This is a genomic window from Frateuria sp., from assembly GCF_035944355.1.
Classification (GTDB): Bacteria; Pseudomonadota; Gammaproteobacteria; order Xanthomonadales; family Rhodanobacteraceae; genus Frateuria_A.
In genome coordinates this window covers 57,672-111,861 of the sequence record NZ_DASZBH010000014.1, presented here as the reverse complement: position 1 = coordinate 111,861, position 54,190 = coordinate 57,672, and the positions used below count along the sequence as shown (strand labels likewise).

Below are 54,190 nucleotides of genomic sequence, written 5' to 3'. Positions count from 1 at the left end.
GACGCGGACACCGATCAGGTGCTCATCGATGCGGGCGTGATCACGCAGGAAGAGGCGCGCAAGCGGCTGGCGGCCGATCCGGATAGCCCGTACCACGGGCTGGAGGAGCGCGAGGACCTGGGCGAGGACGGCGAGGACGAGGTCGGTGCCCAGCCCAAAGCCTAAGACCCTGCGCCCGGTGCGCCCGAACGCAGGGCTGCAGGCGTGGTACCGGCGCCAACTGGACAAGCACATCCGCGAGATGCACCAGTCGCTGGTGTACTGGCTCAGCGCCGAATACAAGGCGCAGGGCTTGGCGATGGATGCCGATGGCGGCGCCACGCTGGCGATGCGCGGCTCGCTGCGCAAGCTCGCACACCGCTGGCAATGGGTGTTCGACAAGCTGGCGGACTCGCTCAGCCGACGCATCGCCGAGCGCGTGCTCTCCCATGCCGATGCCGGGCTGCGGGCCGGGGTGAAGGGCGAGGGCTTCACGGTCAAGTTCACCATGACCACCGACATGCAGAACGCCTACCAGGCGGTCATCGGCGAGCAGGTGGGCCTGATCAAGTCCATCGCCGAACAGCACCTGACGGAGGTCGAGGGGCTGGTGATGCGCTCGGTGGCGCGCGGGCGCGACCTGGGCACGCTGACGAAGGAGCTGGAAGCACGCTATGGCGTGACTCGGCGGCGCGCGGCGCTGATCGCTCGCGACCAGAACAACAAGGCCACCAGCACGCTCACCGCCGCGCGCCAGAAGGCCCTGGGCATCACCGAGGGAGTCTGGAAGCACTCCCTCGGCGGCAAGCACCCGCGGCCGGCGCACCTGAAGGCCAGCGGGACCACCTTCGAGCTGGCCAAGGGCCTGTTCCTCGACGGCAAGTGGGTGATGCCGGGCGAGGAGATCAACTGCCGCTGTACCTGGGCGCCGGTCATTCCCGGCTTCGACGCGTAGGCGTATTATGCCGGGTAACGATTTCGTCGGAGTCAGATGATGTGGGGAAAATCTAAGCCATCGAGTGAAGCTGTAGTTCCTTACACCATCATCGAAGAAACAAAGGACTTCGCTTACTTCCGCGTCGAGCCTGGTCGCCCAATAACGATCCATGATTTGCAGAAAATGAAGGACGACGGATTCCGACTCGTGCATGTCGAGACGCGAGTTAATGGTGGAAACATACAAAGTTGGGCGGTGTGTGAGAAAGTTTCGCCGTCGTAAATAATGATCAGCAACAAACCACAAAGCCCGCCTAGTGCGGGCTTTTTTTATTGCATGGGACCACGCGATGACCACCAATCCAGACCGACTGGCGCTGGACCGGGCTACCGTGCGCCGCGTCGATCAGGACGGACGGCTGCACATCGAGATCAGCCCGATCAGCAAGGCCAACGTGTGCCCGTACTACGGCCGCGAGATCCCCAACAGTGAGGCGCTGGGGTTGCAACCGGACCGCGTCTACCAACTGCTGCGCGACCCGGTCGAGTTGGCCAAGGCCGCGCCGAGCTTCAACAACATCCAGCTGCTCTACGTGCACACGCCCGTCAGCGCGGCGGACCCCAAAAAGGAGGTCGTGGTCGGCTGCACCGGCAGCGATGCCACCTTCACCCCACCCTACCTGACCAACTCCCTTTGCATCTGGGATGCGTCAGCGATCGCCGGCATCGAGACCGGCGAGCAGAGAGAGCTGTCGTCGTCGTATCGCTACGTCGCCGACATGACCCCCGGCGAGTTCGACGGCGTGCCTTACGACGGCCGCATGACCGAGATCGTCGGGAATCACGTCGCCCTGGTCGAGATCGGGCGCGCAGGTGCCGACGTTGCCGTCGGCGATTCACTACCCACGGAGTTCACTTCCATGAAGAAGAGCAACCGGGCCGTCGCCATGCGCGCGGCCGCCGGTGCCTACCTGCGGCCGATCCTGGCTCAGGATGGCGCCATCCCCCAGCTGAAAGCCATCGTCAAGGGCAACAAGAAGCCCGAGTTCGTCGCGATGGACATCAAGTCGGTGTTCAAGGACGCCGAGATCGACACCGCCAAGCTCACCGCCGTGCTGAAGCTCGCCGCCGACGAGGCCGACGAGGATAAGGACGACGACCAGGCGGGCGACGAGGACGAGACCGAGGAAGAAAAGAAGGCTCGCGAGGCCAAGGAAAAAGCCAAGGACAAGGCGAAGGACGAAGGCAAGGAGGACAAGAAGGCTGACGACGACGAAGACGAGGAAAAGGCCAAGAAGGACAGCAAGGCTGCCAATGACGCCGCCATCGCTGCGGCTCGCAAGGGCGGCCGTGATGACGCGCTGCGCGAGTTCCAGGCCATCCGCCAGGCCGAGGAAGCCGTCCGTCCGCTGGTGGGCGCCGTGGCCGCCATGGACAGCGCCGAGGCCGTCTACCGCTTCGCCCTGGACCAGGCTGGCGTCGAGCACAAGGACATCCACGTCTCCGCGCTGCCGGCGCTGGTCAAGCTCGCCACCGAGCGCAAGGCCGCCACGCCGACGCCGCGCGTCGCCATGGATGCCGCGGCGTCAGCGGACTTCGCCGCGCGCTTCCCCACCGCCACCAAGATCGAGAGGGCCTGACCCATGCCGTTCCAGACCGCAGTCCACACCGATCCGAACCCCGCTGTCGCGGGTGATTTCGCGTCGGCCAACCCCAACGCCAGCGTTCTCGCCGGCCCGGGCACCTTCGTCGCCGGCACCGGCGGCTGCAACGTCGGCGTGTTCGGCTGGGTCGATGCCAATGGCCTGGTGACCAACGCCGGCAGCGGCGCGCCCACCGGCTTCGTCCATCGCGACATGCAGGCGCTGATCACCACGTGGCTGGCCTCGGCGTCCATGAACATCCCGGCCGGCCAGCCGGTCACGCTGATGTCCGCCGGCGACTTCTGGGCGCAAACGCTGACCACCGCCACGGTCGGCCAGAAGGTATTCGCCGGCAACACCGACGGCACCATCAAGACCGGCGCCGCGGGCGCGACCATCGCCGGCTATACCGAGACCAAATGGTTCGTCGGTTCCGCCGCCGCCGCCAACGATCTGATCAAGATCACCACCTGGAACTAACGACCATGCCGATCAACATCCATCAGGAAGTCCGCGAGCTGCGCGCCCGCGGCATCGAACTGGGCGATTTCCGGGGCTACGTGCCGCGCGAGCTCGCCCACGACATCAACCTGGCCATGGACGCCCAGCCCGGGCTGATCACGGTCAGCAACGCCGGCATCCCGGCGTTCCTCGCCAACTACCTGGATCCGGAAGTGATCCGCGTGCTGGTGTCGCCGATGAAGGCCGTCGAGATCATCGGCGAGGCGAAGAAGGGCGATTGGACGACCCTGACCTCGCAGTTCCAGGTGGTCGAGTCCACCGGCGAGGTGTCCAGCTACGGCGACTACAGCAACAACGGCCAGAGTTCGGCGAACATCAACTGGGTGCCGCGCCAGAGCTACCACTTCCAGACGGTCACCCGCTGGGGTGAGCGCGAGATGGAGATCGCGGGCGAGGCGAAGATCGATTTCGCCCAGAACCTCAACATCGCCTCGGCGCTGACCATCAACAAGGCGGCGAACAAGATCGCGTTCTTCGGCGTGGCCGGCCTGCAGAACTACGGCCTCCTGAACGATCCGTCGCTGCCGGCCGGCATCACCCCGGCAGCGACCGGCACCGGCAGTGGCACCATCTGGTCGACCAAGGATGGCGCGGCTATCTACGGCGACATCCAGCTGCTCTACCAGCAGGTGGTGAGCCAGCTCAAGGGCCAGCTCGAGCGCGACGCGAAGATGACGCTGGCGCTCTCCCCCGAGAGCGAGGTCAACCTCACCAAGACCAACCAGTACAACGTCAACGTGTACGACCAGCTGAAGAAGAACTTCCCGAACCTGCGGGTGGTCTCGGCGGTGGAGTACTCGGCGGCCGGTACGGGCAGCACCGAACTGATGCAGCTGATCGTGGACGAGATCGACGGCCAGAAGACGGCCTTCGTCGGCTTCACCGAGAAGATGCGCGCCCACCCGGTGTTCGTGGACCTCTCCAGCTACAAGCAGAAGAAGTCCGCCGGTTCGTGGGGTTCGATCATCCGCCGGCCCGTGGCCATCGGCTCGATGTACGGCATCTGACGCAAAGCGCCAGCACCACCCCAGAGCCCGCGCAAGCGGGTTTTTTTGTGCCCGCCGCAAGGCGGGCCATTCTTTCAAGGAACGCACTCATGGCAACCATTACCGTTGGCTGCAAGCTTCCGCACGGCCTGATCATCCGCACCGGCGGCAAGTCCATCACCCTCGCCGGCGCCAACAGCTCCCGCATCGTGGGCGGCTATGGCCTGACTCAGGTCGACAAGGAGTTTTTCGACGCCTGGTCGACCGAATATGCCCAGTTCGGGCCGCTCAAGCACGGCTTGATCTTTGCCCAGGACAAGGCCAACGCGGCCGAATCGCGGGCGAAGGAGCAGGCCGAGATCAAGACCGGCCTGGAGCCGCTGGATCTCGCCAAGCCCGCGGCCGGCGTCAGCGCCGAGGCGTACGAAGGCAAGACCGAAGAGACCGACTGATGACCACCGGCGTCGTGGTGTTCGATCCGGCAGCCTTCCTCGTTCGCTACCCGGAGTTCGCCAGCGTCAGCGCGCCGCTGCTGCAGGCGTACTTTGACGAAGCGGCGATGGTCTACCTGGACAACACCGAGGCCAGTCGTGTTCAGCAGATCGAGCAGCGGTCCGTGCTGCTCAACATGCTGGTCGCCCATATCGCGGCGATCAATGCCGGCGTGAACGGGCAGGCGGCCTCGCCGCTGGTGGGCCGCATCGCCACCGCGACTGAAGGGTCGGTGACGGTCGCGACCGCCATGGATGGCGTGCCCGGCACGGCCGCCTGGTTCATGCAGACCAAGTACGGCGCCAGCTACTGGCAAGCCACTGCGGCCTACCGGACGATGCAGTACGTACCCGGCTCCTCACGGCCCGGCGGCTACCGCGGCGGCTCTGGCTGGGACCAGCAATGAAGATCGGCCTGTCCGGTGGCGAGGGTCTGCGCGCCAAGCTCGAGGAGGTCCGCCAGAAGGTCGGCAAGGGCGAGTTGCTGCGCCTGGGTTTCCTGGAGAACGCCACCTACCCCGATGGCACACCGGTGGCCTACATCGCCGCGATCAACGAATACGGCAATCCGGCGAACAACCAGCCGCCGCGCCCGTTCTTCCGTCGCATGATCGCGGAGAAGTCGCCGGGGTGGGGCGCCAGCATGGCCAAGGTGCTCAAGGCGGCCGACTGCAACCTTGACGTGGCCTTCGGGCGCATGGGGGAGGGCATTCGCGGCCAGCTTCAGGCCTCCATCCGCCAGCTGGACGCGCCGGCCCTTGCGGCCGCCACGATCGCCGCCAAGGGCTTCGAAAAGCCGCTGGTGGATACCGGCCACATGCTCAACAGCGTTGACTACGACATCCAGAAGGCGGGCGGCGCATGAATCTTCATGGGATCGCCGCCGGCGCCGTCGGCACGGTCAACCCGTTTATCAGCGCCCAGGTGTTCCCGTCCACCGGCTACACGACGGCACCCGACGGCTCGCGCGTGCCGGGCTACGCCGCGCCGGTGACTGTGGCGATCCAGAAACAGGAGATGAGCTTCAAGGACCTGCAGCACGTCGATGGGCTCAACCTGCAGGGCATCTTCTGCAGCGTGTACCTGGCGGGCGCGATCTACGGTGTCGACCGGGGCACGGCCAGGGGCGGCGACAAGTTTGTGTTCGCCGGCCAGACCTGGCTGGTGGTGGCGGTGCCGGAGCAGTGGCCGGACTGGTGTCGCGTCATCCTCTGCCTGCAGGTGACCCCATGACGGCGACCATCAGCATCACCGAATCGGCCCTGCTGACGGCCCTGCGCGCCTTCCTGCTGGGCATTGTCGCCGGCGAGGTCATCAGGGCCCAGGGCAACCGCGCAGCAATGCCCGTGGGCGACTTCTGCACGATGACGCCATTGTTCGTGACGGGCCTGTCGACCAACCGCGTCACCTACACCGATCCGGGCAGCAACCCCGGCACCGGCAACAACGGCCGCTCCAGCCGCTGGGATTGCCAGCTCGACTTTTACGGCCCGAGCGCGGCGGACCACGCGGCCACGGTCGCGACCCTGATCCGCACCGACTACGCCTGCGAGCAGTTCGCCGCCTCGGGCGTGGACATGCAGCCGTTGTATGCCGGCGAGCCCAAGCAGACCACGCTGATCAACGCCGAGCAGCAGTTCGAGAACCGCTGGACGGTCGAGTTTTCGGCCCAGTTCAACCCGGTGGTTTCCACCCCGCAGGACTTCGCTGCAGCGCTGACGGTCGCCCCGGCCAGCGTCGACGCACGCTTTCCCACCTGACCGGCTTCCGGTCGCCCTGACGCGCCGCCTGCGGGCGGCTTTTTCGTTTGCCTTCGGAGCACTACGACATGACCATCCCGGCTTCCTACACCGTCCAGGTGGTGCCTGGCGTTCTTTCCGCCGCAGGGAGCGCCGTGGCGCTCAACGGCCTGATTCTCACCCAGAGCCCCTACGTGCCCATCGGCACGGTGCAGGCCTTCGCCAGCGCGGCCAGCGTCGGCGCCTTCTTCGGCCTGACCGGCCCGGAGTACGAGGCGGCACAGATCTACTTCCAGGGTCCGAACAATGCCCAGGCCCTGCCTGGCACGCTGCTGTTCGCCCAGTACAACCCCTCGGCGGTGGCCGCCTACCTGCGCGGCGCGGCGCTGACGCTGACGCTGGCGCAACTGCAGGCGGTGTCCGGCACGCTGACGGTTTCGGTGAACGGTACGCCGGCCACCTCGAGCAGCATCAACCTCACCTCGGCCACCAGCTTTTCCGATGCCGCCTCCAAGATCCAGGCGGCCTTCACCTCGCCCAACTTCGCGGTGAGCTGGGACGCGCAGCACAATGCGTTCGTGTTGACCGCGACTACGACCGGCGCGGCCTCCACCATCGCCTTTGCCACCGGCACGCTGGCCGTTTCGCTGGCACTGGCCTCCGGCACCGGGGCCGTGCTGTCGCGGGGTGCCGATGCGGCGACGCCCGGCACTTTCCTGCCCGGCGTACTGCAGGTCTCGCAGAACTGGGCCGCCTTCACCACGACCTGGGAGCCGAGTACCGCCGACAAGACCGCCTTTTCGGCGTGGACTGCCCTGCAGGCCAACCGCTACGCCTACGTCGGCTATGACTCCGACGTCAACGCCAAGGTCATCGGCAGCACCACGACCTGGGGCTATGCGGTGCAGCAGGCGCAGGACAGCGGCACGGTGTGCATTTTCGGCGACCTCACCCACGCGGCCTTCGTGCTGGGCGTCATCGCCTCGATCAACTTCACCCAGCCCAACGGCCGCATCACGCTGGACTTCCAGTCGCAGAGCGGCCTGATCCCGAGCGTGACCAACGTCACCGACGCGCAGGCGCTGGTCGCCAACGGCTACAACTACTACGGCGCCAACGCCAACGCCTCCAGCAACTGGAACTGGTTCGCCAACGGCAGCATTTCGGGCCAGTACAAGTGGATCGACTCCTACGTCAACCAGATCTGGCTCAACGCCAACCTGCAGGGCGCGCTGGTCAACCTGCTGCTGTCGGCCGGCTCGATTCCGTACAACGCCCAGGGCTACGCGATGGTCGATGCGGCCATCCAGGATCCGGTCAATGCGGCCGTGGCCTTCGGCGCCATCCGCCCCGGTGTCGCCCTCTCGCAGAGCCAGATCGCCCAACTCAAGGCGACCATCGGCGCCGACGTGTCCAACGTCATCTACGCCAAGGGCTGGTACCTGCAGATCGTGCCGGCGACCGCCGCCCAGCGCATCGGCCGCACCAGTCCGGCGGCAACGCTTTGGTACGCCGACGGCGGTGCGATCCAGCAGATCACTCTTTCCTCGATCGAAGTCCAGTAACGGAGCCGCTCCCATGCAGACCATCACCGCAGCCAACTCCGTTTTCGCCCTGGCGATCACGGGCCTGTATCCCTCGCCGCAGATCCTTCATGGCTACGCCGCCGACGACTGCTTCTCCACCGAAGACGTCGAGATCGTCGAGACCGTCATGGGTGTGGATGGCCACCTCTCCGGTGGCTTCATCTTCAACCCGACGAAGCAGGTCATCGTTCTGATGCCGGACAGCGACTCGCTGGAGATCTTCAACAACTGGGCGCTCGCCATGAAGGCCACCCAGGAGGTGCTGATCGCCAACGCCACCGTCAGCCTGCCTGCCATCGGGAAGAAGTACGTGGCGACTCGGGGCTTCCTGACCAAGTACAAGCCGATCCCTGACGTGAAAAAGGTCCTGCAGCCGGTTCGGTACGAGATCACTTGGAACACCATTGTCGGAGCGCCGCTGTAATGGCGCGCAAGACGCTGCAGGTCGCCATCACGGACGAGGGTCGCGACAAGGGCAAGGTGTTCCTGATCCAAGAGATGGCCGCCAGCCAGGCCGAGCGCTGGGCGGTGCGCGCCTTCCTCGCGCTGTCCCGCCACGGCGTGGAACTGCCCGAGGGCCTGGCCGAGGCGGGGATGGCCGGCATGGCCAGCTACGGCCTGTCGCTGGTCGGTCGCCTACCGTTCGAGGAGGCGCAGGTGCTCATGGACGAGATGTTCCGCTGCGTGTCGATCGTGCCCAACCCGGCCAACCCGGCGATCACCCGCGGCCTGGTCGAGGACGACATCGAGGAAGTGCCGACCCGTCTGAAGCTGCGCCTGGAGGTGTTCAAGCTCCACACGGATTTTTTGAAGGCCGCCGCGCAATCGACGTCGGACCCCGCGTAGGCGGCCCGGCCAACGGACTGGCCGAGTACTTAAATCTCCCGCGCACGATCGGCACCGTCGTCTCCTCCCGACACGCCACGCTGCACGAGCTCGACACCGTGTACGGCCTGGAAGACCTCTGGTGCCTGCTCGAGATCATCACCGTCGACGCGCACAACACCCAGCTGATGAACGCCGCCCAGGACTGACCCATGGCCACCGTGATCGACGCCCTCGTCATGACCCTGGGGCTGGATACCGCCAGCTTCGACAAGGGCCACAAGCGCGCCTCGGAGGGCCTGGAGGCGTTCCGCAAGAAATCCGATGCCGCCGCCAAGCAGGTGGCCGAGGGCGGCAAGCGCATGGCCGAGGGCTTCTCCGCGGTGCGCAACCAGCTCCTGGGCTTACTGGCCGCCTTCGGTGCGGCGACCACGCTCAAGGACTTCATCGCCTCGAACGTGGACGGCCAGGCGGCGCTCTCGCGCCTGTCGCGGAACCTCGGCATCAGCACGCGCGAGCTCGAGGCCTGGGGCACGGTCGCCAAGGAGATGGGCGGGCAGGCGCAGGACGCATTCGGTGTGCTCAACACGCTGGCGGCCGGCATCGCGGAGGCGCAGCTGCGCGGGCACTCGGGCCTGACCGACGCCGCGCGCCTGTTCGGGATCGACCTGACGGGCGTGAAGACGGCGGAGGACGCGCTGCTTCGCATCTCCGACCGGCTGAGCAAAATGCCGCGCCAGATGGCGCTGGTGGCGGCCAACCAGCTCGGCGTAGGCGGTATGTTCAACCCAGTGATGCAGGGGTCCGAGGCCTTGCAGCAGCAGCTGGCCGAAGCGTCGCGCATGTCGCGCGTCACCGACGAGAGCGCCAAGGCGGCCGAGCGGCTGCAGAAGCAGTGGGCGTTGATCCAGCTGCGTTTCAAGGGCGCGAGCGAACTGGCCTTCGACAAGCTCTCGCCGGTGTTGGAGCGCCTGGCTACGCGCTTTGCTGACTGGCTCGATGCGGTCGACTGGGATGCGGTCGCCCGGAAGATCGAGAAGCTCGCGGACGAGGTCGTCGACGTCGTGAAGGCGTTCGGCGGCTGGAAGGCGGTCGCCATCGCCCTGGGCGGCATTCTGGCGCTCAAGGTGCTCTCGCCGGTGCTGGGTCTGATCGGAGGCCTGGGGCGACTCCTCCCGCTGCTGGCGAGCACCACCGCCGGCTTGTGGGCGATGGCGGCGGCCGGCGCGGCCGCGGCCGGCTACGGCATCGGGACCCTGATCCACAAGCAGATCGAGGGCACGAAGGCCGACGACGCGATCGGCTACAGCGTGGCGCTGGTCAAGTCCTACTTCGGCGACCAGGAGGCCACGAAGGCCATCCTGCGCAACGAGTACGGCGTCGGCGACCATGTCAGCAACCAGCGGGTGAAGGACCTGGCGGCCCTGGATCGCGCGCGCCAGTCGCGCGGGCGGCGCAACAACAACCCGGGCAACCTGAATTTCGTGGGCCAGGCTGGCGCGCACCTGGAGTCCGGGCCGAACGCGCGGTTCGCCGCCTTCGACAGCCTGCAGGAGGGCATCGCCGCGCTGGTGCGCCAGCTCGCCCTGTACGCCTCCCGCGGGATCGACACCATCAGCGGCATCGTGCGCAAATACGCGCCGTCCGCCGACGGCAACAACGTGGCCGCCTATATCGCCTCGTTGGCCCGGGCCACGGGCAAGGGCGCGAACGAGCACCTGGACCTGTCCAACCTCGACACTCTGATTCCGCTGGTGAGGGGCATCGCGCGGCATGAGGGCAACGGCACGCTGAGCACCGACGACATCCTGGGCGGCATCCGCCTGGGCGCGCGCCAGCAGGCGCCGGGGCGCACGGCACTGGCCTCGCGCACCAGCACGTCGGAGACCCATATCGGCTCGATCACGGTGAACACCCGGGCGACCGACGCGCAAGGCATCGCGCGGGATCTGCGCGGGGCGCTGCAGAACAACAGCCTGGTCGCGCTGGCCGACACCGGAGTGGACTGATGAACGTCACCACGCTGCTGGCCGGTCTCGCCGAGCTGGGCGACCTGACCGGCGTCGACATCCTCAACCCCGCCGCCAGCGATTGGATGGTACTGGCCGGCGACGGGTCGAAGGTCATCGTGCCGGACACGGTGCCGCGGTTCGAGTTCCGCGGCGACTACCGGGTCAGCAATTACCCAGTGGAGCAGGGCGCCTTCGCCAGCTACAACAAGGTCGCCGAGCCCTTCGAGATCCGCATGACGATGGTGTGCGGCGGATTGAACTTCGTGCAATCGGCCACCGCGGCTCTCGGGCTCACCCTCGGGCAGCAATACATGCAGAAAGGCGACTTCCTGAGCACGCTTGACTACATGCTCAGCTCCACGGACCTCTTCACCGTGGTGACGCCGGACATTACCTACAAGAGCCTCACGCTCGACCACTACGACTACCGGCGCGAGGCCACCGGCGGGGCGACCATGCTCACCGTCGAGGCCTGGTTCAAGCAGGTGCGCGAGGCCACGCCCGCGCAGTACGGCAACCCGAAGTCGCCCTCGGCGGCCACGCCGGTCAACAGCGGCACCGTGCAGGCCACCACCTTCCCGCTGGGCACGTTCCCAGCCCCGACCGGACCCTTTGCATCATGATGCTGATCCCGCTTCAGCCGGTGCCGTCGCAGAACCTGACGGTCTCGCTGGCCAGCCAGTCGTGCCAGATCGCGGTATACCAGAAGACCACGGGCCTCTACCTGGACCTGTCCCTGGCGCAGCGGCCCATCGTGTCGTGCGTGCTCTGCCGCAACCGCGTGCTGCTGGTGCGCCAGGCCTACCTGGGCTTCGTCGGCGACCTGGCCTTCGTGGACACCCAGGGCAGCGCCGACCCGGTCTACAGCGGCCTTGGCACGCGCTTCCTGCTGGCTTACCTGCTCCCGGGCGAGGCAGGGGGCGCGCTGTGAGCTTCATCCAGCGCGACCTGCTCATCCGCATCCAATTGGATGGCTCGACCTTCGACAACGGCGCGTCGAGCGTGGAACTGCGGGGGTTGCGATGCGAAGCCATGATCCAGAACGCCGGCGGCGCCTATGGCACCTTCGCGCGGCTGATGCAGCTACGCATCGCCGGCATGCTGCCAGCGGACCTCGCGAAGCTATCGACGCTGGGGTTCTCGCAGGGCTTCGGCTACAAGAAGAACAGCGTGCAGGTGTTTGCGGTCGACGCCGAGATCGGCCAGGCGCTCGTGTTCGATGGGTCGATCTACGACGGATCGATCAACTACAACGCCATGCCTGACGTGATGATCGACATCTTCGCGAGTACGGCCTACGACGTCCAACTCACCTCGGCGGCAGGCGCCAGCTACAAAGGCACCTTGGATGTGGCCACCATGCTTTCGGCCCTGGCGGCGCAGGCCGGATACGCGTTCGACAACAGTGCTGGCGTGACGGCGAAGCTCAACAACCATGCTGCACCGGGTTCGCTCAAGGACCAGATCGCCGACATTTGCGCCTCCTCCGGCGTGTTCTACGACATCAAACCTGGACATCCGAACACCCTCGTCATCTGGCAGCGCGGCAAAACCCGCGACGCGCAGGTAATCGAGGTCTCGGCCGCTACCGGCATGGTCGGCTATCCGCAGTACACGATGAATGGCGTGATCGTCCGCACGCTGTTCAATCCGCAGATCGAGTTCGGGCGCAAGGTCAACGTGGTCACTTCCATCCCTAACTTCGGAGCCAACGCGCAGCGCGCCGCAGTGGGCTTCTCGCCTCAGCCGGGCACGGTGCCTGGATCGCCGGGCGTGTACTACGTCTGGACGGTCACGCACGAGCTGTCCGCCAACCTTCCCAACGGGCCTTGGTTCACCACGGCCACCATCGGAGATAGCGGCATTGTCGGCATCTGACGCACTGAACGGCTTTCGCGACCCAAGCGTGGCCTCCAATCCCAAGGCATCGGCTGAATTCGTCATCCGGCGCATGCTCGGCCGGGTTCGCACCGCCACCCTCGTCAAAGTCCTTGCCGTGAGCAACGCCGGCGGCGTCGAGCCGGTGGGCACGATGGACGTGCAGCCGCTGGTGAACCAGACCGACGGGGAGGGGAACGTCACCCCACTGCCGGTGCTCTACGGCTTGCCCTACATGCGCATCCAGGGCGGCACGAACGCGGTGATTCTGGACCCGCAGATCGGAGACATCGGCGTGGCGGTGTTCGCCGACCGAGACCTCTCGGCCGTGATCGCCACCAAGGCACAGGGGGTGCCAGGTTCCCTGCGTCGCCACAGCCTATCCGATGGCTTGTACCTGGGCGGCATGCTCAACGGCACGCCGCAGCAATACGTGCAGTTCACCACCAGCGGCATCACGGTGCTGTCCCCGCAGACGGTCACCATCCAGGCGCCGAACGTGAAGGTACAGGGCAACCTCGAAGTGACCGGCACGACGCAGCTCGATCAAGCGGTGACGGCCAACAGCACTATCACCGCCTCGGGCGAAGTCAAGGGCAACGGCATTGCGCTCTCGACGCATAAGCACTCTGGCGTTTCGACCGGCGGCGGTACGTCGGGGCCGCCGACGGCCTAATGGCGAGCGCCGGCCTCGCAGGACGTTTCAACCGCTGATTGCAACACGCTTTCGTCTTCGACAGAAATGGAGGTTCCCCAGGCACCCGGCAACGATGCACCCATCGGGTCGCCTGTGCGTCCATCGAAATCGTAGCCGTCAACAATGCGCATTACAGCGGGCAGTGGGCCGGAAGACCGACACACGAAAGCCGTTTGGACGATGTTGATCGTTCCGGGCATTCCATCAGCATCCAGCGTGAAGCTTTTGAGGAACAGGCGTCGCTCGTCACCAACCTGGCGACTGACCGAGTAATAGTGGTGCCCATCGTCGGTCAGACCCAAATCTCGCCAATGCCCGGCTGCACCAACGATGGTTCGCGGAGTGAAGGTTGCAACGTTGACGTGACCGTCGGTTATCGCGTTGGCCCTCATCAACGCCTGTCCTTCCGGAGTGGCTTCATAGGCGATCCGCTGTTTCTCATTGGCATCACGCTGGGCGTCTTGCGCCGATGCGTAAGCAGCTTGGCGCTGGCAATCTGCAAGGGCCTGGCGGGCACTACCCAAGGAAGCCTTGTAAAGGGATGACGGACCGCCAAAGAGTCGGCCCGCGAGGGTTCCGCTCTTGTTGACGGCAGCCTGCGCGCGCTCAAGGCCAACTTGTTGCGCCGGGCAAGGTTCGTTCGGATGGGCGTTGGCGTATTGGGAAATCAACAACTGATCTTCGGCGGCGCTCTTTTCGCAGGCTGCTAGCTTTTTTTGCGCCTCACCGGCGAGATCGTCGCTGCCCTGCGTGCGAAAAAAATCGATCTGACGTTGATAGCTATCGCATGTCGATTTCGTCGTGATGTTGGGCGATGCCTCGCGAGCAGTTGCAGGGAAAGAGGCTCCCGCGATTAGCAGGGCAGCCATTGCCAAAAGAACTTTCATCCTGACCCCCATACCCCGCTCCGGCGGGGTTTTTCATGTGGACAACCCATGCTGACGCTACCCCTCAACACCGCGACGTGGGATCTGCAGTTGGATTCCAACGGGAACCTCAACCTCGCCACGCCGGATCTGTCCATCGCTCAGGACGTCGCCAGCGCCATACGCACCTTCCTGGGGGAGTGCTGGTACGACACCACGCTGGGCCTGCCGTACTTCCAGACCATCCTCGGCCAGCGCCCCCCGTTCTCGCTGCTCAAAGGCTACATCGAAGCGGCCGCGCTCGGTATCGCGCAGGTCCTGTCCGCCTCCGTCGCTCAGCTGGCACTCACCAACCGACGGCTGACCGGGACCGTGTACGTCACCAGCACCTTCAACTCCACGCCGATCACGGTGAACTTCTGATGAGCACCACCAACGTTCCGGACATCACCTTCGGCTCGACTGGCATCACGCTGCCGCAGGAAGCGGACATCGTGGCCGGCGTGCTGGCCGACATGAACAGCGCCTTCGGCGGCGGCATGTCGACCTCGCTCACCTCACCCCAGGGCCAGCTGGCGCAGTCCTTCGCCGCGATCATCGGTGACAAGAACGACCAGATCGCGACCATCGTCAACCAGGTCAATCCCGACACCGCCGATGGCCGCTTCCAGGATGCGATCGGTCGGATTTACTTCATCAACCGCATCGCCGCCTCCGGCACGCTGGTCACCGGCACCTGTACGGGCCTGGCTGGAACGGTGATTCCCGTCGGCTCGATCGTGCAGGACGCCAACGGCTACCAGTACGCCAGCCTCTCGGCAGCCACCATCCCGGCCGGTGGCAGCATCGCGGTGCCGTTCCAGTGCCTGACCACCGGCCCCATTGCCTGCCCGATCGGTGCGCTCAACTCGATCTATCGGGCGGTCACCGGCTGGGAGTCGGTCAGCAACCCCACCGCCGGCACGCCGGGCGTCAACGAGGAGTCCCGGTCCGACTTCGAGTTTCGCCGGCAGAACTCGGTCGCCGCCAACGCCGTCAATTCGACCCAGGCGGTCTATGCCGCCGTCCTGGCCGTGCCCAACGTGGTCGACGCCTATGTCATCGACAACTCGACGAACGCCGCGGTCAATACCGGATCGACCAACTACCCGGTCGCGGCCAATTCGATCTACGTGGCCGTCGCCGGTGGCGATCCGGCCGCCATCGCCAAAGCGATCTGGTCGAAGAAATCCCTCGGCTGCAGCTACAACGGCAACACGACCTATACCTACACCGACGAGTCGCAGGGCATCACCCCCTATCCGACCTACGCGGTGAAGTGGGAGGTGCCGGCCTCGATCAACGTCTACATCGCGGTCAACTTGGTCAACAACCCGGCGCTGCCGTCCAACGTGACGCAACTGATCCAGAACGCGGTGCTGGCTGCGTTCAATGGCCAGGATGGCGGGACGCGTGCGCGCATCGGCGCCACGCTGTACGCCGGTCGCTACTTCGCCGGCATCTCCGGCGTGGACCCGCACGTCCAGATCCTCTCCGTGACCATCGGGTCGACCGCGAGCCCCACGACCAGCTCCCTCGCGGTGGGCATCGACCAGCTGCCCACGCTCAACGCCTCGAACATCACCGTGACGTTGACCTGACGCCATGCAGAACCCGACCGATACGCTGCTCAGCCAGTACGCCAACAGCCCCGGGATCACCGGCATCGTGGCGGCGATGAACGCGTGGATCGACCCCGCGATCGACATCAACCACTTCTACGACTTCGTCTGGAACGTGGGGACGGCCCAGGGCTTCGGGCTGGATATCTGGGGACGCATCGTCAACATCCCGCGTCAGATCACGATCACGCCGCTGCCGGACTACCTGGGTTTCAAGGAGGCCACGCCGGGCTCCTACCCGTTCAACCAGGCGCCGTTCTACAGCGGCAAGACCACCTCGAGCACGTACCTGCTCGCGGACGACGCCTACCGCGTCCTGATCATGACCAAGGCGCTGGCGAACATCTCCAGCTTCACCGCGCCCAGCATGAACACGCTGCTGCAGTACCTCTTCGCAGGCCGCGGCAGCTGCTACGTGCTCGAGAACGGGCCGATGCAGCTGCAGTACGTCTTCAACTTCGCGCTCCAGCCCTGGGAAGCCTCCGTCATCCAGAACCCCGCCCTCATGCCGCGCCCGGCGGGCGTGGGCGTGACGATTACCGTCAACGCGTAACAGGACAGCCATGAAAGCCATTAACGCACCGACCCAGACCACCGTCCCGTTCGCCAACAGCGGCACCAAGAACGCGATTCCGGTGCCGTCCCAGCAGGGCACCACGCCTGGCGCGGCATCGATGACCGACGGGTTTCCTCCGCTGACGATGCAGCCGATTGCCTCCGGCGGCATTCCGCCTTTCGGCGCGGACATGAACGGCATCCTCAACCAGCTCAGCACGCAGGTGCAATGGGCGCAGGCCGGCGGCCAGTACCCCTTCAACGCGACCTTCGCCGCCTCGATCGGCGGCTACCCGGCCGGAGCCCTCGTGCTCAATGCAGCCGGCACCGGTCAGTGGCTCAACACCGTCGACCAGAACAGCACCAACCCGGACGCCTCGGGCGCCGCAGGCTGGGTGGCGGTGCGCGCCAACACGGGCGTCGCCTCGATCACCGCCACCTCCGGCAACGTCACGCCGACGTCGGCGCAACTGGCCGCGCAGGTGATCAGCGTGACCGGCACCCTGAGCGCGAACGCGGCTGTGGTTCTCCCGCTGAGCGCGGGCGCCACCTGGATCATCGCCAACAACACCACCGGCAGCTTCACCCTGGCGGTCAACGGCGCAACAGGGGCCGGCGTGACCGTGCCGCAAGGCAATGCCATCGGCGTCTATACGGACGGGACGAACTTCTACGCGACCAGCGCCTCGGTGACCGGTCAGTACCTGCCCATCAATGGCACGGCGGTCGCAGCGACCAAGCTGGCCACCGCTCGCTCGTTCACCCTGACCGGCCCAGTCACGGCCGCCGGCCAGAGCTTCGACGGTACGGGCAACGTCACGCTCAGCACGGCCATCGCGGACGGTGCGCTCACCATCGCCAAGACGAACGGCCTGCAGACGGCGCTGGACGGGAAGTTCAGCACGGGCGGCGGCACGATAACGGGCAGCGTGACCACCACTGGAAGCATCACCGCCAATGGCGGCATGTCAGCAGACAATGGCGCCACCGTGGCGAGCTCCACCGCAGCGCTCTCGGTTCAAGGCGGCGGCCTCGGCCGAACGCTGCTCATGCTTCCGAACATTACAGCCGGGTCCTATAACCCGCTGACGGCGACGGGCGACGTGGCGTTGATCTATGGAAACGCCAACAATTCAGGCCAGTCTATGACCATTGCCCCGTGGGTCGGGGTGAAAGGTGGCATTCGCCTTAACGGAAACGGACAAATTACTGACGGCCTCAGTTTTTCTGGAATAGGTTCCAGCAACTCTGATTTATCACATGGCATCTCGCTGTACGGCAGCGTGATGGGCTTCGGCATCACCAGCAGCCGACTGAATTACGTCGTCGGCAGCAGCAACAACCACGTCTTCATTATCGGCGGCTCAGATGTGGTGACAATCAGCGGCAGTGGCTTGACATGTTCCGGCACGGGTAATTTTCTGGGCTCCGATCTGCGCCTGAAAACCGTGCATGGCCGCGTGCAGCCGCGTCCACTGCATCGTGAGCTGGACCTTTACGACTTCACTCTTAAAGATAATGGAGAACGATCCAAGGGCTTGGTCGCCCAAGAAGTGCGCAAGGTAGCGCACGGCGACTACGTGGGCGAGTTCGACCACAAGGACGGCAAGCGGCTGAGCGTGAACTACGCGGGTGCAGCAACCGAGATGGCCCTGTGGGCGGCCAATGAGGTTGATCGCATCCAGGCCGGCCGGCGCGCGGAGCGCTGGGTGGTCGGCGCCTTGGCGCTGGTGTGGCTGCTGTCCAAGGTGCTCTGAGCCATGACCTCTCCCATCCAGAAGGGCGGCATTCCGCTGAACCAAATCTTTGCCCTATACGCATCCGGAGCGAAAGCATCAGCCACCGGCATCTACGAAAACGGCAACGACTTGGCAAATATCTACGCCCCTTACGTGTCCGGTGGTGTACAGGCGGCGGCGACTGGCATCTACAAGAACGGGACCGATCTGAACGCGATCTTTGCTGGTATCAGCAATGTCCTCGGGTTCAACGGGAAGCGCTATGCGCGCAATCGTGGGCGCGGAACTGCCACATTGACCTTGACTCTGGTCAACGACGGCACCTGGAATGTCAAAGATGACACCGGAGCCGTGCTTGACAGCGGGAGCTATCTGATTTCAGGCGGTACCGCCAGCAACTACACCGTGCAGTACGTGATGACGGGGTTCGCAAACGGGCCGGATCCCGACGGCGGCTCGGACACTTACGGTAATGACGCGCCCTCGGTGGTCGCGCTGACCACGAGCCGCTCCGCGGCCTGCTCCGCGAGCGCCACGGTCGTCAACACTAACGCGGCCAACGGGGGCACCATCGCCGTGAAGCTGTATTTCAACGGCTCGCTGGTCGGTACCAGCACCTGTACTTTCAGTACCAGCGCGGCCGGCTGATGCGGGAGGAGTCTTGCCGACAAACCCTGTCGGCATCCGCCTACATCCCCGGCAACCTGTAAGCGCTACTTTCACCTTGCCTCGGGGTTCTGGCGGCCGGCCGTGCAGTCTTGCTGGTGCCAGCCGATAACCGGGGCGCCTTCACCAGGCCTGTCCTATGCTGGAGCGCCCGCCCGGGAGCGCCCGCTATGTGCTACTCCGCCCAGATCAAGGCCGACTTCACCAAGTACGTGCGCCACTTCGGCGCCACGATCAGCCTGGAGCGCTTTGTCGCGCTGTTCTGGGAGCGCCAGCGCGACGGCAGCTGGACGAAGATCCCCAAGGCGATGCGCGATGCGTTCCGTCGCCCGGAAAGCGAGGCCGGCTTCGAGCTTGCCAAGCTGGTGGCCGAGGGTGATCGCGAGCAGGAGCAGCGCTACCGAGAGGAGCTGACCGCCCAGCATGCGCGACTGGCCAAGGCCGAGGCCGTGCTGGCCAGCGCTAAGCCGACGAAGAAGGCCGCCGAAGACAAGCGCATCGCCGGCAACAAGATCGCGGCCGCCGAGCGCAACCTGGCCGACCTGGAGCGTCGCGAGCCGGCGGACCAGGACGCGCGCATCTACCCGGGCACCTATGCGCCGGTGATGATCGAGCAGGACGGGCAGCGGGTGGTGGTGCCGATGCGCTACCAGTGCCGCATGCCTGGCTGGAACGCCGTCGTCGAGCGCAAGTACCCGGGGACCTACAACGCGCGCCGGGACAAGCTCGAGGAGTCCTGGGACCAGCTCTTCGGCTACCGGCACGGCATCCTGGTCGTCACCCGCTTCTACGAGAACGTGGCGCGCCATCGGATGGAGGGCAGGGAGCTCGCCGCGGGTGAGAAGGAGGAGAACGTGGTGCTGGCCTTCGACCCCCAACCGCCGCAGGACATGCTGGTGGCCTGCCTGTGGAACGTGTCCAAGAGCGCCGACAACGGTGCCGACCTCTTCAGCTTCGCAGCCATCACCGACGAGCCGCCGCCCGAAGTGGCCGCGGCCGGCCACGACCGCTGCATCGTGCCGATCAAGCCCGAGCATGTGGACGCCTGGCTCAACCCCGCCATCGCGCCGCGCGAGGCCCTGTACGCCATCCTGGACGACCGGGCGCGGCCGTACTACGCGCACCAGCTGGCGGCATAATCGGCGCCATGATTTATCCATTTCCCACCCCCGAAGGCCTGCGCCGCTACCCCGAAACCCAGGGATACTTCCCTGACCGTTCGCAGGAAGGCGCGCACCCTGACCTGGACCTGCCGTGCACGTGCACGGTGGAGTGCGAAGCCCGCTGCGCCGGCGACTGCGGCTGCGAGGCGTGCACCATGCAGTTCCACGAGTTCGCCGACCATGCCGGTTACTTCCACCATCCGGACGACGGGCAAATGGACGTAGAAGCCGCGAACGAGGCCTACAGGAAGGGCGGCTAGCCCTTGCCCTTGTAGGGCGTCATCTGCCCAGGCGACGCGAGCCTGACGATGTCCTTGGGCGTCGTATCCACGGCGACGTAGTAGCCGCCTTCCTCGTCGTGCAGCAGGAACCCCGTCGCGCGGGAGGCGCGCAGGTGCGCCCGGATCGCCCTGAAGATCGGCTCGGGATCGGGCGGGTAACCTGGCTGTTGGGGCGGCTCGTCGAACGGCATGGCGCAGTAGTGGCACGCCTGCGGTGATCGGCCCGTGAGACGCGCCGCGCGTACCTTCGCGCCATGCCTGTCATCTGCGAGAACAAACCCAGCGAGCCTGGTGTGTGGTACCTGAGGTACCTCCACGCAGACACGCCCGTGGTGCGCATCGTGGAGCTGATCGGCGGCGGCTGTGCCGTGACCTTCCTGCGCGGGGCCGATCCTCCCGGACCGTACTACGCGGCGAGCGTCAAGCAGGCGTGGAAGCATGCGGGTCGCTGGATGAAATCGCGCGAAGACCGGTTGCACGGGCCCCCGGAGTCCTACGGCGGCGTCCACTTATCGACCCGGGAGAAATAGGGCGCCGAGGCATTGGGAGACGGTGGAATAAGTGCTTTTGCGGACCAACGCCAGGATTGCGGACCAAAACAAAGGCCCCGCAAGGGGGCCTAAGTCGTTGGTACCGGTGATAGGACTCGAACCTACACTCTGTCGCCAGAAGCGGATTTTGAGTCCGCCGCGTCTACCATTCCGCCACACCGGCACAAGAGCGGCGATTATGCCCGGCTCAATGCACCGGGTCGAGCCCCAGCTGGCGCTCGCAGCGCTCGTAGCCGTCTTCGGGCAGCGGCTGGAAGACGGCGCAGCGGGTCATGTTGCCCGAGTAGATGTGCAGGCTGACCGCGATCGCTTCGTCGCTGGGATTGCGGATGGTGTGGTACTCGTGCGGCGGGATCAGGCTGCCGGCGGAGCCTGGGCCTGCCTGGATCGAGCCCACCGGCTGGAAACGGCAGTGGCCATTCTCGTCGGCCAGGCGCTCGTACTGCACCACCTCCAGCGCACCGCTCCAGACGCCCTCGACGCACCACATGCCGCAGTGGTCGTGGATCGGCGTGCCCTGGCCCGGACCCCAGGTCATCGCCACCACGCAGTAGCCGTGCTTCTCGCTGCGGTAGAGCTCACGGCGTGCGTAACGGCCTTCGGCGGTCTCGAATACGCAGTCGGGCAGCTTGACCGCGCCGCTGCGCATCAACTTGCAGAGGCTGTTGCGCAGGCTGTCGGTGATGGCGAAGGTGGTGGCGTGGGCGACCGCCTGGTCGATGGCGCCGATCAGTTCGCGGCAGCCGGGGAATTCGGTGGTGAGCATGGCGTTCTCGCAGGTGCAGCTTCACGCCGAGTTTAGCGCACCCGTGTTTGCGGGGACGCCGACCGTTTACAAGCCGGCCAGGAAGCCGCCGATGGCGCGGCTGTAGTTGGGGATGTCGACCAGGAAGGCGTCGTGGCCCTGCGGGGAGTCCAGCGCCACGAAGTCGACCTGGGCGCCCGCGGCGGACAGGCCGGTGGCGATCTGCTCCTGCTGCTCCAGCGGGAACAGGATGTCGGTGCTCACGCCGATCACCAGCGCGCGCTCGATGCGTATGCGCTTGAGGCCTTCCATGATGTCGCCGCCGCCGTATTCGCCGATGTCGAACCAATCGCTGGCGCGCGAAAGATAGAGATAGCAGTTGGGGTCGAAGCTGCGCACGAAGCGCTGCGCGTGGCCCTGCAGGTAGGACTCGACCTGGAACTCGAAGCCGAAGGGCTCATCCTCGCGCTTCTCGGGGTCCAGCCGGATGCGCGCGAAGCGGCCGTTCCATTCCATCGCCGATCGGTAGGTGATCACGCCCAGCTTGCGCGCGATGCTCATGCCCATTTCGGGGTAGCGGCCGCCGGGGCCCTCGCCGAGGTCGTAGTCGCCGCCGTTCCATTGCGGGTCGAGCCGGATCGCCTCGCGCTGCAGCGAGCGGATGGCGATGGCGAAGGGCTGCGCCTGCGGCGCGGTATCCACGCTGATGTGGGCGCGTACGCTGCCCGGGTGCAGCAGCATGTAGGCGAGCGCGCCCATGCCGCCCATCGAGCAGCCGATCAGGCAGGCCAGGCGCTCGATGCCCAGGCCGTGACGCACCACCTCGTAGGCGGCGTTGGCGACGTCTTCCAGCGCCAGCTCGGGGAAACCCAGGCGGTAGGGACGGCCGGTCGTCGGGTCGATCGAGGCCGGACAGGTGGAGCCCTTGTCGCTGCCCAGCGAGTTCACGCAGATCACGAACCAGCGGTCGGTATCGATCGCCTTGCCGGGACCGAGCATGCCTTCCCACCAGCCGGGCGACGGGTCCTTTTCGCAGGAGGCGGCGTGCGCGCTGGGCGAGAGGCCGGTGAGGATCAGCACCGCATTGTCGCGCGCCGCGCTCAGCCGCCCCCAGGTTTCGTAGGCCACCCGCGCGCCGTGCAGCTGGCCGCCGCGCTTCATCGCGAAGGGCGATGGCAGAGCGTGGTAACGGCGGGCGTCGCGGGCTTCCGTGCTCATGGGCGAACCTTGTCGATGACGATGTGGACCGGCTCGGTGCGGTCGACCGGCACCACGCCCGCGTCGCCTTCCAGGTCGCCCGGCTGGGCGGTGGCCTGGCCGCTGGCGCTGATGCGCGCGCCGACGAAGACCTTGTCGGCGGAGGACAGCTTGAACTGCGGCGCCATCGCCATGGCGTCGGTCAGGACCACGTGGGCGGGCAGCTTGCCGGCATCCAGCCGGGCGACCGCCAGCGGCATCGGCGGGCCGGATTCGGCGCGCGCGTACACGAACAATGCGGCGCCGGGTTCGAGCCTGTCGCGCAGGGCGGGTGCCAGCTCGACCTGCACGGCCAGTCGCGGCCCGCTGAGGGACGCCGGGTCGGATGCCGACGCGCCACCGGCGCGCGCCTCGGCCACCGCGATCTGCTCGGTCACCGCCTTGGCCACGGTCGAGCCGGGTTCGAGCAACGGCAGGAGCCGGCGCCAGGTGGCGGCTGCCTTGGCGTAGTCGTCGCCCTGGAACTGGCTGATGCCCAGCAGCCACAGGCCACGCTGGTTGGCCGGGTCGGCCTGCACGGCCTGTTCCAGCAGCTCGAGGGCGCGGCCCTCGATGCGGTGGTCGGAGCGCACCATTGAATCGGCCTCGGCCCAGCCGACCATGGCGGTGCCGTTGTGCGGATCGATGCGCAGCGCCTGGTCGTAGGCATCACGCGCCTGCGCGTTCCGGTGCATGGCGGCCTCGGTCTGCGCCAGCAGTATCCAGCCCTGCAGGTCGTCCGGCTGCTGCCTGAGGTGGTCGCGCAATTCGGCCACGGCCTTGTCGATGTCCAGCGCGGGCTGCGCGGCGGGCACGCCATCGAGCGCCACCGGTGTTCCGACCAGCAGGTACAGCCCGCCGGCCGCCAACGGCAGGGCGAAGGCCAAGCCGAGCGCCAGTGCGAAGATTCCCGCCGAACGGCCCTGGCGCCGGCCGTGCCGGACCAGCGGCCAGAGCAGCAGGGCGAGCGCCGCCGCGATCATCACGGCGGCGATCAGGTAGAACGCGAGCTTCACCAGTCGTCCCCTTGTTCGATCGTGGCGTTGTCGATCAGCCGGCTGTCGATGCGCGCGGCGCGGCTGCGCTTGCGGATCGTCACCAGCACCACCGCGGCGCCCAGGAGCAGGAACAGGCCGGGCCCGAACCAGAGCAACCAGGTCGAACGCTTCACCGGCGGGTCGTAAAGCACGAAATCCGAGTAGCGGTCGACCAGGTACTGCTTGATCTGATCGTCGCTCTTGCCCTGCTGCATCAGCCCGAACACCTCGTGGCGCAGGTCGCGCGCGAGGTCCGCATTGGAGTCGGCCAGGTCCTCGTTCTGGCAGACCAGGCAACGCAGCTGGCGGGTGAGGTTCTGGAAACGCACTTCCTGCGCGTGGTCCTTGAACGGCAGCGGGTCGATCGCCTGGGCGGCGGCAAGGCAGCAGAACGCCAGCAGGAGGGCCGCCAGCGCACCGAGGAGCGCGCGGTTCATGGCGCCTCCTGCTTGAGCTGGGCGATCAGCGGCTTGAGCTGGCGCTCGATGACCTCGGGCGTGAACGGGCCGATGTGCTTGTAGCGGATGACGCCCTTGGCATCGATCAGGAAGCTCTCCGGCGCGCCGTAGACGCCGAAGTCGATCGCCGTGCGACCCTCGCGGTCGGCGACAACCAGGTCGTAGGGGTTGCCGTGTTGCGCCAGCCACGCCTTGGCGTCGGCCGGGTCGTCCTTGTAGTCGTAGCCGATCAGCGGCACACCGAGCGTGCGGCCCTGCGCCATCAGCACGGGGTGTTCCTCGCCGCAGGCGATGCACCAGCTGGCGAACACGTTGACCAGGTAGGGCTTGCCCAGCATCGCGGCCTTGCTCGCCGTGCGCGAGGGATCGTCGAGCAATGGAAGCTCGAACGCCGGTGCGCTCTTGCCGATCAGCGGCGAGGGCACCTCGCGCGGATCGTGCTGGGTGTTCCACCAGATGCCGAAACCGAACAGCGCGACCAGCAGCAGAAAGCCGACCAGCGGCAGCGAGCGGGTCATGCGCCGCGCTCCGCCGCGGGCAGGGCCGGTTCGGCCGTCGCCACGGCGGCAGCCGAACGCTTGGGGCGGAAGCGCCGGTCCGCACCGGCGACGAAGCCGCCCAGCATCATGAACAGGCCGCCGGCCCAGATCCAGCGCACGAACGGCTTGGCGTAGAGCCGCAGCGCCCAGGCGCCTTCGAGCTTGTTCGGATCCATCGGTTCGCCCAGCGCCACGTAGAGGTCGCGGGTGACGCCCGGATCGATCGCCGATTCGGTCTGCACCTGGCCACGCGGATAGGTGCGCTTCTGCGGATGCATCAAGCCGATCTGGCGGCCGTCGCGCAGCACGGCGACCGTGCCCTGTTCGGCATGCCAATTGGGGCCGCGGGTGGCGTGCACGCCGTCGAAGCGGAAGGTGTAGGCGCCGATGGTCTGGGTATCGCCCGGCGCCATGCGCACGTCGCGGGTGACGCTCAGCGATTCGGACAGCAGCACGCCGACCAGGAACACGCCCAGGCCGAAATGCGCCAGCAGCATGCCGGCCATCTCGGCCGGATAGCGCCGGCCGCGCGGCATCTCGCGCCAACGCTTGTAGACATAGAGCAGCGTGCCGAGCCCGCACCACACCGCCGCCGCCACGCCGGCGATCGCCCTGGCCTGGCCCTGCACGAAGAACGCCGCCACGATGGCGCAGGCCACCGCCGCAAGGCTGACCCTCGCCAGCACGCTCTTCAGCGGGCCGGCCTCGCTCTTGCCCCAGCGCAGGAACGGCCCGAACGGCAACAGCAGCACCACCGGCAGCATCAGCAGCGGGAACAGGAAACCGAAATAGGGCGGACCCACCGAGATCTTGCCCAGGTTCAGCGCATCGCCCAGCAGCGGAAACAGCGTGCCCAGCAGCACCATCGCCGCCGCCACGGTGAACATCAGGTTGGCGATCAGGATGACCGTCTCGCGCGAGAGCAGCCCGAACGCCTTGCCGCCGGCCACCTTGGGCGCCCGCAGCGCGTAGAGCAGCAGCGAGCCGCCGATCACGACGGCGAGGAAGGCCAGGATGTACAGGCCGCGGCGCGGGTCGGAGGCGAACGCGTGCACGCTCGTCAGCACGCCCGAGCGCACCAGGAAGGTGCCCAGCAGCGAGAGCGAGAAGGCGAAGATCGACAAGAGGATGGTCCAGGCGCGCAGGGAGCCGCGCTTCTCGGTCACCGCCTGCGCGTGGATCAGCGCCACGCCCACCAGCCAGGGCATGAAGCTCGCGTTCTCCACCGGATCCCAGAACCACCAGCCGCCCCAGCCGAGCTCCGCATAAGCCCACCAGCTGCCGGCCACGATGCCGCAGGTGAGGAAGGCCCAGGCCGCGTTGGTCCACGGCCGCGCCCAGCGCACCCAGCCCTGCTCGAGCGCACCGCCCAGCAGCGCGGCGATGGAGAAGGCGAAGGCCACCGAAAAGCCCACGTAGCCCATGTACAGCACGGGCGGATGGAAGGTCATGCCCGGGTCCTGCAGCACCGGGTTGAGGTCGCCGCCGTCCGGCGGCATCGGCAGCAGGCGTGTGAACGGGTTGGAGGTGAAGACGATGAAGGCCAGGAAACCCACCGCCACGATGCCCAGCACGCCCAGCACGCGGGCCAGGAATTCTTCCGGCAGCTGGCGGCTGAACGCGGCCAGCGCGACCGTCCAGACGTTGAGAATGAACACCCACAGCAGCATCGAGCCCTCGTGCGCACCCCACACCGCGGCGATGCGGTAGTACCAGGGCAACGCAAGGTTCGAGTTGTCGGCGACGTACTGCACCGAGAAGTCGAAGCGCAGGAACGCCCACGCCAGCAGGCCGAACGCCATCGCCACGAACACCGCCTGGCCGGCCGCCGCCGGGCGCGCCACCGCCATCAGCGCGCGGTTGCCGCGCCAGGCGCCGATGAGCGGGAGCACGCCCTGCACCAGGGCGAGCAGCATGGCGAGGATCAAGGCAAGCTGGCCGAGTTCCGGGGTCATTGCGGCGTCCCGCTGGCGGCCACGGCCTTGTCGTGGTGTGCCTTCTCCATCGCGTCCTTCAGTTCCTTCGGCATATAGGTCTCGTCGTGCTTGGCGAGCACTTCGGTGGCGACGAAATGATCGCCATCCATGTGTCCGGTAGCGATGACCGACTGGTTGTCGCGGAACAGGTCGGGAAGGATGCCGGTGTACTCGACCGGCATGGCGCCGCCGGCATCGACCACGGTGAAGCCCACCTTGAGCGAATCGTTGGAGCGTTCGATCGAGCCGGCCTTGACCATGCCGCCCAGGCGGAACGTCTTGTACGCCTCGGCCTGGCCGGTGCGGACCTGGCTGGGAGTGAACAGGTAGTTCATGTTCTGCTGCAGGGCGAACACGGTCAGGCCGACGGCGACCGCCGCGGCGGCAAGCACGAGCAGGACGATGATCAGGCGGCGTTTGCGGGTAGGGTTCATGGATTCACGGTAGGCGAGACGGTGCGTTGCTGGCGCGCGCTTTGACGCGCGAGCCGGGCGCGAAGTTCGCGCAGGTTGCGGCGGCGGCGCAGCAGCGGGGAAACGAAATCGGCGACGAGCACCAGGAAGAACACGGCATAAGCCGGCCAGACGTAGGCCGCGTAGCCGCCCATGGCGAAGAACGGGCTCATGCCTGCTCCCCTTCCGGGATGTTTTCCCCGGTGGCGAGGCGTCGCACCCAGTCCTTGCCGCCTTCGAGCTCGATGAGGTCGGCACGTACCCGGCCGAACAGGCTGGCGACGTAGTAGAGCTTGGTCGCCGCCATCATGGTCAGCAGCGGCCACAGCATGCTGGCGCTGATCTTCGACGGCCCCAGGATGCGCACGGTCGAGCCCTGGTGCAGCGTGTTCCACCAGTTCACCGAGAAATGCACGATCGGCACGTTGATGATGCCGATGATGGCCAGGAAAGCCGCGGCGCGCGCGCCTTGGCGGCGATCTTCGAAGGCGTGGTAGAGCCCGATCACGCCCAGGTAGAGAAACAGCAGCACCAGCTCGGAGGTCAGCCGCGCGTCCCAGGTCCACCAGGTGCCCCACATCGGCTTGCCCCACAGCGAGCCGGTCACCAGCGTGATGAAGGTGAACGCCGCGCCGATCGGCGCCGATTCCATCGCCACCGCCTCGGCCAGCTTGATCCGCCAGACCAGCGCGATGAACGAGGCGACCGCCATCACGCCATAGATGAACAGGCCCATCCAGGCGCTGGGCACGTGGATGAAGATGATCCGGTAGGCGTCGCCCTGCTGGTAATCGGCCGGCGCCAGCACCAGGGCGCCGTACAGGCCGATCGCGCCGGCGATCAGCGCCAGCGCCAGGAACCAGGGCCTGAGCGTGCCGGCGAAGCGGTAGAAGATCGGCGGCGAGCCGAGCTTGTGCAACCAGAGGGGGATCCACTTGGACATGGTCTTAGGCGTCCAGCGCAATACGAAGGGCGGCCGCGCAGGCGAGCGGCGCCAGCACCAGGGCGAGAGCGAGCGCCGCGCCGAGCCAGGCGATCGGGGCCACCCACGGTAAACCCTGTTGGGCGGCGGCGACCGCACCTGCGGCAAAGATGACCACCGGCACGCACAGCGGCAGCAGCATCAGGGCGAGCAGCATACCAGAGCGCCGCGTGCCGGCCGTCAGCGCGACCAGCACGGCGCCGAGCAGGCTGAGCATCGGCGTGGCCAGCAGCAGGGCCAGCAGCAGCACGCCCATCACCGGCACCGGCAGGTGCAGCATGCCGGCCAGCAGCGGCGCGACCACGATCAGCGGCAGCGCGGTGGTGAGCCAGTGGGCGAGGATCTTCATGCCCAGCATCAGCGCCAGCGGCTGCGGCGCAAGCACCAGCTGTTCCAGCGAACCGTCCTCGATATCGCTGCGGAACATGGCATCGAGCGCCAGCAGCATGGCCAGCAGCACGGTCACCAGCACGACGCCGCCGGCTATGCGCTGCAGCAGCGCGTCCTCCGGACCCAGCGCGAACGGGAACAGTGTGGCCACGATCAAGGCGTAGAGCACCGGCATCGCGATGTCGCCACGGCGCCGCCAGGCCAGCGTGAGATCGCGCCGCAGCACCGCCGCGCAGGCCCGCGAAACCGATGCCCCGCTCATGCGGCAAGCCCCGACGCGCGCGCTCTCCCCGGGGAGAGGCCCTTGGCCCTGAGGCCAGCCCCGAACGCCCCCTCACCCAACCCGCTCCCCCGCTTGCGCAGGGGGTAGGGCTCCAGATCGCGCGTGCACGACACCAGATCGCGCCGCCCCGAAGCTCCCTCTCCCCCGGCCCCGTCGGGGGAGAGGGTTGGGGAGAGGGGGAGGCCTTTCGCACGTGGCCCTTGGGCCAGCCACTTGTAAGCCAGGTCAGCCATGCATGCGAATCCGCTTGGGCTCACCGCCATGGAAACTCACCGCACCATGACTGGTCACCAGCGCAGCACCGCCGGCGGCGATGTGCCCCTCCAACAGCCGGTTGACCAGCGCGATGCCGGCGCGATCCAGGTTGGCGAAGGGCTCGTCCAGCAGCCACAGAACGGCGGGAAGCAGCAGCAGGCGGGCCAGGGCAGCGCGCTTCTTCTGGCCGGCGGACAGGCGTCGCACGGGTTCGTCCTCGTAGCCGGCCAGGCCCACCTCGACGAGCACCGACGCGGCGCTGCGCCCGTCGCGCAGGCCATGCAGCCCGGCGGCGATGTGCAGGTTCTCGCGCGGGCTCATGTCCATCTTGAGCCCCAGCTGGTGGCCGAGGAACAGCACCTCGCCCGCGCAGGCGTCGCGCTGCCACGGCGCGCCGCGCCAGCGCAGCTCGCCTTCGCCCACGTGGAGCAGGCCGGCCAGCAGGCGCAGCAGGGTGGTCTTGCCGCTGCCGTTGTCGCCCTCCACCAGCGCCAGCTCGCCCTGGTGCAGCGCAAAGTCGAGCGGTCCGAACACGGGTTCGTCCGCGCGCAGGAAAGACAAGCCCCGCGCCTGCAGCAGCGGGATGGAGAGGGCGGAAGTCATCCGGGGAATTGTCCGCAATGCACGCGCGGCTTGTCCATGCGGTGTGGGGGCGCACCCGGCCGAGCCCAAGGCAAGACTGCCCCGTTCGCCGGACGGCACCTTCCACCGCAGGCGGGGGAAGGCTCGGTCACTGGCATCTTCCCTCGTTCCACGGGGAAGGCGCCCGACGGGCGTAGGGACAGCCTTGCGGGAAACCTCAGCGCAGCCGCAACTGCGCCGCCCCTGCGCCGTGCCCGAACAGCCAGGCGTTCTGCCCGTACCGCTCACCCAATCGCTCCAGCTTTTCCGCATCGATCCCTACGATCCAGAAGCTCGGCTCGCGCCAGCCATGCGTACCCGTGCCGAGTGCCGGATGGACCTCCAGCGCGGCATCGGCGTGCAGGTCGGCCAGCAGGCGCCGCTGCGCCATGCGATTGATTTCGGTCGGTTGCGGCTTGGAGCGCGGGTTCCAGGCGGTGAAGAAGCCCCAGTCGCGGTCGCCGGCGAGCGGCCGCAGGGCCGCCGGCAAGGGCTTGCCGATGCGGAGGGTGGCGGCGCCGCCGGCGGCCAGGCGCACGCGGTAGGCGCTGCTTAGGTAGGCCTCCAGCAGTGCCTCATCCATGGCGCAGCGGCGGCAACCGCGGCAAGGTGGCCTCGAGCGTGGCCACGGCTGCATCCAGGTCGACCGAAGCGGGATCATTCGACCCGCCCAGCAGCTGCTCCAGCAGCACGTCCTGCGCCCGCCCGCGCTCGAGCGCGTAGGCGTAGGGCAGGCCGGTGAAGGTGACCATGCGGTAGCGCGCCATGTAATGCCGCGGCGCACGCGCGGCCAGGCGCGCACCCAGCTCGCGCTTGGCCAGATAGCGCGGGTCGGCGACCGAGTCGCGCATCTCCACGTAGTTCTCCAGCGCCATGGTGGCGATCGCGTCGGCGTTGGGCTGGCGCAGGCGCTGGAACTGGGCGAAGGCCTCGGCGACGTCGTTGCCTTGCAGCAGCTCGGCCAGCGCCACGGTGTCCTCGAAGCCGCAATTCATGCCCTGGCCGTGGAACGGCACGATGGCATGGGCGGCGTCGCCGACCAGCACGGCGCGACCGTCCAGGTGCCAATGCTGCAGGTACAGCGTGGCCAGCGTGCCGACCGGGTGCGCGTCGTAGTCCTCGGCGAAGCGCGGCAGCAGCGGCAGCAGGTCGGCGAACTCCTCGCGGAAGAACGCACCGGCGGCGCGGGAGTCGGGCAGGGTGGCGAAGCTCGGGTGCGGCCCTTGCGCAGGCAGGAACAGCGTGACCGTGAAACTGCCCTCGGTATTGGGCAGGGCGATGCACATGTAGCCGCCACGCGGCCAAATGTGCAGTGCGTTGGGCTCGATGGCGAACTGGTCGCGGCCGCCGCTGTCGCGCAGCCATCCTGCCCCGAACTCGGACGCCGGCGGGATCTCCAGCTCCTTGTAGCCGTGCCCCAGCCATTCGGTGCGCTCGCCGAGCGGGCGATAGGCGTTCATCGCGGCCCGCAGCGCGGAACCTGCGCCATCGGCGCCGATCAACACGGGGGCGTCGGCCTCGCGCTCCTTGCCGTCCTCGCCCACGAGCCGGATGCGGCCGGCGTCGAAATCCGCCGATACCAGGCCCTGGCCGAAATGGAAGCGCACGCCCGCCGCCTCGGCGGCGTCGAGCAGCAGCATGTTGAGCCCGCCGCGCGACACCGACCAGATCACTTCGCTGTCGTCCACGCCGTAGCGCTGCAGGCCGCTGCGCCCATCGGCCGTATGCACCATCCGCCCCCGCATCATGACCGCGCGGCGTAGCACGTCCTCGGCCAGCCCCGCGCTGCGCAGGGCCTGCAGGCCGCGTTCGGCCAGGGCGAGGTTGATCGACCGCCCGCCGGCGAAGCCGGCCACGCGCGGGTCGGGGCGCTTCTCGAACACGTCGACGCCGAAGCCCCGCCGCGCGAGCTGCTGCGCCAGCAGGGCGCCGACCAGGCCGCCGCCGATCAGGGTGAGGGTGGGTTTGCTGCTCATGGGCGATCCGTTGCTTGGCATCGCCGAACTGTTCCGCAAGCGAGGCGCGGCTGCAATGGGCCTTGTTCCCTACCCCTCCGGGGAAGGGCTGGGGTGAGGGGGCACGCTTGCGGGGAAGCATCGAAGCAGGAGCTTTTTGAGGCGGATCTTCGCGAGCCCCGGCCCCTCATCCCAACCTTCTCCCCGGTGGGGAGAAGGGGCGAAGGTCGTCCTTCGGACGGCCGTTACTTTACATAAGAGCAGGGGTTTAGCCCTTGCGGTTCTTGTTCGGCGGCGTCTGTGCGGCGGCGTCCAGGAAGCCGCGCTGCATGGTCTTCCAGGCGTCCAGGTTGCGTTCGGTGAGCTCGTTGAGCATCGACCAGGGCGTCTGGCCCATCAGGCTGTTCAACTGGGCGCGGAACTGCTGCTGCTGGTCCAGGAACACCTGCAGGCTGCGCTCCAGGTACGGCCCCATGAAGCCCTGCAGCGAGTCGCCGTAGAAGCGGATGATCTGGCTGAGCAGTTGGGGCGAGAGCATCGGCTGCCCCTTCTCCTCGTGCTCGGAGATGATCTGCAGCAGCACCGAGCGGGTCAGGTCCTCGCCGCTCTTGGCATCGCGGACCTCGAAGGACTCGCCGTCCAGCACCAGCTGACGGACCTCTTCCAGCGTGATGTAGCTGGAGATCTCCGTGTCGTAGAGCCGACGGTTCGGATACTTCTTGATGATGCGAAGTTTTTGTGCCATGCGGACACGCTAGCAGAACATATTGCGCCGCACCAGTTGGCCATGCTGCACCCGCCGGTGCAGCAAAGAATGCCATGTCGCTGCGCGTCAATGCCCCATCGCGCCGCCGGCGCTGCCGAACGGCGGCTTGGCAAACCAGAGGGTCGGGATCAGCAGCACGAACAGCACGGCGCAGGCCCAGAACACGTCGTTCACCGCCAGCGTCAGCGCCTCGCGCGTGAGCAACTGGTCGACCAGCCCCAGGCTCTGCTGGTGCGACAGCCCCATGTGCGAGAGCTGGCCCAGGAAATGGGTGGCCGCCGGGTGCGCCGGGTCGATGTTCTCGGTAAGCGTGGCGTGGTGGCTTTCGCCGCGGTGCTGCCACAGCGTCACGGTGATCGCCGTGGACATGCTCGAACCCATCGTGCGGCAGAAGTTGGACAGGCCGGTGGCGCTGGCGATCTGCTCGGGCGGCAGGCCCGAGAGATAGATCTGGTTGAGCGGGATGAAGAAGCAGGGAATGGCGATGCCCATCACGAAGCGCGGCAGCACCAGCGTCGAGAACGAGGCCGAACTGTCGAAGGTCGAGAACCACCAGGAGGTCGCGGCGAACACGATGAAGGAGAAGGTCACCACCGCGCGCAGGTCCAGCCGGTCCAGGTTGCGGCCCAGGATCGGCGCCATCAGGAAGGCGAGGATGCCGACCGGCGCGGTGGCGAGGCCGGCCCAGGTCGCCGTGTAGTTCAACGTGATCTGCAGCCACAGCGGAAACACCACGTTGATGCCGAAGAACGCGAACATGCCGAGCGTCAGCGCGATCACGCCGACGCTGAAATTGCGCTGCCTGAACAGCGAAAGCTCCACCACCGGGTGCCTGGCGTGCAGTTCCCACACGACGAGGAAGGTCAGGCATACCAGTGCCACCAGCCCCAGGGTGGTGATCATCGGCGAGGCGAACCAGTCGTGGTCGTTGCCGTTGTCCAGCATGAACTGCAGCGCGCCCACGCCCACCACCAGCAGCGCCAGGCCGACGGCGTCGATCGGCGTCTTCGCCGTCTTGGTCTCTCGCTTGTGCAGCAGGCCCCAGGTGATCACCGCGGCGGCCAGTCCCACCGGCAGATTGATGTAGAAAATCCACGGCCAGGAGAAGTTGTCGGTCAGCCAGCCGCCCAGGATCGGCCCGAAGATCGGCGCCACCACCACCGTCATCGCCCACAGCGCCAGCGCGATGCCCTGCTTGGCCTTGGGGTAGCTCGACAAGAGCAGGGTTAGCGAGAGCGCCACCATCGGCCCGGAACCGGCGCCCTGCAGCAGGCGCGCGATCACCAGCAGCGGCATCGAGGTGGCCAGGCCGCAGACCATGGAGAAGGCGACGAACAGCAGCACCGACACCACGAAGCTGCGCACCTCGCCGAAGCGGCGCGCGATCCAGCCGGTGAGCGGCTGCATGATCGCGCTGGCCAGCGCGTAGGAACTGATCGTCCAGGTGCCTTCGCTCGGGCTCACGCCCAGGCTGCCGGCGATGTGCGGCACGGCCACGTTGACGATGGTCATGTCCAGCACTTCCATGAAGGTGCTGAACGCGACGGCGATGGTGAGCAGAACCAGTGCCGTGCCGTGCAGAGGCTGCAGCGGCTTGGCGTCGTTGGGCGTGGCGGCCATGGGGAGGGGCCTTCAGGTTATTCGGCGGCGCGGGGCAGGTTGGCCTGGATGATGCGCTGGGCCTCCTCGTCGGCCTTGCCCATCATGCGGTCGTATACGGACGTCTCGGCGACCGGCTGTTGCGCGGGCGCCTGCGCCAGCACCGGGCCGCGGTCGTCGGTGATGTCGACCGTCACCTCGGTGGACAGGCCCACGCGCAGCGGATGCTTGTCCAGTTCCTTGTCATCGAGCGCGATGCGCACCGGCACGCGCTGCACCACCTTGATCCAGTTGCCGGTGGCGTTCTGCGCGGGCAGCAGCGAGAACGCGCTGCCGGTGCCGGCGCCCAGGCCCACCACCTTGCCGCGGTATTCGACGTCGCCGCCGTAGATGTCGGCCTTGACGCTCGCCGGCTGGCCGATGCGGATGTGCTGCAGCTGGCCTTCCTTGAAGTTGGCGTCGATCCACAGGTCGCGCAGCGGCACCACCGTCATCAACTGCTGGCCCGGCTGCACGCTGTTGCCCAGCTGCACGCTGCGCTGGGCAACGTAGCCGGAGACCGGGGCCAGGATCGCGTTGCGCTGGGCGGCGATCCAGGCGGCGCGGAAATTGGCGCGCGCCTGCAGCACGGCGGGGTTCTCCGCCAGGTCGGTGCCCTCGATCGCCGCGTGTGCGGCGGCGGCCTGCGCCTGGGCCGCGTTCACCGCGGCACGCGCCTGGGCCACGCCGTCGCGCAGGTGTTGCACGATCTCGGGCGATTCGGCATGCGCGGCCAGCAATGGCAGGTGGCGCTTCAGGTCCGCCTCGAGCTTGGCCAGTTCCAGCCGGCTGGAGGCGAGCTGCGCATCGGCGCCGCTGGCCGAGCTGGTCTGCTGGCGCACCCCGCGCACGGCTTGCGCCAGCGCGCTGCGCGCCTGCGCCAGGCGCACCTGCGCGTCGGTGGGATCGAGCTTGACCAGCACCTGGCCGGCGTCCACGCGCTGGGTGTCGTCGGCCATGATCGCCACCACGGTGCCCGGCACCTGCGCGGAGATCGTCACCTGGTTGCCGCCCACGTAGGCGTTGTCGGTCTTCTCGCGGCGCGAGAACACGAACAGCCACAGCAGCACCCAGACCAGCGCGATCAGGATGAACACCGCCGCCACGATCAGCAGCGCGCGGCGGCGCTTGGCCGGATCCTTGGCGGCCAGGCCACTGTCGTTGTCGGCTTTCTTGTCGGCTTCAGTGGCGCTCATGGTCGGCTCCGGGGGAAGGGGAGGTGGTGGCGAGGTCGGTAGGGCGGTCGCTGCGGTAGCCGCCGCCCAGCGCCTTGATCAGCGCCAGGTCGGTGGCCAGCGCTTGCGCGTGCAGTTGGGTGGCGGCGTCGCGCTGCTGCAACAAGGCCAGTTCCGCGGCCAGGCTCTCGCGGGCATCGCGGACGCCCTGGCGCAGCCGCGCCTGCGCATGGGCCAGCAGGCGCTGGTCGGCGTCGAGCTGGGCCTGCTGTTCCTGGCGCTGCGCGGCAAGTTGTTCGGCGCCCAGCGCCTGGGTAGCCACGTCGCGCGCGGCGTCCAGCACGGCGCTGCGGTACTGCGCCACGGCGCTGTCCAGCTGCGCGCGGCTTAGGCCGTAGTTCGCCTCCAATGCGCCGCCCTCGAAGATCGGCAGGTGCAGCGCCGGCGTCACCGCGAAGGTGCGGCTGCCGGCGGTGAACAGCTTGCCCATGTCGATGCTGGACAGGCCCGCCAGCGCGGTGAGGCTCAGGTCGGGAAAGAACTGCGCGCGCGCCGCGTCGGTCTGCTTGAGCGCCGCCTCGACCTGCCAGCGGCTGGCGGCGATGTCCGGGCGGCGTGCGATCAGGTCGAGGCGGGCGTCGGCCGGCAGACCCGGCGCCACGCTCGGCAACGGCCGGGCCTGCAGTGGTGGAAGCCCGGCCGGCGGCACGCCCAGCAACGAGGCGAGCACGGCGCGGCGTACCTTGGCCGAGCCATCGATCGCCGCGCGCATCTGCCTGAGCGCCGCACGCTGCGCCTGGGCCTGCTCGACGGTGTCCGCCAGGTCGACGCCCTGGCGCACGCGCAGCTGTGCGATGCCGAGGAGCTGCTGCTGGGCGGCGAGTGAGCGGTCCGTCAGGACCAGGCGCGCCTGGTCGGCCTGCCAGCCGAAATAGGTGCTGGCGACGGCGTACTGCAGCGCCAGTGCAGCCGCGCTGCGCTGCGCTTCGGCGGCATGCGCCTGGTCCAGTGCCGCTTCCACCGATGCGCGCTTCTTGCCCCACCAATCGAAGTCGTACTTCAGCTGCACGCCCAGGTCGGCCTGGTTGTACCAGGTGAAGCCCAGAAATTTGCTTGGAATCAGCCCGTGCTCGCTCATGCGCTGGCGCGAGAACTGCGCGTTGCCGTTGATCGAAAGACCCATCTGGGCGGCGGCCAGGCGCGCGGACTGCTCGGCGCCCTGCACGCGGCTCTGCGCCAGCGCCAGGTCGGGCGCCTGGCGCAGTGCGCGATCCATCAGCTCATCGAGCTGCGGGTCGTCGTAGCCGCGCCACCATTGCGCGTTGGGCCAGCCGGCGCGGGTGGCGGTCTGGATGCCGGCGAGCGGCACGTCGTCGCGCAGATGCGGCGGCGGGAGTTTCGCCGGCGGCGTGGCGCAGGCGGCCAGCGCCAGCGCGGTCGCCGCAGCCAGCGCGGTGCGAAGGCGGAGCGGGGCAGGCTTCATGGGGGCGTCCTTCACGGCTGCTTCTTCACGGGGAGGGGGCCTCGTCCAGGCGGTCGAGGTTGTCGGCGAGCTTGCGCAGCAGGCGGCTGAAACTGCGTTTGTCGGCGTCGCTGAAACCCGCGAATGCCGCGCTCACGCGGGGGAACAGCGGCGGCAGCAGCTTCTGCACGAAGCGCCGGCCGGCGGGGGTGATGCGGATGACCACGCGGCGGCGGTCCTCTTCGCTGGCGCCCCGGGTGATCAGCCCGCGCTTGACCAAGACGTTGGCGATCCGCGTCATGTTGGTGGCGCCCTGCGAGGTGTACTCGCACAGCTCACCCGGGGTGGAGCTGCCATCGGGGCGGCTGTACAGGATCATCAGCGTGAGGAAGTCGCTGTGGTTGATCTTGTTGGGCTTGAGCGCCTGCTCCACCGCTTCGTCGAAGGTCTGGCCGACCATCAGCAGCAGGCGGGTCAGGCGTGCCTCGGCCGCGGGCATGTCGGGAATGACCTGGCTGACCCGGCCGATGCCCTCGTCCATCATCGCGATACAGTCGCCCAGACGCGCCATTTCACCAGCTCATATTTCACCAGTGAACAAATTTAGCGGGCCCGGGCCGAGTAGGCAAGTGGCTCCTGTGCATCGCGGACGCCGGTGCGTGATCGCGCTCGGGCCGCGCCGGACGAGGACGCGATGACCGGCCTCAGCGTGACGGGGACAGGCCGAACAGGCGGCAGGCGTTGGCGGTGGTGGCGGCCGCGACCGCTTCCGAAGACTCCCCGCGCAGCTCGGCCACCACCCGCAACGTCTCGATCATCCGCGCGGGCTCGTTGCGCGCCCCTTGGTGGCCCGCGTTGGGTTGATCAGGCGCATCGGTCTCCAGCAGCAGGTGCCCGATCGGCATGCTCGACACCAGTTGACGCAGGCGCTTGGCTCGCGGGTAGGTCACCGGCCCGCCGATTCCCAGGTGGAATCCCATCTCGAAAAGCCGTTCGGCTTGCTGGTCGCTGCCCGCGAAGCTGTGGACTACGCCGCGCAGACCAGGGAAGCGCCGCAGGGTGAGCACTATTTCCTCCACCGCGCGGCGCGCATGGATGATGACCGGAAGGTCGAACTCGCCGGCGATCGCCAGCTGCGACTCGAAGTAATGCTGTTGCAGGAAGCGGTCGAGTCCGTCGACGTAGAAGTCCAGCCCGATCTCTCCGAGCGCGACGGCGCTGCCGTCGCGCAAGCGTTCGCGCAGGTCGTCCAGATGGTCGGGCTGGTGCTGCGCCAGGAACAGCGGATGCAGCCCATACGCGGGTACCAGTTCCGCATGGCGCTTGCACAACGCGGCGATACGCGGCCAGGACGCCGCATCGATGCCGGGGACCACCAGCAGTCGCACGCCCGCTTCGGCGGCGCGGGCCAGCACCTGCGCGCGGTCGCCGTCGAAACCGGCGTCGTCGATATGCACGTGGCTGTCGACCAGTAGCGGAGTCCCGGGAGCCGGATATGAGGGTTCCGTCACGCGTTCGTCACCAGGTTGGCCCGCCGGCATAAAATGTCTAGGTCGGATTCAGTATGGCGAAGGTTCAATGGTTTCGCAGGTGAATGGCGGGCGCATGGCGCGCTCCGCGCGCCGCGAAGAACGAAGGAGATAGGAGTCATGAACAGGTTGATGGTCAATGCGCTTCAGGTGGGGATCGCGGCTGCGCTCGCGATGGGCATTTCGGCTTGCAACCGCGATGCCAGCGCCGATGCGGGCCTGGCCAATGGTTCGTCCAGCGCCCTGGGCGGGGCATCCGGTGATGCCGCAGCCAAGTATGCACGCGTCGTGAGCGTCGATCCGGTACGCAGGACGGTGAACAACCCGCGCCAGGTGTGCCATGACGAAACGGTCACCAACAGCGAGCCGCCCAAGGACCAGCACCAGATCGCGGGTACGGCGATCGGCGCCGTCGCCGGTGGCCTGCTCGGCAACCAGATCGGTGGCGGCAGGGGCAGAACGCTCGCGACCGTGGCAGGCGCGGTCGCCGGCGGCTATGCCGGCAAGAAGGTTGAGGAAAGCCGCCAGCATGCCAACGTCACGACCTCGACCGAGCGCAAGTGCGAGACGGTCAACGACAGCAACTCCAAGGTGGTCGGCTACGACGTGCGCTACGAATACAACGGCGTCACCCGTACCGTGCGGATGGATCACGACCCCGGTGATCGCGTCCAAGTGCAGGAAGGCGTGGTCGCGGTTTCCGATGCTCACTGAAGGTAGGCACTAGGCACTATCGATGCGGTCCATGGACGGACCGCTCGCGATCACCGATCGACCGCACAACGGAGCCACGCCATGGCCGTTCTATCACGCAACATCGTCCTCGCCGGCGTATTGGCCGGTAGTCTCGCACTGGGGGGATGCGCCACGCCCTACGGCAACGGCGGCTATCGCGACCATGGCGGCTACCAGAGCTCTGGCTACGGATCCGCGCGCTGCCAGAACTGTGGCGTGGTGCAGGACGTCCAACAGGTATACGTGCAGGGCGAGGACCACGGCACGCTGGGGGCTGTGATCGGCGCAGTGGCCGGCGGTCTGCTGGGCAACCAGGTTGGCAAGGGCAATGGCCGCAAGGCGGCGACCGTTGTGGGCGCGGTGGCCGGCGGTGTGGTCGGCAACCAGGTCGGAAAGCGCAGCGGCGGTGGTGACCGGCCGGCATGGCGCGTCACGTTGCGGCTCGACAACGGCCAGTACGCCACGGTGACGCAGCTTGAGGACCCAGGGCTTCGGGTCGGCGACTACGCCCAGGTGCGCGGCGATCACGTCTATGCCATGTAGTTTCAGACGCCTATACGTCCAAAAAAAAGGCCCTCTTGCGAGGGCCTTTTTTGTGCCTGGCTTGCGCGTCTGGTCAGTTGACAGCGTAGAAGCGGTGCTCGCCGATGGTGGTGCCGGTGTGGTTGAGCGACCAGTCGGGTGCGATGGCCACGGTGGCGAAGTGATCGGCGTGCGGCACCAGCAGCTGGCGCTGCGCAAGCGGCAACGCCCAGTTTTCCATCGACGTGCCGGCGACCTTCCACGCCTTTGCGAAGGCGGCGAAGTTGGTGATGTCGTACGAACCGGGCGTGGCGGTGATGGCGAACTGATGCGGTGCGGCGACCACCTTGCAAACGGTGTCACCCCAACGGCCGCGTTCGCGACGCCGCAGCGCAACCTCTGCTACTGCAAGCTGACCGATGGTCGTCTCGCTGCGTGCCTCCAAGTACACGGTCGTCGCCAGGCAGGCCTGGTCTGCGACCGGCTGTGGCAGGACGGACGTCAACCACAACAGCATGGAAAGTTTCATTCTGCCTCCAGCGTGCTGTACGTGCGGGATGAAGAATCCATCTCGTACGCCGTTGCGGTGGACGGGCGGGCAGGCCGTTCCACCTGGATGAATCGCCGCGACCGAAACCAAGTCGCGACGCTTTGCCACGGGATTGTGGCGTTCGGCCGGAAACGAGCCGGCTTAAGGCATTGCGCGCACTGCCAATCGCGACCATGCGTGGTCCGTTCGAAGGCGGCTGCTGCTTTGATTGTTCCGCACGTGGCGGTCGTTCCATCCGGCGGTGGTTTGCCGGGTCGCGCCGATCCGGACCCCTCCGGTTCGTCGCGTGCACTGATATCCGTAGGCGATGGACATCATCGAAAGTCGGCGGGAGCGTAGTGGCCGTCACCGTCGCTGGCAAGTGCCAGGACGGGCCGATTCATATTCGACTCACGTTCATCCATTTCGCATGGCGGACGAGTGAATGCTGACGCCGACATCGATTTTCGCGATCGTGAGCAAACGCGGTTCGACCGCCATGCGCAGACCACGGCTTCGTGAAAATCAGGAATTCGTGAGCGCGGCGTGACACCAGCCATCCGTTATGCGTCGCCACTGTGGATTCCGCCAAATCCCAGATTGTGCTGTCGGCGAAGACGTCATTGCCGCACACGTATCGCAACGACGATCACTTGGCCCTGACGGCTCATGATTTGCTCGATACGTTCTTTCCCGACACCAACAGCGTGGAGTCGGCAAGGACGCAAGGTAGGGTGCGTTCCCACATCCAGCGCACAGGTGGTAGGCCTGTGCCGCGTTGGCAGGCGACAAGCCAAGCATCGGGAACTTCGCGACTACGTAGCCGCATCGTGGAAGATGATTCCCAGCGTGTGGCGGCGGCCGCTGCGCAGCCGGCTCACGCCGTGGCGCAGGTTCGCGCGGTAATAGCCGCGGGAACCGCGCACCGGACGATGGTGAACGGCAAAGACCACGGCGTCGCCCAGGGCCAGCGGCACGACTTCGGCCCGCGATTGCAGGCGCGGGCGCTGCTCGGTGAGCACGAACTCGCCGCCGGTGAAATCCCGTCCGGGCTCGGACAGCAGCACGGCCAGCTGCAGTGGAAACACATGCTCGCCGTAGAGATCCTGGTGCAGGCAGTTGTAGTCGCCGGTCTGGTATTGCAGCAGCAATGGCGTGGCGCGGCGCTGGCCCGCGGCGTGGCAGCGTTCAAGGAACTGGGCATGCGTGGGCGGATAGCGCACGTCCAGGCCCATCGCCTCGTTCCATCGGTTCGCCAGCGGCACCAGCTGCGGATAAACCGCCGTGCGGAGCGCGTGCACCACCGCGGGCAGCGGATAATCGAAGTACCGGTATTCGCCGCGGCCGAAGCCATGCCGGGCCATCACCACGCGGCTGCGGAAGCGTTCCGGCTCCGAGTAGAGCGACGCCAGCGTCCGGCAGGTCTCGGCGGCCAGGAGCGCCGGGAGCACCGCCTGGCCATACGCGTCCAGAGCGGCATGCACGGCAGTCCAGTCCACGGCCCGCAGGGCAGTCAGCGGATCGTCTCGGTCTGGAGCAGGTGCGGGCGGGTTGGTCATGGCGCCAGTCTGGAGCTCTCCTGTGACGGACACCCTCCGGTTCTTGCGCTCAGCGCTCCTCGGCCTCGTCGCTGCGCACCTGGGCATGACTGATCAGGGCGAAGATGCAACTGCCGCCGACGATGTTGCCTGCCAGCGTCGGCAATGCGAAGTGCCATGCGAAGGCCGCCAGCGAAAGCCCGTGCGCGAACACCAGGTAGAGCACCTCCACCGAGCCGACGATGATGTGGGTGAAGCCGCCCAGCGCGATCAGGTAGGTGGTGAGCACGATCACGGTGATCTTCGCGTGCTCCGCCGCCGGCAGCAGCCACACCATGGTGGCGATCAACCAGCCGGCGACGATGCCCTTGGTGAACATCTGCAGCGGCGAGTTGCCCATCATCTCGGTGCCGATGCCCAGCAAGGCATCCTGCGTGGCCTGGTCGAACAGCCGCATGTGCAGGATGCCGTAGGCGAACAGGCCGGTGCCGATCAGGTTGCCGGCGAACACCACCGACCACAGTCGCAACAGCGAGACGAGCGTGCCTAGGCTCGGATGGGTCATCAGCGGCAGCACGGCGGTCATCGTGTTTTCGGTGAACAGCTGCTGGCGGGCGAGGATCACCACCAGAAATCCGAACGGATAGCCCAGGCTCTCGATCATGAAGCCGAAGCCTGCAGGCGCGCCGACCAGGTAACGGTGCAACAGGCCGCGCGCGAGCATCGAGAAGCCCATCGACAGCCCGGCCGCCAGCGCCGACCAGCACAGCGCGGCGATGCCGCGGCCCAGTTCCTCCTCGCCTTCGAGACGGATGGTTTCATGCAGAACGGCCACCCGCGGCGGGCGTTTCTGCTCGACCTCGCCCTGTTCCTTGCGCGACAGCGAAAAGCCCTCGCTGGCGCCGGAAGCGCGGTGGTCCTCGCGTCGGTTCTTCTGCATGCCGAGCCCTCGGAAGCGGAGCCTGCCAAGCTACGTGGCGTTGCGTAACCACGGCGTGGTCGAGGCACGTATCGAGCGCGATCCCCGTGCCCTCGGGGCGTTCGGCGGCTCGGGCAAGGCTGCGCCAGTACGATCAACTCCCTGGATGAGCCTGCCGCCGGCGCAACGGCCTCATTGACTGGGGCGCGGATGCCTGGGTTAGGCTAGCGCCGGGGAATTTCAGGGGAGTGCGCGTCATGCGCTGGCGACTCGTCGTGGCTTGGCTGCTGGCCGGCTGTGCAGGCCCGGCATGGGCGGGCCAACTGGTGGTGCGGGTCAGCGATTCGGGCGGCCACGCCGTGGGCGACGCGGTGGTGAGCCTGGTGACGGCGGCCCCGGCATCCGATCCGGCGCCCCGGCCGGTGACCCGCTATGTCGACCAACGCAACGAGACTTTCATCCCTTACGTGCAGGTGCTGCATCCGGGCGACCGGGTGGTGTTCCGCAACAGCGACGGCACCCGCCACCATGTCTACTCCTTCTCCGAGGCCAAGGCGTTCGAGTTCCTGCTGCGTCCGGGCGAGAGCTCGCCGCCGCTGACCCTGGACAAGACCGGTCTGGTCGCGGTCGGCTGCAACATCCACGACCACATGATCGCCTACCTGGTGATCACCTCCGGGCAGGCGCTGGTGACGCCCCCGCAAGGACAGGTGGTATTCGAGCACCTGCCGCCCGGACATTACACGGTCGAGGTGTGGCATCCGCAATTGCGCCCCGGCCAGGTACCACCGAGCGTCGAAGCGAACGTGGCCGAGGACGCGCCGGCGCACGCGGAATTCGCGCTGTCGCTTATCCCGGACCCTCGCGGGTTCGCCGATCGCGAGCACCTGGATTACTAGGTCCCATGCGCGTCGGCTTCCGCCTCCGCCTTGCGCTGTTCTTCGTCGCCACGCTCGTGACGGTGCAGTTGCTCACCGCCGCGCTGGTCTACGGCGTCACGCGCCGCGCCATGGTCAGCGAGGGCGAGCGCCGGCTGGCGTTCAATGCGCAGGCCTTCGTGGCGCAGATGGACGACCTGTCGGCGCGCGTGGCGGGCAATGTCGAAGTGCTTTCGCTCGACTACGCACTGCGTTCGGCGATCGCCGAGCGCGACCATGGCACGGTGTTTTCCGTGCTGCGCAACCACGGCCGGCGGGTCGGCGCATCGCGCATGCAACTGGTCGGCCTGGACGGGTTGGTCGAGGTCGACACCGCCGACACGCGCATCGGCGGACAGCGTTTCGCCTTTCCCGATCTGGCCGAACATGCGTTCGACCGGCGCACCGCAGCCGTGGTCACGCTGCAGGCGAAGGCGTACTGGGTGGTGGTCGTGCCGATCTACGCGCCACAGCCCGTTGGCCTGGTGGTGGTGTACGTGCCGCTGGACAGCGCGCTGCTCGATCACCTGCGCAAGCTGTCGGCGTTGCCCGGTGACATCGAGCTGGCGGTACGGCCGGCCGGCTCGCCGTGGCGCACCGTCGCCCAGAGCCTCACCCATGCAGGGCTGGTCGCCAGCCTGGGCGGGCAGGAGCTGCCGGCACGGCCCTCCGTACGCCTCGTGAGCGGCCACGAATACCTCGTGCTGGCGCAGCCGTTGAGCCAGCCTCACAGCGCCGAGCCCGTAGTGGCCGTGCTCGGCTATTCGCTGGAGGACGCGCTGCGGCCGTTCCGGTCGGTGGCGATCGCCTGGGCGCTGCTGCTCGCGCTGGGCCTGGCGCTGGGCCTGATCGGCGCCTGGCTGGCCGCGCGCAGCGTGTCCCGTCCGGTGGAGTCGCTCGCCGACGCGGCGCGGCGGATCGAGGCGGGCGACTATCACACGCTGCCCAGCCTCGACCGGCGCGACGAGCTGGGCCAGCTCGCAGCGGCCTTCGGCACCATGGCCGAGGCGGTGCGCCAGCGCGAGGAGCGCATCCGCGAGCAGGCCTTGCACGACCACGTGACCGGCCTGCCCAATCGCGTGGCCATCGAAAACACGATCGACCGTGTCCGCGAGGCCGGCTTCGGCCGTGGCGCGCTGCTGATGGTGGGCCTCACGCGCGTGCCCGACATCATCAAGACGATGGGGCACGGGCTCTACGACCGGCTGATGCGCGAGGTCAGCGGGCGGCTGGGCCGCGTCGCCGCGCGGGCCTGCCTGGCGCGTGCCACCGACACCCAGTTCGTCGCCTGGCTGCCGGACGCGGACCGCAACGAAGCGATGGCGTCGGCGCTGCGCCTCCTCGATGCGCTCGGCACCCCGTACGTCGAGGCGGACGTCAGCATCGACACCTTGCCTGCGATAGGCATCGCGATGTATCCGGACGACGGCCTGCAGGCCTCGGTGCTGCTGCGCCACGCCGAGGTGGCCCAGTTCGCCGCCAGCGGTACCAGCCGGCCGCTGGCCTTCTACGACGCGGCGACCGACCCGCACCGTGCCGAACGCTTGTCGCTGATGGGGGAGCTGCGCGAAGCGCTGGACCACGGCCAGCTGGTGCTGCACTACCAGCCAAAGCTGGAGCTGGCCACGCGCCGCATCGACGGCGTCGAGGCGCTGGTGCGCTGGCACCATCCGCGCCGCGGCGCCGTGCCGCCGCAGGACTTCATCGGCATGGCCGAGGACACCGGCAACATCCAGCGGCTCACCCGGTGGGCGCTCGCTGCCGGCATCGCGCAGGCCAGCCGCTGGCATGCCTGCGGCCTGGCGTTGAAGGTGGCGATCAACCTTTCGGCGCGGGACCTGGCCGAAGTGGAACTGCCGCTGCGCATCGGGCGGCTGCTCTCCATCCATGGACTGCCGGCCGAGCTGCTCACCGTGGAGATCACCGAGCGCGCGGTGATCGGCGAGCCGGAAAAAGCCATGCGTGTACTGCGCGGCCTGGCCGACATGGGTGTGGGCATCGCGGTGGATGACTTCGGCGTGGGCCAATCCGCCTTCGCCTACCTGCGCCACCTGCCGGTGAGCGAACTGAAGATCGACCAGACCTTCATCCGGCACCTGGCCCGCGACGCGGGCGATCAGACCATCGTGCGCTCCATCGTCGAGCTGGGCCACCGGCTGGGCTATCAGGTCACCGCCGAAGGCGTGGAGGACGTCCGCGCGCTGGAGCAACTGGCCGCGATCGGCTGCGACCATGCCCAGGGCTATTTCATCGCCCGCCCGCTGCCGGCCGGGGAACTGGCCGGGTTCGCGCGGGCCGGCGTCGCGTGAGCCGTCGCCCGGGCCTGCGCCCGCTGGCATGGGTTTGTCTTGGTATGCTGCCGCTCGCGGCACGGGCGCAGGATGTGAGCCTGCACGGTTACATCGACACCCGCCTGGTCGTGGCGCCGGCCGAGCAAAGCTGGGTGGACGGCGGTCTGGGCAAAAGCCGCTACGGTGGCGCCAGTGACCGACTGCGCTTCGGCGGCGCGGCCCTGGCGGGTACGGCGCAGTTGACGCCCTCGTTGCTCGCGTTCGCAGGCGTGCAGTTGCAGGACCGCGATCGCGCCGACGTCGATGTGCTGGAGGCCTGGCTGCGCTGGCGCCCGATGTCGACCACGCGCTGGCGTGGATCGGTGCAGGCGGGCGCATTCTTTCCGCCGGTCTCGCTGGAGAACGATGCCATCGGCTGGACCAGCCCGTGGACGCTCACGCCGTCGGCGATCAACAGCTGGGTCGGCGAGGAGCTGCGCGCCGTGGGCGCCGAGGTGCGCATCGAACGGCGCGGCGCCGTCGCCACCTGGGAGCTGCGCGGTGCGCTGTTCCAGCGCAACGATCCGGCGGGCAACCTGCTGGCGATCCGCGGCTGGTCGCTGAGCGACCTAACCTACGGACTGGGCAGCCGCTTGCGCGAGCCGGATGCCTACGTGCGCGACGAAGGCGACGAACCGCCGGTGCGCTACGACCCGTTCCGCCGCATCGGCCAGCACTGGGGCAACTACGTCCAGGCCAGCTGGCGTGCGCGCGGCTGGGGCCGGGTCAGCCTGATGCACTACGACAACCATGCCGATCCCGCTGCATGGGCGCCCTATGCCGGCGGGGATCGCCTGTACGCCTGGCGGACCCGCTTCTGGAGCCTGGGCGCCACCGCGGAAACCGGCCCGATCCAATGGATTGCTCAGGCGATGGACGGCGACACGGTCATCGAACCGGTCGCGAACCGCTCCTTTGCCACCCGCTACCGTGCCGCCTTCGTACTGGCCGGCTGGAACCGTGGCGCCTGGCGCCCGGCCTTGCGGCTGGACCATTTCAGTACGCGCGATCCATCCGCCGTGCCGGGCGCGCATGCGGGTGAGCACGGCAACGCGGTCACCGCCGCACTCAATTGGCGCCCGCACGACTGGTTGCGGCTGACCCTCGAGGCGCTGCGCATCGACAGCACGCGCACCGCCCGCGCCGACTACGGCCTGCCGCCCCGCAGCCGCGGCACCCAGGTGCAACTGAGCGCCCGGCTGTTCTACTGACGACGGGTTCCTGCCGTTTCCCCGCTACGCCGAGGCCGCACCGTATCCGGCCATGGCGGCGCTTTGCTATCCTTCGCCGTTCCCGTCAGCGCCCGTACGGGCGCCACTACCACGGCCATACGTTTCATGATCGAGACCAATCCGATCCTTGCGCAGATCGCGGACCTCACGGACCGCGTCGAGTCGCTTAGGGGGTATCTTTGACTACGCCACCAAGCGTGAGCGCCTCGAAGAAGTAAGCCGCGAGCTGGAAAGCCCCACCGTCTGGGACGACCCGCCGCGCGCGCAGGAACTGGGCCGCGAACGCGCCCGCCTGGACACCGTGGTCACCGGCATCGACGAGCTCACCGCCGGCCTGTCCGACGCCAAGGAACTGCTGGAGATGGCCGCGGCCGACGGCGACGAGGACACCGTCCGCTCGGTCGCCGACGACGTGGAGAAACTCGAGGCCCGCGTCGGCAAGCTCGAGTTCCAGCGCATGTTCTCCGGCAAGATGGATTCGGCCAACGCCTTCGTCGACATCCAGGCCGGCGCCGGCGGCACCGAGGCGCAGGACTGGGCCGAGATGCTGCTGCGCATGTACCTGCGCTGGGCCGAGTCGCGCGGCTGGAAGGTCGAGATGATGGAAGTCTCCGGCGGCGAAGTTGCGGGCATCAAGTCGGCCACCTTCCGCGTCGAGGGCGACTACGCCTACGGCTGGCTGAAGACCGAGATCGGCGTGCATCGCCTGGTGCGCAAGAGCCCGTTCGACTCGGACAACCGCCGCCACACCAGCTTCACCTCCGTGTTCGTCTCGCCCGAGGTCGACGACGACATCGACATCGAGATCAACCCGGCCGACCTGAAGACCGACGTCTACCGCTCCTCCGGCGCCGGCGGCCAGCACGTCAACAAGACCGAGTCGGCGGTGCGCATCACCCACGTGCCCAGCGGCGTGGTGGTGGCCTGCCAGACCGAGCGCAGCCAGCACGCCAACCGCGACCGCGCCATGAAGATGCTGGCGGCCAAGCTGTACGAGCTGGAACTGCAGAAACGCAATGCCGAGAAGGACGCGCTGGAAGCGACCAAGTCCGACATCGGCTGGGGCAGCCAGATCCGCAACTACGTGCTCGACCAGAGCCGCATCAAGGACCTGCGCACGGGCGTCGAACGTTCGGATACGCAGAAGGTGCTCGACGGCGACCTGGACGAGTTCATCGAGGCGAGCCTGAAGTCCGGCCTGGACGCCGGCGCCAAGCGCATCGACGCCTGATTCCGATCATCGGCGATCCGATCACTGACGAGGTGACCTGCATGAACGGCAAGACCATCGGCACGCTCCTGTTTGCCTGCGCCGGGCTGGTCGCGGTCGGCGCGGCCGCGCAGGCGCAAGGCAGCGTCGGTCAGTCCATCAAGCAGGACGCCAAGGCCGTCGGCCACGGCGTGGCCGATGGCGCGCGCGACATCGGCCATGCGACCAGGCGCGTTGCCAAGAAGGTGGGGCACGGCGCGAAGGAGGCCGGCGTCGGCATCGGCCATGGCGCGAAGAAGGCCGGCATCGCGGTCGGCCATGGCGCACGCGAGGGCTGGGACGCCACCAAACATGGTGTCAAGCAGGTATTCGACTAGAGCGACGGCGCCTGCACAAACGCGTTTTCCCAAATTCCATGACCAGCCACGAGACATTCGCTGCCCGGCACCGGCCGGCAGCCACGGAACCCTCCATGAGCGAAGCCACCGATAGCCTGCCCGTCGACGAGAACAAGCTGATCGCCGAGCGCCGCGAGAAACTCAAGGGCCTGCGCGGGCAGGGCATCGCCTTCCCCAACGATTTCAAGGTCGACGCCTTTGCGGGCGATCTGCGCGACGAGTTCGCCGACCAGGATGCCGGAGCCATTGACGCGGCCGCGCGGCGCGTGAAGGTGGCCGGGCGCATCGTGCTCAAGCGCGTGCAGGGCAAGGTGAGCTTCGTGCAGATGCAGGACTTCACCGGCCGTATCCAGCTGTTCGTCCACCAGGGCACGGTGGGCGGGGAAACCTACGAGGCGTTCAAGGGCTGGGACGTGGGCGACATCGTGGGCGCCGAGGGCCAGCTGATGCGCACCAAGACCGGCGAGCTGTCGGTCAAGGTGGAAAGCCTGCGCCTGCTGACCAAGAGCCTGCGCCCGTTGCCGGACAAGTTCCACGGCCTGGCCGACGTGGAGCAGCGCTACCGCCAGCGCTACGTCGACCTGATCGTGACCGAGGAGGCGCGCCGCACCTTCGCGCTGCGCTCGAAGATCATCGGCTTCATGCGCAAGTGGCTGGAAGCCGAACCGCGCCGCTTCATGGAAGTGGAGACGCCGATGATGCACGTCATTCCCGGCGGCGCCACGGCCAAGCCCTTCGTCACCCACCACAACGCGCTGGACATGGACCTGTACCTGCGCGTGGCGCCGGAGCTGTACCTGAAGCGCCTGGTCGTGGGCGGCTTCGACCGCGTCTACGAGATCAACCGCAACTTCCGCAACGAGGGCGTGTCGACCCGGCACAATCCCGAGTTCACCATGCTGGAGCTCTACCAGGCCTACGCCACCTACCACGAGATCATGGACCTCACCGAGGCGGTGATCCGCGAGACGGCGAAGAACGTGCTGGGCACCACCGAGCTCACCTGGGAAGGCGCGCAGATCGACGTCGGTCCCGCCTTCCGCCGCTGGCGCATGGAAGACGCGGTGCTGGAGCACAACCCGCAGATCCGGCGCGAAGAGCTGCGCGACCGCGAGGCGCTGGCCGTGCATGCGGCGCGGCTGCGCATCCAGGTCAAGCCGGGCTACGGCTGGGGCAAGCTGCTGCTGGAGATCTTCGAGAAGACCGTCGAGCACACGCTGGTGCAGCCGACCTTCATCACCGACCACCCCGTCGAGGTTTCGCCGCTGGCGCGCGAGAGCGACACCGACCCGGGCATCACCGACCGCTTCGAGCTCTTCATCAACGGCAAGGAGATCGCCAACGGCTTCTCCGAGCTCAACGACCCGGAAGACCAGGCCGCCCGCTTCAAGGCGCAGGTCGAGGCCAAGGAATCGGGCGACGACGAGGCCATGCACTTCGACGCCGACTACATCCGCGCGCTGGAAGTGGGCCTGCCGCCGACCGGCGGCCTGGGGATAGGCATCGACCGCCTGGTCATGCTGCTGACCGGCTCGGCCTCGATCCGCGACGTGCTGCTGTTCCCCTACATGCGTCCGGAAGCCTAGGCCGCTCCACCGGCAGGCCACCGTCACCGGCCGAGGTGGCCCTGCGCGCACGATGCCGGCCGATCTCGCGGGGCCGATGGCATGACCGCCGGCAGGGCGGCATGGCCGGGTCTCAGACCAGCCCGAGGTCGTTCGGCCGTGCGCCGGGAAACACGTGTTCTACCTGCCCGGCGGACAGGCCCCAAAGACGACGGAACACGCCGCCCAGCACGTCGCGGTAGTTGTTGAGCACGGGATAGTCGCGGTTCTGCAGCAGGTTCCCCGCCGTCACCGCCACCTGCTCGCCGGCGACGCGGCCGCCGGCGACGCGGCCGCCCATCAGCCAGTAGGCCGTGCCGTGGCCGTGGTCCGTGCCCTTGTCGCCGTTCTCGCGGAAGGTTCGCCCGAACTCGGAGATGACTACCACGACGGTGTTGTTCCACTCCGCGCCCAGCGCTTCGCCGAAGGCGGCGAGGCCGGCGCTGAGATTGGTCAGGCTGGTCGCCAGCCGGCCCGTGGCGGCGCCCTGGTTGACGTGGGTATCCCAGCCGCCCACGTCGACGAAGCCGAGCCGGTACTTGCCGAGCATGAGTGCGGCCATGCGCCGGGCCTGCGTCACGAAGCTCGCAGCACCGGGCGCGCCGCGGCTGGCGGCCAGCATTTCCTCCTGCCGGTCCTGCGCGACTTCCTGCTGCAGGGCGAGGCCCTCGTGGGCGGCCGGCGCGAGCGCGGTGTCCTCGTACATGCCGGCCAGGATGGACGCCTGGCGCGCATCGAATCGCGCATGGCCGCCTCCGCCGAGCGCGATGTTGGGCACCGGGCCGCCGCCCTGGAGGCTCAGGGGCAGGCTGCGGGTGAAAGCGATCGGCGGCACGCCCGTGAGCAGGCCGGACAGCCGCGCGAGGAAGCCGGAACGGTCGTGCCCGTGCATGCCTCCGGCCTGGCCCGACTCGATGTCGTCCTGCGTTTCGAAATGGCTGCGCGAGAGGTCGGCGGTGCCGGCGAACGGCACGAAGGCGAGCTGCTTGCGCTGCCAGTAGGGCAACAGCGCATCGCGCGCCGCGGGGCCCAGCGCCCATTGCGCATCCAGCGCCACGGCGGCATCCGGGCGGGCGCCGTCGGGGCGCGCGATCGCCAGGTTCGGGCGCGATTCGTAATAGAAGTCGCTGCCGTAGGGCACCAGCAGGTGATTGCAGTCGTAGCCGCCGCGCAGGAACACCAGCAGGAAGCGCGGCGTGTCCGCGGGCGCCGCAAACAGGCGCCCGGAGAAGCCGAGCGCGGGCGCGCAGAGGAGGGTGGTCGCGGCGGAGCGCAGGAACTGGCGGCGGTCCATGGGATGTCCTCGCATCAGCGGTAGTTGAACTCGGGCGAGGCGAGCAGGAAGGCGTTCCATTCCTGTCGCGAGCCGGCCTGGGCCAGCGCGGCACGGGTGCGCGCGGACAACCGCGGCGCCAGCACCGCCTGGTAGAGCGGTCCGTCCAGCGCCGGAACCGCTTGCGCGTCCTTCCACAAGCCGCGGCCGTTGCCGATCGCGCGCGCGACGGCAAAGCGTTCGGTCATCTGCCCGGCGCTGGACCAGCTCGCGCCGTCCAGCGGCCAGCCGTCGGGAGTGGGACGTCCGAACAGCGGCTCGCCCAACTGGGCAAGCCAGCGGGCGATGGGGCTGGCATCGTCCACCGGGCGGCCGTCGGCCACGAAGCGCACCGCCGAGACCACGAACTGCGTGGGGTCCTTGAACTTGCCGCCGCGCGCGGCGATCAGTTCCGGCGAGCTGAACATGGTGCGCAGCACCTGGGCGATATCGCCGTCGCTGTGCTGGAAGGTCTGCGCCATGCGCTCGACCAGCGCGGGCGGCGGCGTATCGGCCACGAAATATTCCGCCAGTTGACGCGAGACGAACCGCGCGCAGGCCGGCTGGCTCACGATCAGGTCGACCGCCCGGCGCACCTCGTCGAAGCCGCCGCCGCGCAGGTGCTGGCCGAGCAGCTGCTTGTCGCCGTCGTCGTGCCGGCGGGGAACGAAGGCGGCCAACCCGTCCCCCAGCGGCAGGGGGCCGCGGCGGCCGCGGCCGCGCGGTCCGTCCACCTGCATCGGTGCCAGGCCCACGCCGGTGAGGATGCGCGCCAGCTGTTGCACGTCCTGCTGGGTATAGCCCGCGTCCACGCCCAGCGTGTGCAGTTCCATCAGCTCGCGTGCGTAGTTCTCGTTGAGCTTGTCGCTGGCGTTCTGCGCATTGTCCAGGTAGACCAGCATGGCCGGACTCTGCAGCGTGGCCATCACCAGGTCGCGGAACTTGCCCAGGGCATGCGGGCGGATGCTGTGCTCGGCGTAGTCGGCCACCAGCCAGTTCACCTCGCCCTTGCGGGCGAACACGCTGAAATGGTTGAGCCAGAACCACACCATCTGTTCCTTGAGCTGGTTGGGACCGTACACCGCGTGCAGCAGCACGTCCTCGCGCGCCTGTTCGGCCAGCGCGTTGCCCTGCTGGCGCAGTGTCTTGCGGGCTTCACGCTTGTCCGGGTCCGGCAGCGTGCGCAACCGGCGGCGGGCGTCCCCGAGGGTGGCGGCCAGCGCGGCGGGCGTGAGGCGGGCGATGTCCATGGCATCGACCTGCGCCCGGATCGGCGCCGGCAAGGTATCGCCCAGCCGGTCGTCCAACTGGGCGTCGAGCAGGCCCTCGCGACCCAGCCGTCGGTACTGGGCCAACGCCGTGCTGTCCACGCCGAAGCCGTCCCGCTGCAGCCAGGCGATGGCGTCGGGCGGCAGAGGCGCATCCGCGGCCTGCAGCGGACCGGCGCCCAGCGCCACGATGGCGGCGATCCACGCGATGCCGCGGCAAGAGCGGGCGACACGGGTGATCAGGCGCATGGCTGGACCTCGATGGCTGGGGGCAGGCAGCGCTAACGCAGCCAGGGCCATCGGGATGACACGCCAGCGCCGCAAGCCGCGCGCCCGTCCGCTACCATGGCGGTTTCCGTCGAAGGTTTTCACGCCATGTGGTTCTGCATCATCGCCAAGGATCATCCCGACACGCTGGAGCGCCGGCTGGCCGCACGCGGCGCGCACCTGGAACGGTTGACCGCCTTGCAGGATGCCGGCCGCCTGCTGCTGGCCGGGCCGTTCCCGGCGATCGAAGCAGAGAACCCGGGCCCGGCCGGCTTCACCGGCAGCCTGATCATCGCCGAATTCCCCAGCCAGGCCGAGGCGCAGGCCTGGGCTGGGGCCGATCCCTACGTGGCGGCCGGCGTCTATGCGGACGTGAGCATCAAGCCGTTCCGCAAGACCCTGCCGTGAGCGAGGCGATGGCCGAGCAGATCCGCCGGCGCCTGGCCGACGCGCTGGCGCCGGTCGAGCTGGAGGTGCTCGATGAAGGCCACAAGCACGCCGGCCACGCCAACGAGGGCAAGGGCCACTTCCACGTGCGCATCGTCAGCCCGACCTTCGCCGGCGTGCTGCCGATCCGGCGCCATCGCATGGTGTACGCCGCGCTGGAAGGCCTGATGGACCGCGGCATCCACGCGCTTTCCATAGACGCCAAGGCACCGTAGCAAGCAATTTCATATACTTGCGATACTTTCCTCCAGCTTGTTGCCACGTCGGATTCGCATTGCGACCACGCCCGGCGTTTGGCACAGTGACCCGTCGCCCGATCCATCGCGGGCCCGATTCTGTTGAGCCCGCATGCGCCTGACCACGATCAAACTCGCCGGATTCAAGTCCTTCGTCGATCCCACCACGCTGCACCTGCCGACCAACATGACCGGCGTGGTCGGGCCCAACGGCTGCGGCAAGTCCAACATCATCGATGCGATCCGCTGGGTGATGGGCGAGAGCGCGGCCAGCCGCCTGCGCGGCGACTCGCTCACCGACGTGATCTTCTCCGGCTCCAACGCGCGCAAGCCGGTGGGGCAGGCCACCGTCGAGCTGATCTTCGACAACGCCGACGGCACGGTGCAGGGCGAGTACGCGCAGTACGCGGAGATCTCGGTCAAGCGCCAGGTGACGCGCGACGGGCAGTCG

The 54,190-nt window shown here is 67.8% G+C and carries 63 protein-coding genes and 1 tRNA gene (2 of these 64 only partly in view); 37 read left to right on the top strand and 27 right to left on the bottom strand.

Annotation, left to right across the window (positions count from 1 at the left end):
• From VGU03_RS10910 to VGU03_RS10825, 18 genes are all read left to right on the top strand, one after another.
• Positions 1–165, top strand: the 3' end of a protein-coding gene (locus tag VGU03_RS10910; protein WP_327480439.1) for a DUF1073 domain-containing protein. The gene continues 1,344 nt to the left of window position 1, outside the view; 165 of the gene's 1,509 nt are visible here — the last part of the coding sequence; the start codon falls outside the window, past its left edge; the stop codon is at positions 163–165.
• A complete protein-coding gene (locus VGU03_RS10905; RefSeq protein ID WP_327480437.1) occupies positions 146–934 on the top strand; it encodes a phage minor head protein in 789 nt (262 codons plus the stop codon). The genes VGU03_RS10910 and VGU03_RS10905 overlap by 20 nt, the downstream gene beginning before the upstream one ends.
• A gap of 331 nt (positions 935–1,265) precedes the next feature.
• Positions 1,266–2,555: a DUF2213 domain-containing protein gene (locus tag VGU03_RS10900; RefSeq protein ID WP_327480435.1), complete on the top strand. Its 1,290-nt coding sequence runs from the start codon at positions 1,266–1,268 to the stop codon at positions 2,553–2,555.
• 3 nt (positions 2,556–2,558) lie between these two features.
• Complete coding sequence (locus VGU03_RS10895; RefSeq protein ID WP_327480433.1) at positions 2,559–3,038, top strand: structural cement protein Gp24; 480 nt, start codon at positions 2,559–2,561, stop codon at positions 3,036–3,038.
• Positions 3,039–3,043: 5 nt separating this feature from the next.
• A complete protein-coding gene (locus VGU03_RS10890; protein WP_327480431.1) occupies positions 3,044–4,087 on the top strand; it encodes a major capsid family protein in 1,044 nt (347 codons plus the stop codon).
• A gap of 89 nt (positions 4,088–4,176) precedes the next feature.
• Positions 4,177–4,518 (top strand): hypothetical protein, encoded by a 342-nt coding sequence (locus tag VGU03_RS10885; protein ID WP_327480429.1) that lies wholly within the window; start codon positions 4,177–4,179, stop codon positions 4,516–4,518.
• Positions 4,518–4,964: a DUF4054 domain-containing protein gene (locus VGU03_RS10880; protein ID WP_327480427.1), complete on the top strand. Its 447-nt coding sequence runs from the start codon at positions 4,518–4,520 to the stop codon at positions 4,962–4,964. The genes VGU03_RS10885 and VGU03_RS10880 overlap by 1 nt, the downstream gene beginning before the upstream one ends.
• Positions 4,961–5,422 carry a hypothetical protein gene (locus VGU03_RS10875; protein ID WP_327480425.1) on the top strand — a complete coding sequence of 154 codons (462 nt, stop codon included), beginning with the start codon at positions 4,961–4,963 and terminating at the stop codon, positions 5,420–5,422. The genes VGU03_RS10880 and VGU03_RS10875 overlap by 4 nt, the downstream gene beginning before the upstream one ends.
• The gene (locus VGU03_RS10870; RefSeq protein ID WP_327480423.1) at positions 5,419–5,790 is read left to right on the top strand and encodes a hypothetical protein; all 372 of its coding nucleotides are present in this window, start codon (positions 5,419–5,421) and stop codon (positions 5,788–5,790) included. Before VGU03_RS10875 ends, VGU03_RS10870 begins: the two co-directional genes overlap by 4 nt.
• On the top strand, positions 5,787–6,317 hold the full coding sequence (locus VGU03_RS10865; RefSeq protein ID WP_327480421.1) for a phage neck terminator protein: 531 nt from the start codon (positions 5,787–5,789) through the stop codon (positions 6,315–6,317). The genes VGU03_RS10870 and VGU03_RS10865 overlap by 4 nt, the downstream gene beginning before the upstream one ends.
• Positions 6,318–6,385: 68 nt before the next feature.
• Complete coding sequence (locus tag VGU03_RS10860; RefSeq protein ID WP_327480419.1) at positions 6,386–7,861, top strand: DUF3383 domain-containing protein; 1,476 nt, start codon at positions 6,386–6,388, stop codon at positions 7,859–7,861.
• 13 nt (positions 7,862–7,874) lie between these two features.
• Entirely contained in the window at positions 7,875–8,306 is a 432-nt protein-coding gene (locus tag VGU03_RS10855; RefSeq protein ID WP_327480417.1) for a phage tail fiber protein, read from the top strand.
• Complete coding sequence (locus VGU03_RS10850) at positions 8,306–8,728, top strand: hypothetical protein (protein ID WP_327480415.1); 423 nt, start codon at positions 8,306–8,308, stop codon at positions 8,726–8,728. The genes VGU03_RS10855 and VGU03_RS10850 overlap by 1 nt, the downstream gene beginning before the upstream one ends.
• Before the next feature lie 191 nt (positions 8,729–8,919).
• Positions 8,920–10,716 carry a hypothetical protein gene (locus VGU03_RS10845; protein ID WP_327480413.1) on the top strand — a complete coding sequence of 599 codons (1,797 nt, stop codon included), beginning with the start codon at positions 8,920–8,922 and terminating at the stop codon, positions 10,714–10,716.
• A complete protein-coding gene (locus VGU03_RS10840) occupies positions 10,716–11,342 on the top strand; it encodes a phage baseplate protein (protein ID WP_327480411.1) in 627 nt (208 codons plus the stop codon). The genes VGU03_RS10845 and VGU03_RS10840 overlap by 1 nt, the downstream gene beginning before the upstream one ends.
• Positions 11,339–11,650 carry a hypothetical protein gene (locus VGU03_RS10835; protein ID WP_327480409.1) on the top strand — a complete coding sequence of 104 codons (312 nt, stop codon included), beginning with the start codon at positions 11,339–11,341 and terminating at the stop codon, positions 11,648–11,650. The genes VGU03_RS10840 and VGU03_RS10835 overlap by 4 nt, the downstream gene beginning before the upstream one ends.
• On the top strand, positions 11,647–12,597 hold the full coding sequence (locus tag VGU03_RS10830; RefSeq protein WP_327480407.1) for a baseplate hub protein: 951 nt from the start codon (positions 11,647–11,649) through the stop codon (positions 12,595–12,597). The genes VGU03_RS10835 and VGU03_RS10830 overlap by 4 nt, the downstream gene beginning before the upstream one ends.
• A 28-nt stretch (positions 12,598–12,625) precedes the next feature.
• The gene (locus VGU03_RS10825; RefSeq protein ID WP_327480405.1) at positions 12,626–13,273 is read left to right on the top strand and encodes a Gp138 family membrane-puncturing spike protein; all 648 of its coding nucleotides are present in this window, start codon (positions 12,626–12,628) and stop codon (positions 13,271–13,273) included.
• Here the strand turns inward: VGU03_RS10825 and VGU03_RS10820 are convergent.
• Entirely contained in the window at positions 13,270–14,181 is a 912-nt protein-coding gene (locus VGU03_RS10820; protein ID WP_327480403.1) for a hypothetical protein, read from the bottom strand. The two genes, VGU03_RS10825 and VGU03_RS10820, sit on opposite strands and share 4 nt — an antisense overlap.
• Before the next feature lie 48 nt (positions 14,182–14,229).
• Between VGU03_RS10820 and VGU03_RS10815 the strand changes: the two genes are divergently transcribed.
• From VGU03_RS10815 to VGU03_RS10785, 7 genes are all read left to right on the top strand, one after another.
• Positions 14,230–14,583, top strand: a complete 354-nt coding sequence (locus tag VGU03_RS10815) for a hypothetical protein (RefSeq protein WP_327480401.1) — start codon at positions 14,230–14,232, stop codon at positions 14,581–14,583.
• On the top strand, positions 14,583–15,800 hold the full coding sequence (locus VGU03_RS10810; protein ID WP_327480399.1) for a baseplate J/gp47 family protein: 1,218 nt from the start codon (positions 14,583–14,585) through the stop codon (positions 15,798–15,800). Before VGU03_RS10815 ends, VGU03_RS10810 begins: the two co-directional genes overlap by 1 nt.
• A 4-nt stretch (positions 15,801–15,804) precedes the next feature.
• On the top strand, positions 15,805–16,374 hold the full coding sequence (locus tag VGU03_RS10805) for a DUF2612 domain-containing protein (RefSeq protein ID WP_327480397.1): 570 nt from the start codon (positions 15,805–15,807) through the stop codon (positions 16,372–16,374).
• Between the two features lie 10 nt (positions 16,375–16,384).
• Positions 16,385–18,133: a hypothetical protein gene (locus tag VGU03_RS10800; RefSeq protein ID WP_327480395.1), complete on the top strand. Its 1,749-nt coding sequence runs from the start codon at positions 16,385–16,387 to the stop codon at positions 18,131–18,133.
• Positions 18,134–18,136: 3 nt separating this feature from the next.
• A complete protein-coding gene (locus VGU03_RS10795) occupies positions 18,137–18,763 on the top strand; it encodes a hypothetical protein (RefSeq protein ID WP_327480393.1) in 627 nt (208 codons plus the stop codon).
• 188 nt (positions 18,764–18,951) lie between these two features.
• Complete coding sequence (locus VGU03_RS10790; RefSeq protein ID WP_327480391.1) at positions 18,952–19,920, top strand: SOS response-associated peptidase family protein; 969 nt, start codon at positions 18,952–18,954, stop codon at positions 19,918–19,920.
• 8 nt (positions 19,921–19,928) lie between these two features.
• On the top strand, positions 19,929–20,204 hold the full coding sequence (locus VGU03_RS10785) for a hypothetical protein (RefSeq protein ID WP_327480389.1): 276 nt from the start codon (positions 19,929–19,931) through the stop codon (positions 20,202–20,204).
• Here VGU03_RS10785 and VGU03_RS10780 read toward each other — a convergent pair.
• Positions 20,201–20,416 carry a hypothetical protein gene (locus VGU03_RS10780; protein WP_327480388.1) on the bottom strand — a complete coding sequence of 72 codons (216 nt, stop codon included), beginning with the start codon at positions 20,414–20,416 and terminating at the stop codon, positions 20,201–20,203. The genes VGU03_RS10785 and VGU03_RS10780 overlap by 4 nt on opposite strands.
• A gap of 138 nt (positions 20,417–20,554) precedes the next feature.
• Between VGU03_RS10780 and VGU03_RS10775 the strand changes: the two genes are divergently transcribed.
• Complete coding sequence (locus VGU03_RS10775) at positions 20,555–20,755, top strand: hypothetical protein (protein ID WP_327480387.1); 201 nt, start codon at positions 20,555–20,557, stop codon at positions 20,753–20,755.
• Between the two features lie 98 nt (positions 20,756–20,853).
• Here the strand turns inward: VGU03_RS10775 and VGU03_RS10770 are convergent.
• The 20 genes from VGU03_RS10770 to VGU03_RS10675 all read right to left on the bottom strand — a co-directional run bounded on the left by VGU03_RS10770 (position 20,854) and on the right by VGU03_RS10675 (position 38,257).
• Positions 20,854–20,939: transfer RNA gene (locus VGU03_RS10770), tRNA-Leu, on the bottom strand.
• 24 nt (positions 20,940–20,963) lie between these two features.
• Complete coding sequence (locus VGU03_RS10765) at positions 20,964–21,542, bottom strand: cysteine dioxygenase family protein (RefSeq protein ID WP_327480386.1); 579 nt, start codon at positions 21,540–21,542, stop codon at positions 20,964–20,966.
• A gap of 66 nt (positions 21,543–21,608) precedes the next feature.
• Complete coding sequence (metX, locus tag VGU03_RS10760) at positions 21,609–22,739, bottom strand: homoserine O-acetyltransferase MetX (protein WP_327480385.1); 1,131 nt, start codon at positions 22,737–22,739, stop codon at positions 21,609–21,611.
• Positions 22,736–23,773 carry a c-type cytochrome biogenesis protein CcmI/CycH gene (locus VGU03_RS10755; RefSeq protein WP_327480384.1) on the bottom strand — a complete coding sequence of 346 codons (1,038 nt, stop codon included), beginning with the start codon at positions 23,771–23,773 and terminating at the stop codon, positions 22,736–22,738. Before VGU03_RS10755 ends, metX begins: the two co-directional genes overlap by 4 nt.
• Positions 23,770–24,231 (bottom strand): cytochrome c-type biogenesis protein, encoded by a 462-nt coding sequence (locus VGU03_RS10750; RefSeq protein ID WP_327480383.1) that lies wholly within the window; start codon positions 24,229–24,231, stop codon positions 23,770–23,772. Before VGU03_RS10750 ends, VGU03_RS10755 begins: the two co-directional genes overlap by 4 nt.
• Complete coding sequence (locus VGU03_RS10745) at positions 24,228–24,770, bottom strand: DsbE family thiol:disulfide interchange protein (RefSeq protein ID WP_327480382.1); 543 nt, start codon at positions 24,768–24,770, stop codon at positions 24,228–24,230. Before VGU03_RS10745 ends, VGU03_RS10750 begins: the two co-directional genes overlap by 4 nt.
• Positions 24,767–26,746 (bottom strand): heme lyase CcmF/NrfE family subunit, encoded by a 1,980-nt coding sequence (locus VGU03_RS10740; protein ID WP_327480381.1) that lies wholly within the window; start codon positions 26,744–26,746, stop codon positions 24,767–24,769. Before VGU03_RS10740 ends, VGU03_RS10745 begins: the two co-directional genes overlap by 4 nt.
• Positions 26,743–27,201: a cytochrome c maturation protein CcmE gene (gene ccmE / locus VGU03_RS10735; RefSeq protein ID WP_327480380.1), complete on the bottom strand. Its 459-nt coding sequence runs from the start codon at positions 27,199–27,201 to the stop codon at positions 26,743–26,745. The genes VGU03_RS10740 and ccmE overlap by 4 nt, the downstream gene beginning before the upstream one ends.
• A complete protein-coding gene (ccmD, locus tag VGU03_RS10730; RefSeq protein ID WP_327480379.1) occupies positions 27,198–27,392 on the bottom strand; it encodes a heme exporter protein CcmD in 195 nt (64 codons plus the stop codon). Before ccmD ends, ccmE begins: the two co-directional genes overlap by 4 nt.
• Entirely contained in the window at positions 27,389–28,162 is a 774-nt protein-coding gene (locus VGU03_RS10725; RefSeq protein WP_327480378.1) for a heme ABC transporter permease, read from the bottom strand. The genes ccmD and VGU03_RS10725 overlap by 4 nt, the downstream gene beginning before the upstream one ends.
• 4 nt (positions 28,163–28,166) lie before the next feature.
• Positions 28,167–28,853, bottom strand: coding sequence for a heme exporter protein CcmB (ccmB, locus tag VGU03_RS10720; RefSeq protein WP_327480377.1), 687 nt, complete (start codon positions 28,851–28,853; stop codon positions 28,167–28,169).
• Positions 28,854–29,099: 246 nt separating this feature from the next.
• Positions 29,100–29,732 (bottom strand): cytochrome c biogenesis heme-transporting ATPase CcmA, encoded by a 633-nt coding sequence (ccmA, locus tag VGU03_RS10715; protein ID WP_327480376.1) that lies wholly within the window; start codon positions 29,730–29,732, stop codon positions 29,100–29,102.
• A gap of 196 nt (positions 29,733–29,928) precedes the next feature.
• A complete protein-coding gene (locus tag VGU03_RS10710) occupies positions 29,929–30,333 on the bottom strand; it encodes a DUF3293 domain-containing protein (protein WP_327480375.1) in 405 nt (134 codons plus the stop codon).
• Positions 30,326–31,726, bottom strand: a complete 1,401-nt coding sequence (locus VGU03_RS10705; RefSeq protein ID WP_327480374.1) for an NAD(P)/FAD-dependent oxidoreductase — start codon at positions 31,724–31,726, stop codon at positions 30,326–30,328. The genes VGU03_RS10710 and VGU03_RS10705 overlap by 8 nt, the downstream gene beginning before the upstream one ends.
• A gap of 247 nt (positions 31,727–31,973) precedes the next feature.
• A complete protein-coding gene (gene phaR, locus VGU03_RS10700) occupies positions 31,974–32,450 on the bottom strand; it encodes a polyhydroxyalkanoate synthesis repressor PhaR (RefSeq protein ID WP_327480373.1) in 477 nt (158 codons plus the stop codon).
• A gap of 87 nt (positions 32,451–32,537) precedes the next feature.
• On the bottom strand, positions 32,538–34,091 hold the full coding sequence (locus VGU03_RS10695; RefSeq protein WP_327480372.1) for a DHA2 family efflux MFS transporter permease subunit: 1,554 nt from the start codon (positions 34,089–34,091) through the stop codon (positions 32,538–32,540).
• A gap of 17 nt (positions 34,092–34,108) precedes the next feature.
• The gene (locus tag VGU03_RS10690) at positions 34,109–35,305 is read right to left on the bottom strand and encodes an HlyD family efflux transporter periplasmic adaptor subunit (RefSeq protein ID WP_327480371.1); all 1,197 of its coding nucleotides are present in this window, start codon (positions 35,303–35,305) and stop codon (positions 34,109–34,111) included.
• Complete coding sequence (locus VGU03_RS10685) at positions 35,292–36,767, bottom strand: efflux transporter outer membrane subunit (protein WP_327480370.1); 1,476 nt, start codon at positions 36,765–36,767, stop codon at positions 35,292–35,294. Before VGU03_RS10685 ends, VGU03_RS10690 begins: the two co-directional genes overlap by 14 nt.
• Positions 36,768–36,792: 25 nt before the next feature.
• Entirely contained in the window at positions 36,793–37,317 is a 525-nt protein-coding gene (locus VGU03_RS10680) for a MarR family winged helix-turn-helix transcriptional regulator (RefSeq protein ID WP_327480369.1), read from the bottom strand.
• Between the two features lie 133 nt (positions 37,318–37,450).
• Entirely contained in the window at positions 37,451–38,257 is an 807-nt protein-coding gene (locus tag VGU03_RS10675) for a TatD family hydrolase (RefSeq protein ID WP_327480368.1), read from the bottom strand.
• Positions 38,258–38,395: 138 nt separating this feature from the next.
• Here VGU03_RS10675 and VGU03_RS10670 point away from each other — a divergent pair, with 138 nt between their 5' ends.
• Positions 38,396–38,989, top strand: coding sequence for a glycine zipper 2TM domain-containing protein (locus VGU03_RS10670; protein WP_327480367.1), 594 nt, complete (start codon positions 38,396–38,398; stop codon positions 38,987–38,989).
• 81 nt (positions 38,990–39,070) lie between these two features.
• Complete coding sequence (locus VGU03_RS10665; RefSeq protein ID WP_327480366.1) at positions 39,071–39,553, top strand: glycine zipper 2TM domain-containing protein; 483 nt, start codon at positions 39,071–39,073, stop codon at positions 39,551–39,553.
• Positions 39,554–39,626: 73 nt separating this feature from the next.
• Here the strand turns inward: VGU03_RS10665 and VGU03_RS10660 are convergent, their stop codons facing one another.
• The 3 genes from VGU03_RS10660 to VGU03_RS10650 form a co-directional block, all read right to left on the bottom strand.
• Positions 39,627–40,061: a cell wall hydrolase gene (locus VGU03_RS10660; RefSeq protein WP_327480365.1), complete on the bottom strand. Its 435-nt coding sequence runs from the start codon at positions 40,059–40,061 to the stop codon at positions 39,627–39,629.
• Between the two features lie 815 nt (positions 40,062–40,876).
• Entirely contained in the window at positions 40,877–41,620 is a 744-nt protein-coding gene (locus VGU03_RS10655; RefSeq protein ID WP_327480364.1) for a 2OG-Fe(II) oxygenase, read from the bottom strand.
• 49 nt (positions 41,621–41,669) lie between these two features.
• On the bottom strand, positions 41,670–42,539 hold the full coding sequence (locus tag VGU03_RS10650) for a formate/nitrite transporter family protein (RefSeq protein ID WP_327480363.1): 870 nt from the start codon (positions 42,537–42,539) through the stop codon (positions 41,670–41,672).
• A 236-nt stretch (positions 42,540–42,775) separates the two neighbouring features.
• Between VGU03_RS10650 and VGU03_RS10645 the strand changes: the two genes are divergently transcribed.
• From VGU03_RS10645 to lysS, 6 genes are all read left to right on the top strand, one after another.
• Positions 42,776–43,417, top strand: coding sequence for a methylamine utilization protein (locus VGU03_RS10645; RefSeq protein ID WP_327480362.1), 642 nt, complete (start codon positions 42,776–42,778; stop codon positions 43,415–43,417).
• 5 nt (positions 43,418–43,422) lie between these two features.
• Positions 43,423–45,744 carry a putative bifunctional diguanylate cyclase/phosphodiesterase gene (locus VGU03_RS10640; RefSeq protein ID WP_327480361.1) on the top strand — a complete coding sequence of 774 codons (2,322 nt, stop codon included), beginning with the start codon at positions 43,423–43,425 and terminating at the stop codon, positions 45,742–45,744.
• Positions 45,741–46,976, top strand: a complete 1,236-nt coding sequence (locus tag VGU03_RS10635; RefSeq protein WP_327480360.1) for a hypothetical protein — start codon at positions 45,741–45,743, stop codon at positions 46,974–46,976. The genes VGU03_RS10640 and VGU03_RS10635 overlap by 4 nt, the downstream gene beginning before the upstream one ends.
• A 126-nt stretch (positions 46,977–47,102) precedes the next feature.
• Positions 47,103–48,228, top strand: a protein-coding gene (gene prfB, locus VGU03_RS10630) for a peptide chain release factor 2 (protein WP_327480359.1) whose coding sequence is annotated in 2 segments (ribosomal slippage) — positions 47,103–47,177 and positions 47,179–48,228 — 1,125 coding nt in all. Because the reading frame shifts where the segments join, the coding sequence is not laid out codon by codon here.
• Between the two features lie 41 nt (positions 48,229–48,269).
• A complete protein-coding gene (locus VGU03_RS10625; protein ID WP_327480358.1) occupies positions 48,270–48,584 on the top strand; it encodes a hypothetical protein in 315 nt (104 codons plus the stop codon).
• Between the two features lie 95 nt (positions 48,585–48,679).
• Positions 48,680–50,191, top strand: a complete 1,512-nt coding sequence (gene lysS / locus VGU03_RS10620) for a lysine--tRNA ligase (RefSeq protein WP_327480357.1) — start codon at positions 48,680–48,682, stop codon at positions 50,189–50,191.
• 112 nt (positions 50,192–50,303) lie between these two features.
• Here the strand turns inward: lysS and VGU03_RS10615 are convergent, their stop codons facing one another.
• Complete coding sequence (locus VGU03_RS10615; protein ID WP_327480356.1) at positions 50,304–51,503, bottom strand: DUF1501 domain-containing protein; 1,200 nt, start codon at positions 51,501–51,503, stop codon at positions 50,304–50,306.
• A gap of 14 nt (positions 51,504–51,517) precedes the next feature.
• Entirely contained in the window at positions 51,518–53,038 is a 1,521-nt protein-coding gene (locus VGU03_RS10610; protein WP_327480355.1) for a DUF1800 domain-containing protein, read from the bottom strand.
• A 126-nt stretch (positions 53,039–53,164) separates the two neighbouring features.
• Between VGU03_RS10610 and VGU03_RS10605 the strand changes: the two genes are divergently transcribed.
• The 3 genes from VGU03_RS10605 to smc all read left to right on the top strand — a co-directional run.
• Complete coding sequence (locus VGU03_RS10605) at positions 53,165–53,464, top strand: YciI family protein (RefSeq protein ID WP_327480354.1); 300 nt, start codon at positions 53,165–53,167, stop codon at positions 53,462–53,464.
• 8 nt (positions 53,465–53,472) lie between these two features.
• Positions 53,473–53,718 carry a BolA family protein gene (locus tag VGU03_RS10600; RefSeq protein ID WP_327480976.1) on the top strand — a complete coding sequence of 82 codons (246 nt, stop codon included), beginning with the start codon at positions 53,473–53,475 and terminating at the stop codon, positions 53,716–53,718.
• A 133-nt stretch (positions 53,719–53,851) separates the two neighbouring features.
• A protein-coding gene (gene smc / locus VGU03_RS10595; protein WP_327480353.1) for a chromosome segregation protein SMC crosses the window boundary here: on the top strand, positions 53,852–54,190 show its start. It continues 3,162 nt past the right edge of the window; only the first 339 of its 3,501 coding nucleotides appear in the window; its start codon is at positions 53,852–53,854; the stop codon falls past the right edge of the window.

Excerpts from the sequence above, each read along its gene's own strand:
- VGU03_RS10900 (WP_327480435.1), top strand. The coding sequence starts at position 1,266 with ATGACCACCAATCCAGACCGACTGGCGCTGGACCGGGCTACCGTGCGC.
- VGU03_RS10895 (WP_327480433.1), top strand. The coding sequence starts at position 2,559 with ATGCCGTTCCAGACCGCAGTCCACACCGATCCGAACCCCGCTGTCGCG.
- VGU03_RS10890 (WP_327480431.1), top strand. The coding sequence starts at position 3,044 with ATGCCGATCAACATCCATCAGGAAGTCCGCGAGCTGCGCGCCCGCGGC.
- VGU03_RS10885 (WP_327480429.1), top strand. The coding sequence starts at position 4,177 with ATGGCAACCATTACCGTTGGCTGCAAGCTTCCGCACGGCCTGATCATC.
- VGU03_RS10880 (WP_327480427.1), top strand. The coding sequence starts at position 4,518 with ATGACCACCGGCGTCGTGGTGTTCGATCCGGCAGCCTTCCTCGTTCGC.
- VGU03_RS10875 (WP_327480425.1), top strand. The coding sequence starts at position 4,961 with ATGAAGATCGGCCTGTCCGGTGGCGAGGGTCTGCGCGCCAAGCTCGAG.
- VGU03_RS10870 (WP_327480423.1), top strand. The coding sequence starts at position 5,419 with ATGAATCTTCATGGGATCGCCGCCGGCGCCGTCGGCACGGTCAACCCG.
- VGU03_RS10865 (WP_327480421.1), top strand. The coding sequence starts at position 5,787 with ATGACGGCGACCATCAGCATCACCGAATCGGCCCTGCTGACGGCCCTG.
- VGU03_RS10860 (WP_327480419.1), top strand. The coding sequence starts at position 6,386 with ATGACCATCCCGGCTTCCTACACCGTCCAGGTGGTGCCTGGCGTTCTT.
- VGU03_RS10855 (WP_327480417.1), top strand. The coding sequence starts at position 7,875 with ATGCAGACCATCACCGCAGCCAACTCCGTTTTCGCCCTGGCGATCACG.
- VGU03_RS10850 (WP_327480415.1), top strand. The coding sequence starts at position 8,306 with ATGGCGCGCAAGACGCTGCAGGTCGCCATCACGGACGAGGGTCGCGAC.
- VGU03_RS10845 (WP_327480413.1), top strand. The coding sequence starts at position 8,920 with ATGGCCACCGTGATCGACGCCCTCGTCATGACCCTGGGGCTGGATACC.
- VGU03_RS10840 (WP_327480411.1), top strand. The coding sequence starts at position 10,716 with ATGAACGTCACCACGCTGCTGGCCGGTCTCGCCGAGCTGGGCGACCTG.
- VGU03_RS10835 (WP_327480409.1), top strand. The coding sequence starts at position 11,339 with ATGATGCTGATCCCGCTTCAGCCGGTGCCGTCGCAGAACCTGACGGTC.
- VGU03_RS10820 (WP_327480403.1), bottom strand. The coding sequence starts at position 14,181 with ATGAAAGTTCTTTTGGCAATGGCTGCCCTGCTAATCGCGGGAGCCTCT.
- VGU03_RS10815 (WP_327480401.1), top strand. The coding sequence starts at position 14,230 with ATGCTGACGCTACCCCTCAACACCGCGACGTGGGATCTGCAGTTGGAT.
- VGU03_RS10810 (WP_327480399.1), top strand. The coding sequence starts at position 14,583 with ATGAGCACCACCAACGTTCCGGACATCACCTTCGGCTCGACTGGCATC.
- VGU03_RS10805 (WP_327480397.1), top strand. The coding sequence starts at position 15,805 with ATGCAGAACCCGACCGATACGCTGCTCAGCCAGTACGCCAACAGCCCC.
- VGU03_RS10800 (WP_327480395.1), top strand. The coding sequence starts at position 16,385 with ATGAAAGCCATTAACGCACCGACCCAGACCACCGTCCCGTTCGCCAAC.
- VGU03_RS10795 (WP_327480393.1), top strand. The coding sequence starts at position 18,137 with ATGACCTCTCCCATCCAGAAGGGCGGCATTCCGCTGAACCAAATCTTT.
- VGU03_RS10790 (WP_327480391.1), top strand. The coding sequence starts at position 18,952 with ATGTGCTACTCCGCCCAGATCAAGGCCGACTTCACCAAGTACGTGCGC.
- VGU03_RS10785 (WP_327480389.1), top strand. The coding sequence starts at position 19,929 with ATGATTTATCCATTTCCCACCCCCGAAGGCCTGCGCCGCTACCCCGAA.
- VGU03_RS10780 (WP_327480388.1), bottom strand. The coding sequence starts at position 20,416 with ATGCCGTTCGACGAGCCGCCCCAACAGCCAGGTTACCCGCCCGATCCC.
- VGU03_RS10765 (WP_327480386.1), bottom strand. The coding sequence starts at position 21,542 with ATGCTCACCACCGAATTCCCCGGCTGCCGCGAACTGATCGGCGCCATC.
- metX (WP_327480385.1), bottom strand. The coding sequence starts at position 22,739 with ATGAGCACGGAAGCCCGCGACGCCCGCCGTTACCACGCTCTGCCATCG.
- VGU03_RS10750 (WP_327480383.1), bottom strand. The coding sequence starts at position 24,231 with ATGAACCGCGCGCTCCTCGGTGCGCTGGCGGCCCTCCTGCTGGCGTTC.
- VGU03_RS10745 (WP_327480382.1), bottom strand. The coding sequence starts at position 24,770 with ATGACCCGCTCGCTGCCGCTGGTCGGCTTTCTGCTGCTGGTCGCGCTG.
- VGU03_RS10740 (WP_327480381.1), bottom strand. The coding sequence starts at position 26,746 with ATGACCCCGGAACTCGGCCAGCTTGCCTTGATCCTCGCCATGCTGCTC.
- ccmE (WP_327480380.1), bottom strand. The coding sequence starts at position 27,201 with ATGAACCCTACCCGCAAACGCCGCCTGATCATCGTCCTGCTCGTGCTT.
- ccmD (WP_327480379.1), bottom strand. The coding sequence starts at position 27,392 with ATGAGCCCGTTCTTCGCCATGGGCGGCTACGCGGCCTACGTCTGGCCG.
- VGU03_RS10725 (WP_327480378.1), bottom strand. The coding sequence starts at position 28,162 with ATGTCCAAGTGGATCCCCCTCTGGTTGCACAAGCTCGGCTCGCCGCCG.
- ccmB (WP_327480377.1), bottom strand. The coding sequence starts at position 28,853 with ATGAGCGGGGCATCGGTTTCGCGGGCCTGCGCGGCGGTGCTGCGGCGC.
- ccmA (WP_327480376.1), bottom strand. The coding sequence starts at position 29,732 with ATGACTTCCGCCCTCTCCATCCCGCTGCTGCAGGCGCGGGGCTTGTCT.
- VGU03_RS10710 (WP_327480375.1), bottom strand. The coding sequence starts at position 30,333 with ATGGATGAGGCACTGCTGGAGGCCTACCTAAGCAGCGCCTACCGCGTG.
- VGU03_RS10705 (WP_327480374.1), bottom strand. The coding sequence starts at position 31,726 with ATGAGCAGCAAACCCACCCTCACCCTGATCGGCGGCGGCCTGGTCGGC.
- phaR (WP_327480373.1), bottom strand. The coding sequence starts at position 32,450 with ATGGCACAAAAACTTCGCATCATCAAGAAGTATCCGAACCGTCGGCTC.
- VGU03_RS10695 (WP_327480372.1), bottom strand. The coding sequence starts at position 34,091 with ATGGCCGCCACGCCCAACGACGCCAAGCCGCTGCAGCCTCTGCACGGC.
- VGU03_RS10690 (WP_327480371.1), bottom strand. The coding sequence starts at position 35,305 with ATGAGCGCCACTGAAGCCGACAAGAAAGCCGACAACGACAGTGGCCTG.
- VGU03_RS10685 (WP_327480370.1), bottom strand. The coding sequence starts at position 36,767 with ATGAAGCCTGCCCCGCTCCGCCTTCGCACCGCGCTGGCTGCGGCGACC.
- VGU03_RS10680 (WP_327480369.1), bottom strand. The coding sequence starts at position 37,317 with ATGGCGCGTCTGGGCGACTGTATCGCGATGATGGACGAGGGCATCGGC.
- VGU03_RS10670 (WP_327480367.1), top strand. The coding sequence starts at position 38,396 with ATGAACAGGTTGATGGTCAATGCGCTTCAGGTGGGGATCGCGGCTGCG.
- VGU03_RS10665 (WP_327480366.1), top strand. The coding sequence starts at position 39,071 with ATGGCCGTTCTATCACGCAACATCGTCCTCGCCGGCGTATTGGCCGGT.
- VGU03_RS10660 (WP_327480365.1), bottom strand. The coding sequence starts at position 40,061 with ATGAAACTTTCCATGCTGTTGTGGTTGACGTCCGTCCTGCCACAGCCG.
- VGU03_RS10655 (WP_327480364.1), bottom strand. The coding sequence starts at position 41,620 with ATGACCAACCCGCCCGCACCTGCTCCAGACCGAGACGATCCGCTGACT.
- VGU03_RS10650 (WP_327480363.1), bottom strand. The coding sequence starts at position 42,539 with ATGCAGAAGAACCGACGCGAGGACCACCGCGCTTCCGGCGCCAGCGAG.
- VGU03_RS10645 (WP_327480362.1), top strand. The coding sequence starts at position 42,776 with ATGCGCTGGCGACTCGTCGTGGCTTGGCTGCTGGCCGGCTGTGCAGGC.
- VGU03_RS10640 (WP_327480361.1), top strand. The coding sequence starts at position 43,423 with ATGCGCGTCGGCTTCCGCCTCCGCCTTGCGCTGTTCTTCGTCGCCACG.
- VGU03_RS10625 (WP_327480358.1), top strand. The coding sequence starts at position 48,270 with ATGAACGGCAAGACCATCGGCACGCTCCTGTTTGCCTGCGCCGGGCTG.
- lysS (WP_327480357.1), top strand. The coding sequence starts at position 48,680 with ATGAGCGAAGCCACCGATAGCCTGCCCGTCGACGAGAACAAGCTGATC.
- VGU03_RS10615 (WP_327480356.1), bottom strand. The coding sequence starts at position 51,503 with ATGGACCGCCGCCAGTTCCTGCGCTCCGCCGCGACCACCCTCCTCTGC.
- VGU03_RS10610 (WP_327480355.1), bottom strand. The coding sequence starts at position 53,038 with ATGCGCCTGATCACCCGTGTCGCCCGCTCTTGCCGCGGCATCGCGTGG.
- VGU03_RS10605 (WP_327480354.1), top strand. The coding sequence starts at position 53,165 with ATGTGGTTCTGCATCATCGCCAAGGATCATCCCGACACGCTGGAGCGC.
- VGU03_RS10600 (WP_327480976.1), top strand. The coding sequence starts at position 53,473 with ATGGCCGAGCAGATCCGCCGGCGCCTGGCCGACGCGCTGGCGCCGGTC.